Source organism: Lysobacter korlensis (assembly GCF_042434515.1).
Window position 1 is genome coordinate 1 of the sequence record NZ_JBHLTG010000005.1, and the last position, 54,538, is coordinate 54,538.

The 54,538-nt window shown below is 69.6% G+C and carries 60 protein-coding genes and 3 tRNA genes (1 of these 63 cut by a window edge); 30 read left to right on the plus strand and 33 right to left on the minus strand.

Features of this window, described 5'->3' with window-relative positions:
* The 4 genes from ACFFGH_RS19270 to ACFFGH_RS19285 form a co-directional block, all read right to left on the minus strand.
* Positions 1–898 (minus strand): DUF222 domain-containing protein (locus tag ACFFGH_RS19270; protein WP_386671315.1); only part of this gene is annotated, 898 nt, incomplete at its 3' end.
* A 218-nt stretch (positions 899–1,116) separates the two neighbouring features.
* Positions 1,117–1,190 (minus strand) — tRNA-Met (locus ACFFGH_RS19275).
* Positions 1,191–1,208: 18 nt separating this feature from the next.
* Positions 1,209–1,280, minus strand: a tRNA-Thr gene (locus ACFFGH_RS19280).
* Positions 1,281–1,340: 60 nt separating this feature from the next.
* The gene (locus tag ACFFGH_RS19285; RefSeq protein ID WP_386671316.1) at positions 1,341–1,769 is read right to left on the minus strand and encodes a VOC family protein; all 429 of its coding nucleotides are present in this window, start codon (positions 1,767–1,769) and stop codon (positions 1,341–1,343) included.
* Positions 1,770–1,900: 131 nt separating this feature from the next.
* Here ACFFGH_RS19285 and ACFFGH_RS19290 point away from each other — a divergent pair, with 131 nt between their 5' ends.
* Positions 1,901–3,661 (plus strand): glycoside hydrolase family 13 protein, encoded by a 1,761-nt coding sequence (locus ACFFGH_RS19290; RefSeq protein WP_386671318.1) that lies wholly within the window; start codon positions 1,901–1,903, stop codon positions 3,659–3,661.
* A gap of 15 nt (positions 3,662–3,676) precedes the next feature.
* On the opposite strand, the gene ACFFGH_RS19295 is transcribed toward ACFFGH_RS19290, so the two are convergent.
* Positions 3,677–4,120 (minus strand): MarR family winged helix-turn-helix transcriptional regulator, encoded by a 444-nt coding sequence (locus ACFFGH_RS19295; RefSeq protein WP_386671320.1) that lies wholly within the window; start codon positions 4,118–4,120, stop codon positions 3,677–3,679.
* Between the two features lie 98 nt (positions 4,121–4,218).
* On the opposite strand from ACFFGH_RS19295, the gene ACFFGH_RS19300 reads away from it, so the two are divergent.
* The gene (locus ACFFGH_RS19300) at positions 4,219–4,827 is read left to right on the plus strand and encodes an NADPH-dependent F420 reductase (protein ID WP_386671321.1); all 609 of its coding nucleotides are present in this window, start codon (positions 4,219–4,221) and stop codon (positions 4,825–4,827) included.
* 38 nt (positions 4,828–4,865) lie between these two features.
* Here ACFFGH_RS19300 and ACFFGH_RS19305 read toward each other — a convergent pair whose 3' ends face one another.
* The gene (locus ACFFGH_RS19305; protein ID WP_386671323.1) at positions 4,866–5,768 is read right to left on the minus strand and encodes a M23 family metallopeptidase; all 903 of its coding nucleotides are present in this window, start codon (positions 5,766–5,768) and stop codon (positions 4,866–4,868) included.
* 192 nt (positions 5,769–5,960) lie between these two features.
* Entirely contained in the window at positions 5,961–6,758 is a 798-nt protein-coding gene (locus ACFFGH_RS19310; protein ID WP_386671324.1) for an inositol monophosphatase family protein, read from the minus strand.
* A 115-nt stretch (positions 6,759–6,873) separates the two neighbouring features.
* Between ACFFGH_RS19310 and ACFFGH_RS19315 the strand changes: the two genes are divergently transcribed.
* A complete protein-coding gene (locus ACFFGH_RS19315) occupies positions 6,874–7,233 on the plus strand; it encodes a DUF1622 domain-containing protein (RefSeq protein ID WP_386671326.1) in 360 nt (119 codons plus the stop codon).
* Between the two features lie 89 nt (positions 7,234–7,322).
* Here the strand turns inward: ACFFGH_RS19315 and ACFFGH_RS19320 are convergent, their stop codons facing one another.
* Positions 7,323–7,925, minus strand: coding sequence for a DUF6766 family protein (locus tag ACFFGH_RS19320; protein WP_386671328.1), 603 nt, complete (start codon positions 7,923–7,925; stop codon positions 7,323–7,325).
* Between the two features lie 264 nt (positions 7,926–8,189).
* Here ACFFGH_RS19320 and ACFFGH_RS19325 point away from each other — a divergent pair, with 264 nt between their 5' ends.
* Together ACFFGH_RS19325 and ACFFGH_RS19330 are read left to right on the plus strand one after the other, a co-directional pair.
* The gene (locus tag ACFFGH_RS19325; RefSeq protein WP_386671330.1) at positions 8,190–8,330 is read left to right on the plus strand and encodes a hypothetical protein; all 141 of its coding nucleotides are present in this window, start codon (positions 8,190–8,192) and stop codon (positions 8,328–8,330) included.
* A gap of 51 nt (positions 8,331–8,381) precedes the next feature.
* Positions 8,382–8,813 (plus strand): hypothetical protein, encoded by a 432-nt coding sequence (locus ACFFGH_RS19330; RefSeq protein WP_386671332.1) that lies wholly within the window; start codon positions 8,382–8,384, stop codon positions 8,811–8,813.
* A gap of 110 nt (positions 8,814–8,923) precedes the next feature.
* On the opposite strand, the gene ACFFGH_RS19335 is transcribed toward ACFFGH_RS19330, so the two are convergent.
* Positions 8,924–9,008: transfer RNA gene (locus ACFFGH_RS19335), tRNA-Tyr, on the minus strand.
* Between the two features lie 172 nt (positions 9,009–9,180).
* On the opposite strand from ACFFGH_RS19335, the gene ACFFGH_RS19340 reads away from it, so the two are divergent.
* From ACFFGH_RS19340 to cls, 4 genes are all read left to right on the plus strand, one after another.
* Positions 9,181–10,194 carry a LacI family DNA-binding transcriptional regulator gene (locus ACFFGH_RS19340; RefSeq protein WP_386671334.1) on the plus strand — a complete coding sequence of 338 codons (1,014 nt, stop codon included), beginning with the start codon at positions 9,181–9,183 and terminating at the stop codon, positions 10,192–10,194.
* A 35-nt stretch (positions 10,195–10,229) separates the two neighbouring features.
* Positions 10,230–11,504, plus strand: a complete 1,275-nt coding sequence (locus ACFFGH_RS19345; RefSeq protein ID WP_386671336.1) for a cation:proton antiporter — start codon at positions 10,230–10,232, stop codon at positions 11,502–11,504.
* Positions 11,505–11,535: 31 nt separating this feature from the next.
* Positions 11,536–12,024, plus strand: coding sequence for a YajQ family cyclic di-GMP-binding protein (locus tag ACFFGH_RS19350; RefSeq protein ID WP_386671338.1), 489 nt, complete (start codon positions 11,536–11,538; stop codon positions 12,022–12,024).
* A gap of 68 nt (positions 12,025–12,092) precedes the next feature.
* Entirely contained in the window at positions 12,093–13,556 is a 1,464-nt protein-coding gene (gene cls, locus ACFFGH_RS19355) for a cardiolipin synthase (protein WP_386671340.1), read from the plus strand.
* An 83-nt stretch (positions 13,557–13,639) separates the two neighbouring features.
* Here the strand turns inward: cls and ACFFGH_RS19360 are convergent, their stop codons facing one another.
* From ACFFGH_RS19360 to ACFFGH_RS19370, 3 genes are all read right to left on the minus strand, one after another.
* Entirely contained in the window at positions 13,640–15,043 is a 1,404-nt protein-coding gene (locus ACFFGH_RS19360; protein WP_386671342.1) for an FAD-dependent oxidoreductase, read from the minus strand.
* Positions 15,044–15,116: 73 nt separating this feature from the next.
* Entirely contained in the window at positions 15,117–16,190 is a 1,074-nt protein-coding gene (locus ACFFGH_RS19365; RefSeq protein ID WP_386671344.1) for a polyprenyl synthetase family protein, read from the minus strand.
* 26 nt (positions 16,191–16,216) lie between these two features.
* Positions 16,217–16,981 (minus strand): demethylmenaquinone methyltransferase, encoded by a 765-nt coding sequence (locus ACFFGH_RS19370; protein WP_386671346.1) that lies wholly within the window; start codon positions 16,979–16,981, stop codon positions 16,217–16,219.
* Between the two features lie 62 nt (positions 16,982–17,043).
* On the opposite strand from ACFFGH_RS19370, the gene ACFFGH_RS19375 reads away from it, so the two are divergent.
* Entirely contained in the window at positions 17,044–18,270 is a 1,227-nt protein-coding gene (locus ACFFGH_RS19375) for an isochorismate synthase (protein ID WP_386671348.1), read from the plus strand.
* Positions 18,271–18,384: 114 nt separating this feature from the next.
* On the opposite strand, the gene menD is transcribed toward ACFFGH_RS19375, so the two are convergent.
* Both menD and ACFFGH_RS19385 read right to left on the minus strand, forming a co-directional pair.
* Positions 18,385–20,049 carry a 2-succinyl-5-enolpyruvyl-6-hydroxy-3-cyclohexene-1-carboxylic-acid synthase gene (gene menD, locus ACFFGH_RS19380; protein ID WP_386671350.1) on the minus strand — a complete coding sequence of 555 codons (1,665 nt, stop codon included), beginning with the start codon at positions 20,047–20,049 and terminating at the stop codon, positions 18,385–18,387.
* Complete coding sequence (locus tag ACFFGH_RS19385; protein WP_386671352.1) at positions 20,027–20,356, minus strand: PLDc N-terminal domain-containing protein; 330 nt, start codon at positions 20,354–20,356, stop codon at positions 20,027–20,029. Before ACFFGH_RS19385 ends, menD begins: the two co-directional genes overlap by 23 nt.
* A gap of 118 nt (positions 20,357–20,474) precedes the next feature.
* On the opposite strand from ACFFGH_RS19385, the gene ACFFGH_RS19390 reads away from it, so the two are divergent.
* Positions 20,475–20,825 carry a DUF4229 domain-containing protein gene (locus tag ACFFGH_RS19390; protein WP_386671354.1) on the plus strand — a complete coding sequence of 117 codons (351 nt, stop codon included), beginning with the start codon at positions 20,475–20,477 and terminating at the stop codon, positions 20,823–20,825.
* On the opposite strand, the gene ACFFGH_RS19395 is transcribed toward ACFFGH_RS19390, so the two are convergent.
* From ACFFGH_RS19395 to ACFFGH_RS19410, 4 genes are read right to left on the minus strand one after another with little or no spacing between them, the layout of a single operon-like run.
* On the minus strand, positions 20,760–21,731 hold the full coding sequence (locus tag ACFFGH_RS19395; RefSeq protein ID WP_386671356.1) for a 1,4-dihydroxy-2-naphthoate polyprenyltransferase: 972 nt from the start codon (positions 21,729–21,731) through the stop codon (positions 20,760–20,762). The two genes, ACFFGH_RS19390 and ACFFGH_RS19395, sit on opposite strands and share 66 nt — an antisense overlap.
* Positions 21,732–21,758: 27 nt before the next feature.
* Positions 21,759–22,868: an AMP-binding protein gene (locus tag ACFFGH_RS19400; protein WP_386671358.1), complete on the minus strand. Its 1,110-nt coding sequence runs from the start codon at positions 22,866–22,868 to the stop codon at positions 21,759–21,761.
* Positions 22,869–22,893: 25 nt separating this feature from the next.
* On the minus strand, positions 22,894–23,775 hold the full coding sequence (locus ACFFGH_RS19405; protein WP_386671360.1) for a 1,4-dihydroxy-2-naphthoyl-CoA synthase: 882 nt from the start codon (positions 23,773–23,775) through the stop codon (positions 22,894–22,896).
* Entirely contained in the window at positions 23,775–24,287 is a 513-nt protein-coding gene (locus ACFFGH_RS19410; protein ID WP_386671362.1) for a hypothetical protein, read from the minus strand. Before ACFFGH_RS19410 ends, ACFFGH_RS19405 begins: the two co-directional genes overlap by 1 nt.
* 61 nt (positions 24,288–24,348) lie before the next feature.
* Here ACFFGH_RS19410 and ACFFGH_RS19415 point away from each other — a divergent pair, with 61 nt between their 5' ends.
* The gene (locus tag ACFFGH_RS19415) at positions 24,349–25,323 is read left to right on the plus strand and encodes an o-succinylbenzoate synthase (RefSeq protein ID WP_386671364.1); all 975 of its coding nucleotides are present in this window, start codon (positions 24,349–24,351) and stop codon (positions 25,321–25,323) included.
* A gap of 57 nt (positions 25,324–25,380) precedes the next feature.
* Here the strand turns inward: ACFFGH_RS19415 and ccsB are convergent, their stop codons facing one another.
* The 5 genes from ccsB to ACFFGH_RS19440 are packed head-to-tail and all read right to left on the minus strand — an operon-like array spanning position 25,381 to position 30,057.
* A complete protein-coding gene (ccsB, locus tag ACFFGH_RS19420) occupies positions 25,381–26,349 on the minus strand; it encodes a c-type cytochrome biogenesis protein CcsB (protein WP_386671366.1) in 969 nt (322 codons plus the stop codon).
* A gap of 4 nt (positions 26,350–26,353) precedes the next feature.
* A complete protein-coding gene (gene resB / locus ACFFGH_RS19425) occupies positions 26,354–28,072 on the minus strand; it encodes a cytochrome c biogenesis protein ResB (protein ID WP_386671368.1) in 1,719 nt (572 codons plus the stop codon).
* Positions 28,050–28,781 carry a cytochrome c biogenesis CcdA family protein gene (locus tag ACFFGH_RS19430; protein ID WP_386671370.1) on the minus strand — a complete coding sequence of 244 codons (732 nt, stop codon included), beginning with the start codon at positions 28,779–28,781 and terminating at the stop codon, positions 28,050–28,052. Before ACFFGH_RS19430 ends, resB begins: the two co-directional genes overlap by 23 nt.
* Positions 28,781–29,413 carry a TlpA disulfide reductase family protein gene (locus ACFFGH_RS19435; RefSeq protein ID WP_386671372.1) on the minus strand — a complete coding sequence of 211 codons (633 nt, stop codon included), beginning with the start codon at positions 29,411–29,413 and terminating at the stop codon, positions 28,781–28,783. The genes ACFFGH_RS19430 and ACFFGH_RS19435 overlap by 1 nt, the downstream gene beginning before the upstream one ends.
* Positions 29,410–30,057: a histidine phosphatase family protein gene (locus tag ACFFGH_RS19440; RefSeq protein WP_386671374.1), complete on the minus strand. Its 648-nt coding sequence runs from the start codon at positions 30,055–30,057 to the stop codon at positions 29,410–29,412. Before ACFFGH_RS19440 ends, ACFFGH_RS19435 begins: the two co-directional genes overlap by 4 nt.
* Positions 30,058–30,159: 102 nt before the next feature.
* On the opposite strand from ACFFGH_RS19440, the gene aspS reads away from it, so the two are divergent.
* Genes aspS through ACFFGH_RS19455 form a run of 3 tightly spaced genes read left to right on the plus strand, consistent with a single transcriptional unit; the run spans position 30,160 to position 32,280 of the window.
* Positions 30,160–31,470: an aspartate--tRNA(Asn) ligase gene (gene aspS / locus ACFFGH_RS19445; RefSeq protein WP_386671376.1), complete on the plus strand. Its 1,311-nt coding sequence runs from the start codon at positions 30,160–30,162 to the stop codon at positions 31,468–31,470.
* Between the two features lie 49 nt (positions 31,471–31,519).
* Complete coding sequence (locus ACFFGH_RS19450; protein WP_386671378.1) at positions 31,520–31,900, plus strand: VOC family protein; 381 nt, start codon at positions 31,520–31,522, stop codon at positions 31,898–31,900.
* Positions 31,901–31,917: 17 nt separating this feature from the next.
* The gene (locus tag ACFFGH_RS19455; protein ID WP_386671380.1) at positions 31,918–32,280 is read left to right on the plus strand and encodes a DUF6841 family protein; all 363 of its coding nucleotides are present in this window, start codon (positions 31,918–31,920) and stop codon (positions 32,278–32,280) included.
* A 27-nt stretch (positions 32,281–32,307) separates the two neighbouring features.
* Here ACFFGH_RS19455 and ACFFGH_RS19460 read toward each other — a convergent pair whose 3' ends face one another.
* The 5 genes from ACFFGH_RS19460 to ACFFGH_RS19480 form a co-directional block, all read right to left on the minus strand.
* Positions 32,308–33,144, minus strand: a complete 837-nt coding sequence (locus ACFFGH_RS19460; RefSeq protein ID WP_386671382.1) for a glycoside hydrolase family 25 domain-containing protein — start codon at positions 33,142–33,144, stop codon at positions 32,308–32,310.
* Positions 33,145–33,206: 62 nt separating this feature from the next.
* On the minus strand, positions 33,207–33,758 hold the full coding sequence (locus ACFFGH_RS19465) for an NADPH-dependent FMN reductase (RefSeq protein WP_386671384.1): 552 nt from the start codon (positions 33,756–33,758) through the stop codon (positions 33,207–33,209).
* A gap of 98 nt (positions 33,759–33,856) precedes the next feature.
* A complete protein-coding gene (locus ACFFGH_RS19470; protein WP_386671386.1) occupies positions 33,857–34,108 on the minus strand; it encodes a glutaredoxin family protein in 252 nt (83 codons plus the stop codon).
* An 8-nt stretch (positions 34,109–34,116) separates the two neighbouring features.
* Positions 34,117–34,215 carry a 30S ribosomal protein bS22 gene (locus tag ACFFGH_RS19475; protein WP_003792170.1) on the minus strand — a complete coding sequence of 33 codons (99 nt, stop codon included), beginning with the start codon at positions 34,213–34,215 and terminating at the stop codon, positions 34,117–34,119.
* A 96-nt stretch (positions 34,216–34,311) separates the two neighbouring features.
* On the minus strand, positions 34,312–34,623 hold the full coding sequence (locus tag ACFFGH_RS19480; RefSeq protein WP_386672415.1) for an excisionase family DNA-binding protein: 312 nt from the start codon (positions 34,621–34,623) through the stop codon (positions 34,312–34,314).
* Here ACFFGH_RS19480 and ACFFGH_RS19485 point away from each other — a divergent pair.
* The 3 genes from ACFFGH_RS19485 (at position 34,611) to ACFFGH_RS19495 (ending at position 37,803) form a co-directional block, all read left to right on the plus strand.
* Entirely contained in the window at positions 34,611–36,074 is a 1,464-nt protein-coding gene (locus tag ACFFGH_RS19485) for a TrkH family potassium uptake protein (protein ID WP_386671397.1), read from the plus strand. The two genes, ACFFGH_RS19480 and ACFFGH_RS19485, sit on opposite strands and share 13 nt — an antisense overlap.
* On the plus strand, positions 36,067–36,738 hold the full coding sequence (locus tag ACFFGH_RS19490) for a potassium channel family protein (RefSeq protein ID WP_386671399.1): 672 nt from the start codon (positions 36,067–36,069) through the stop codon (positions 36,736–36,738). Before ACFFGH_RS19485 ends, ACFFGH_RS19490 begins: the two co-directional genes overlap by 8 nt.
* A gap of 102 nt (positions 36,739–36,840) precedes the next feature.
* Complete coding sequence (locus ACFFGH_RS19495) at positions 36,841–37,803, plus strand: cation diffusion facilitator family transporter (protein WP_386671401.1); 963 nt, start codon at positions 36,841–36,843, stop codon at positions 37,801–37,803.
* 1 nt (position 37,804) lies between these two features.
* Here the strand turns inward: ACFFGH_RS19495 and tadA are convergent, their stop codons facing one another.
* A complete protein-coding gene (tadA, locus tag ACFFGH_RS19500; protein ID WP_386671403.1) occupies positions 37,805–38,260 on the minus strand; it encodes a tRNA adenosine(34) deaminase TadA in 456 nt (151 codons plus the stop codon).
* A 107-nt stretch (positions 38,261–38,367) separates the two neighbouring features.
* Here tadA and upp point away from each other — a divergent pair, with 107 nt between their 5' ends.
* The 8 genes from upp to ACFFGH_RS19540 all read left to right on the plus strand — a co-directional run bounded on the left by upp (position 38,368) and on the right by ACFFGH_RS19540 (position 45,806).
* The gene (gene upp / locus ACFFGH_RS19505; RefSeq protein WP_386671405.1) at positions 38,368–39,000 is read left to right on the plus strand and encodes a uracil phosphoribosyltransferase; all 633 of its coding nucleotides are present in this window, start codon (positions 38,368–38,370) and stop codon (positions 38,998–39,000) included.
* Positions 38,987–39,583 carry a pentapeptide repeat-containing protein gene (locus ACFFGH_RS19510; RefSeq protein WP_386671407.1) on the plus strand — a complete coding sequence of 199 codons (597 nt, stop codon included), beginning with the start codon at positions 38,987–38,989 and terminating at the stop codon, positions 39,581–39,583. The genes upp and ACFFGH_RS19510 overlap by 14 nt, the downstream gene beginning before the upstream one ends.
* Before the next feature lie 220 nt (positions 39,584–39,803).
* On the plus strand, positions 39,804–40,589 hold the full coding sequence (locus ACFFGH_RS19515) for a winged helix-turn-helix domain-containing protein (RefSeq protein WP_386671408.1): 786 nt from the start codon (positions 39,804–39,806) through the stop codon (positions 40,587–40,589).
* A gap of 128 nt (positions 40,590–40,717) precedes the next feature.
* Complete coding sequence (locus ACFFGH_RS19520; RefSeq protein WP_386671410.1) at positions 40,718–42,082, plus strand: NAD(P)/FAD-dependent oxidoreductase; 1,365 nt, start codon at positions 40,718–40,720, stop codon at positions 42,080–42,082.
* Between the two features lie 63 nt (positions 42,083–42,145).
* Positions 42,146–42,607: a RidA family protein gene (locus ACFFGH_RS19525; protein WP_386671412.1), complete on the plus strand. Its 462-nt coding sequence runs from the start codon at positions 42,146–42,148 to the stop codon at positions 42,605–42,607.
* Between the two features lie 204 nt (positions 42,608–42,811).
* Entirely contained in the window at positions 42,812–43,252 is a 441-nt protein-coding gene (locus tag ACFFGH_RS19530; RefSeq protein ID WP_386671414.1) for a MarR family winged helix-turn-helix transcriptional regulator, read from the plus strand.
* Positions 43,239–44,651, plus strand: a complete 1,413-nt coding sequence (locus ACFFGH_RS19535; protein ID WP_386671416.1) for a cryptochrome/photolyase family protein — start codon at positions 43,239–43,241, stop codon at positions 44,649–44,651. Before ACFFGH_RS19530 ends, ACFFGH_RS19535 begins: the two co-directional genes overlap by 14 nt.
* Positions 44,652–44,663: 12 nt before the next feature.
* Positions 44,664–45,806 carry a calcium:cation antiporter gene (locus ACFFGH_RS19540; protein WP_386671418.1) on the plus strand — a complete coding sequence of 381 codons (1,143 nt, stop codon included), beginning with the start codon at positions 44,664–44,666 and terminating at the stop codon, positions 45,804–45,806.
* Here the strand turns inward: ACFFGH_RS19540 and ACFFGH_RS19545 are convergent.
* From ACFFGH_RS19545 to ACFFGH_RS19560, 4 genes are all read right to left on the minus strand, one after another.
* Positions 45,796–46,707, minus strand: coding sequence for a carbohydrate kinase family protein (locus ACFFGH_RS19545; protein ID WP_386671420.1), 912 nt, complete (start codon positions 46,705–46,707; stop codon positions 45,796–45,798). The two genes, ACFFGH_RS19540 and ACFFGH_RS19545, sit on opposite strands and share 11 nt — an antisense overlap.
* On the minus strand, positions 46,700–47,614 hold the full coding sequence (locus ACFFGH_RS19550; RefSeq protein WP_386671422.1) for a pseudouridine-5'-phosphate glycosidase: 915 nt from the start codon (positions 47,612–47,614) through the stop codon (positions 46,700–46,702). The genes ACFFGH_RS19545 and ACFFGH_RS19550 overlap by 8 nt, the downstream gene beginning before the upstream one ends.
* Positions 47,615–47,760: 146 nt before the next feature.
* Positions 47,761–48,912 carry a hypothetical protein gene (locus tag ACFFGH_RS19555; protein ID WP_386671424.1) on the minus strand — a complete coding sequence of 384 codons (1,152 nt, stop codon included), beginning with the start codon at positions 48,910–48,912 and terminating at the stop codon, positions 47,761–47,763.
* Between the two features lie 184 nt (positions 48,913–49,096).
* Positions 49,097–50,809, minus strand: coding sequence for a hypothetical protein (locus tag ACFFGH_RS19560; protein ID WP_386671426.1), 1,713 nt, complete (start codon positions 50,807–50,809; stop codon positions 49,097–49,099).
* Positions 50,810–51,077: 268 nt separating this feature from the next.
* On the opposite strand from ACFFGH_RS19560, the gene ACFFGH_RS19565 reads away from it, so the two are divergent.
* The 4 genes in view from ACFFGH_RS19565 to ACFFGH_RS19580 are tightly spaced (at most 36 nt apart) and all read left to right on the plus strand, a layout consistent with a single transcriptional unit that may run on beyond the window.
* Entirely contained in the window at positions 51,078–51,995 is a 918-nt protein-coding gene (locus ACFFGH_RS19565; protein WP_386671428.1) for an ABC transporter ATP-binding protein, read from the plus strand.
* Positions 51,996–52,031: 36 nt separating this feature from the next.
* On the plus strand, positions 52,032–52,856 hold the full coding sequence (locus tag ACFFGH_RS19570; RefSeq protein ID WP_386671430.1) for an ABC-2 transporter permease: 825 nt from the start codon (positions 52,032–52,034) through the stop codon (positions 52,854–52,856).
* The gene (locus ACFFGH_RS19575) at positions 52,856–54,148 is read left to right on the plus strand and encodes a sensor histidine kinase (RefSeq protein WP_386671432.1); all 1,293 of its coding nucleotides are present in this window, start codon (positions 52,856–52,858) and stop codon (positions 54,146–54,148) included. Before ACFFGH_RS19570 ends, ACFFGH_RS19575 begins: the two co-directional genes overlap by 1 nt.
* Positions 54,145–54,538, plus strand: the 5' portion of a protein-coding gene (locus ACFFGH_RS19580) for a response regulator transcription factor (RefSeq protein WP_386671434.1). It continues 323 nt past the right edge of the window; the window shows 394 of its 717 coding nt (coding positions 1–394); it begins with the start codon at positions 54,145–54,147; the stop codon falls past the right edge of the window. Before ACFFGH_RS19575 ends, ACFFGH_RS19580 begins: the two co-directional genes overlap by 4 nt.

The following is a 54,538-nucleotide window of genomic DNA, read 5'->3' on the forward strand; positions in this document are numbered from 1 at the left end:
CCAAATCGATCGGCCCGTACCCGTCCAGGATCGCCAGCTCCTCGGAGTGGCCGAGCAGACTCAACGCCGGGACCACCACCTGCACGGTCGGGGTGATCCTCCAGGCGCCCGCTTCGCCGCCGAGGACGAACTCGGCGAACACGTCGGCGCGGACCTGCAGCACCGTGCGGGTCTCGTGCGGGTCACCGGTGATCCCGCGGGCGTACTCCTCGATCCGGTCGGCCGCAGCGACCGCGGTCGCCGCCGGCAGCAGCGCGCTCAGAATCGCCATCCCATCCGCGGCGGGATCCACCCACACATCCCGGGTGTCCACCGCCTGCCGGTGCCGTTCGATCGCGGCCTCCGGGTGCAGCCGCTGCTGAATGCCGCGCAGCCTGCCCTTCAACCGGGCGGTGCTCAACCTCCGCGCCGCGACCAACGCCTGCTCCTCGAACACACGCCGGTCGTCGGCGGGCACCAGGCAGGCGTGCTCCCAGATCAGCCGCGCGTGGTACTCGGAGATGTCCCCCACGGTCAGCGCATCCATCGTCGCGGTCAGCTCGGTGCACAGCGCTTTCGCGAACTCCAGCTGGGTCCCCGCCACCCGCTCGGAGATCCGCAGCGCCGCGGCGGCCTCAGCCCGCACCGAACGGCGTTCCAGGTCCGACGATTCCCCGAACCCCACCCGCGCCCGCACACCCACCGCATTCTCTAGCGCGGCGGCTGAGCCGGCGTGCACCGCCTCAGCCTCGACCCGCAGGTCATTCAGGCCACGCAACCTGGCAGCGTCTGCCCGGGCCGACGCCCGGTCCAGCTCCCGCAGACGCTCCACCACTCCAGCGCGACGCTCCAACGCCACCGCCCCAGGCGACAGCACGTCCATCCCCGGGCCCGGGCCAACGGTCGCGGTTTCTTCCATACCGTCATTCGAACAGCCGCCCCCGACACCAAGACCCCGAAACCGCCGGTCAGAGACGGTTATCCACATCCCACCACCGGAACTCCCAGCGAACCCACAATGTCAGGGAGAGGTACCTTCACGTCCGCGCCACGCACCGCCATCAGTGGGGCGGTCCGGACGGGCCCGCATTGCCGACGCAATGCGAAAAGGCCCCGGCAAGCGGGACCTTTCCTCTGTAGCGGGAGCGGGACTTGAACCCGCGACACCACGATTATGAGCCGTGTGCTCTGACCACCTGAGCTATCCCGCCGCGATCTTACGAAGACCGAGCCCCGAGTCAGGATTGAACTGACGACCCCTTCCTTACCATGGAAGTGCTCTACCACTGAGCTATCGGGGCATGCGCCCGCGCCGGGGCACCGTAAGAGATTAGCACCTGCCAACGGTGCTGTTCGCGCAGTCACTGCACGCAGAACTCGTTGCCTTCCGGGTCGGCCAGCACCCAGTGGTATTCCGGATACGGACCCCAGGACGAGTCGAACGCGTTCACCACGGTGGCGCCGAGCGCCACGATGCGCTCCTTCTCGGCGTCCACCTCCTCCGGCGTCGCCCGGCGGCCGGGAGTCGCGAACAGGTCGATGTGGACGCGGTTCTTCACGACTTTCGACTCCGGCACCTGCTGGAAGAACAGCCGCAAGCCCTCACCGGATGGATCCTGCGCAACACTGCGCTTGGCGAGGTCCTCCTCCGTCAGTCCGTGGGCGAGGAGATCCCGCTTCATGTCCGGCGGGTACTCGGCGCGGGGATAGCCGAGCACGTCGCTCCAGAAGTCGCTGAGCAGACGGGGGTCGTGGCAGTCGAAAACGAGGTTGGCGATCTTGCCGGGCATGGTCATTTCCTTCCGACGAGTTCAGGCTAGGTTCCCGCATCGGTGCGCACCAGGGCCGATATGGTGAACGCCGACTGCAAACGCTTGCAGTTCGGACCGAATACACGAACTCCGTCCTTAGGGTGTCAGGCATGACGATCGAGAGCCCCCATACGACGCCCCAGAACGCGGGCACCGAGCCCGGCAAGGAATGGTGGCGCAGCGCGGTCATCTACCAGATCTACCCGCGATCGTTCGCGGATGCGACCGGCGACGGAATCGGGGACCTGGCCGGCATCACCCAGCACCTCCCGCAGATCGCGGAGCTCGACGTCGACGCCATCTGGCTGTCGCCGTTCTACCGCTCACCGCAGAAGGACGCCGGCTACGACGTCGCAGACTATTGCGAGGTCGACCCGCTGTTCGGCACGCTCGGCGACTTCGACCGGCTGCTGACCACCGCGCATGATCTCGGCATGCGGGTGATCGTCGACATCGTCCCGAACCACTCGTCCGACGCGAACGTGTGGTTCCAGGAGGCGCTGGCGGCGGGACCCGGATCCGAGGAGCGTGCCCGCTACATGTTCCGCGACGGCGAGGGACCGGACGGCTCGAAGCCGCCGAACAACTGGCAGTCGGTCTTCGGGGGACCCGCATGGACGCGGATCACCGAGGCGGACGGCTCGCCCGGTCAGTGGTACCTGCACCTGTTCGACGCATCGCAGCCGGACTTCGATTGGAACAAGGAGTGGGTGCGCGCCCAGTTCCGCGACATCCTGCGATTCTGGCTCGACCGGGGCGTCGACGGCTTCCGGGTGGACGTCGCGCACGGGCTCGTCAAGGAAGACGGCCTGCCGCACTACACCCCGCCTGAGAACGCGGGCAGCATGGGTGGCGGAATCGCACCCACCACGGAGGACGCCCCGGGCGGCGAAGAGGGCGTCACGCTCGAGCCCGGCATCAGCGACCTGGCCGGCGAGGCGACCCCGCCGTACTGGGCACAGGAGGGCGTGCACGACATCTGGCGTGAGTGGCGTGCAGTGGTCGACGAGTATCCGGGCGAACGCATTCTCACCGCGGAGGCGTGGGTGGAGCCGCTGAGCAAATTGGCGCTGTGGGTGCGCCCGGATGAGATGCACCAGTCGTTCAACTTCCCCTACCTCGAGGCGCCGTGGTCGGCCAGGGCGGTGCGGCGGATCATCGACGACTCACTGAACGCGTTCTCGAACGTGGGCGCGCCGGCGACGTGGGTGCTGAGCAACCACGACGTGGTGCGGCACGCCAGCCGGCTCGGGGTGACCGCGGAGAACCCGCAGGGCAGCGGGCTCGGCCCCGACTCGATGGGCCTGCCGGACACCGCAACGGGACTCCGACGCGCCCGGGCTGCCACGGCGCTCATGCTCGCCCTCCCCGGCGGCGCCTACCTCTATCAGGGTGAGGAGCTGGGACTGCCTGAGGTGATCCATCTTCCTGACCATGCGCGTCAGGACCCCACCTGGTTCCGCACGAACGGTGAGAAGTACGGCCGCGACGGCTGTCGGGTGCCGCTGCCGTGGGAGTCGGACAAGCCGGCGTTCGGCTTCAGCGAGACCGGGGAGAGCTGGCTGCCGCAGCCGGCGGAATGGCGTGAGTACGCGCGGGACGTGCAGGCCGGAGACCCGGAGAGCACGCTCGAGTTCTATCGGCGCGCGCTCGGGGTGCGCCGCCGGCTCGACCTCGGCCATGGCACGCTGGACTGGCTGAGCGGGTACCCGGAGAACACCGTCGCCTTCCGCAACGGTGCCCTGACCGCGATCTGCAACTTCGGAACCGTGCCCGTGGAGCTGCCCCCGGCCGCTGAACGCCTCCTCGCGAGCCAGCCGTTCGAAGGCGCCGCCCTGCCCCCGGAGACCACCGTGTGGCTGCGCGGCTGAGTTCTTCCGAGCGGGTCAAGCTTCCCCGGGCGCCCCGACTCGGCTGAGTGCATCCCGCACGGTCGCAACCTCGCGCGGATCGAGTCGGTCGATGAACAGTTCACGCACGAGGGCGATGTGACCGGGCATGACCTTCCGGATCAGATCCGCGCCCTGCGGCGTGGCTCGCACGACGACGGCACGATCGTCGACCTCGCTCGACTCCCGGGCGATCAGGCCCCGGCGCTCGAGTTGACCCGCCTGGTACGTCAGGCCGCTCTTGGTGACGACCAGCACCCGCGCCAGATCACTCATCCGCAGGCCGCTCGTCGAATCGACGAGCCGAGCGAGAATCGAGAACTGGACTTCGGTGAGGTCGTGACTCTTCAGCTGTCTCGCCACCGCCTGCTGCAGCCGATCGCCCGCCGACCTCAGCGCGAAGTAGGCGGCGAGTTCGCCCTCGTTCAGCCGCTCGACCACGAATCCGCTCCTCGGCTTGTTCAAATTTGAACTACGTGTTACCGTCGTCTCAGTTCAGATTTGAACTATTCAGATGATCGTCTCACATTGGAGCACGCATGCATATCGCCATTCTCGGAACCGGCCACGTGGCCACCACCTTGGGCACCGCCCTCCTCCATGCCGGGCACCACGTCACCTTCGGCTCCCGCACGCCCGACTCGGTCAGCGGGATGCCGGCGCCGGTGCTCGACCACGCCGGCGCGATCGACGGCAGCGAGGTCGTGATCAGCGCCCTCGCGGCTGCCCACTCCGTGGCGACGCTAACGCCCCTCCAAGGCTCCCTGAGCGGCCGCATTCTCATCGACGTGGGCAACGCGGTCGACGAGGAGCTCAACCTGATCTACTCGGACTCGAGCCTTGGCGAGCGCTTGCAGGCGGCATTGCCAGGCACCAAGGTGGTGAAGACGCTCAACACCGTGGGAGCGGTGATCGGCGTCGAGCCGGACAAGCTCTCCGCGCCGACGAATGTGTTCCTCTCGGGAGACGATCCTGACGCCAAGGCGGTCGTATCGGAGATGCTCGACAGCCTCGGCTGGCCGCCGCCCAGTCAGATCGATCTCGGCGGGATCGGCACCGCCCGAGCGGCCGAGCACTACTTCCTGCTCTTCGCCGCAGTCCTCGGCGCCCTCCGGACTCCAGCCTTCAACCTCGCCATCGTCCGCTGAGCCGCTCCCAGCGCCCCGGTCCCCGCACCAGCCAGGCGTCAGCTGGCGTTCTGCTGCAGCCAGGGCAGCGGGTTCACGTGCACCCCGTCGATGAGCAGCTCGAAGTGCAGGTGCGGGCCGGTTGACTGGCCGGTCGATCCGACGTGACCGACGAGGTCACCGGCCTTGACCTCCTGCCCGGGCACCAGCGGGCTCGATCCGTACTGCATGTGTCCGTAGACACTCTCGACGAGCTTGCCGTCGATGATGTGCGTCAGGATGACGTGGTTGCCGAGACCGCCGTACTCCGAGTGGATGGAGACGACGCCGTTCGCGATCGCATAGATCGGCTGCCCCATGCCGGGCGTGAAGTCGACACCGTCGTGATCGCTCGAGCAGCCCGCGCACGGCGGCACCCGGTAGCCGTAGCCGTCGCTGATCGGCGCCGTATACGGGAACGGCCAGCGGATCTCGCCCGACCAGTTGGTGGCGTAGGTGAAGGTGCCGACGCCGTAGCGCTCCTGCAGCATCGCCTTGTAGCTGGTGACCGAGTATCCGTCGCGCGCGGCGGCCGAGATGGCCTCCGTGTCGGCGAGCACCTCCATGCTCTGCAGGCTGCCCACTTTGGCCGGGGCGATGGCGGTGGGCTCCGTTGCGGTGTCCATTGGACGGACGAAGGCGTTGGCCGGCACGGTGAGCCCGACCGCGAGCGCACCCGCGAAGACGAAGGCCCCGACCGACAGCAGGTTCTGCGCGATCCGGCGGCGAAGCGACGGCTTGCTCTTGGTGACCTCGGCGATCGGCCGGTGGGCCACCCGCTTCGGAGTCGGCTTCGCACGACGAGCCGGCTGCAGCTCCGATCCCGGGTGTGCGGCGTGCCCGCGGAGGCGGACGTCGGCCGAGCGGTGGCGCTCGCGCAGCTCGCGGCGGGTGAGCGGCTGCTCGACGTGGCTGGATCGCACGAGTGCACCGGACGAACCGGCTTCGGCTGGATCATGCAACTGCAGAAGAACACCCCCGAAGATGAGGCCGGGAACAGATCCCGCGCCATCGCTCTACAACCCCACCCCGTACCCCGAAAGCGTTGCCCCCGGAAGGTAACGGATTGGTAAATGTTAGCCCGGAGATTCCCAGCGCTTTGCCACGAACGGCCGTTAACCGCGATATTCCGCGAGAATTTTCTCCAACTGCTCGGCGAGTCGCGGCTCCGCGGCGAGCAGGAACTCCCTGCTCGGCTCACCGCCGTCCCAGCCGGTCACCCTGGCTCCCGCTTCGCGGGCGATGAGCACCCCAGCCGCCTGATCCCATGGGTGCAAACCGGATTCCGCGTAGGCGTTCAGCCGGCCGGCGGCCACATAGCAGAGGTCCAGCGCCGCGACCCCGATGCGGCGGATGTCGCGCACCGACGCGATGTAGCGAGCGAGTGCTGACGCCTGCGCCGTGCGGCGCTCCGGGGTGTACGAGAACCCGGTGGCCAGCAGCGCCTGATCGGGCGCCACGGATGGCGCCACCGAGATCCGCTCTCCACCCAGGTGGGCGCCGTCACCCTCGGCCGCCGTGAACACCTCGCCGCCCACAGGGTTGACGACGCAGCCGGCGAGCGCCCGCCAGGTCAGCGGGTCGGGCTCGCCCTCCACCACGGCGATGCTCACGGCGTAGAAGGGCAGCCCGTAGGCGTAGTTGACGGTGCCGTCGATCGGATCGACCACCCACGTCAGCCCGCTCGTCCCCCGCTCGGCGCCGCTCTCCTCCCCCAGGAAACCGTCGTTCGGGCGCGCATCGGCGAGCCGGCCCCGGATCAGCTCCTCCGTCTGCCGGTCGGCGAAGGTCACGATGTCGGTGACGGTCGACTTCGTGTCGGCGACCTCGACGCCCTCGCCGCGGAGCCGCCGGGCGAGCTCACCCGCCTCCACGGCGACGTTGCGGGCAAGGTCGAGGAGTTCGCCGTTCACGTGGTCAACTCAATCACGCCGCTCGCCGCCACGGCTCCGCACGCCGCAGTCATTCAGCGCACGCTCACGTGCTGTCGGCACCCTCGGGGCAGGACGCAGGCACTGGGAGGCGCTCATGGATTTCCACTCGGCCATCGAAACCGTCGGCGAGGCGGTCGACGTCGCCGGAGTCGCGGTGATGGTCGTCGGCGCGCTCATCGCCTCCGTTCTGGCCCTTGGTCGGCTCGCGAAGCGGGAAGAGCTCGTCTACCGCCGGTATCGGCAGTCGCTCGGCCGGGCGATCCTCCTCGGGCTGGAGCTGCTCGTCGCCGCCGACATCATCCGCACCGTCGCCGTCGCGCCCACCCTGGAAAGCGTCGCGGTTCTGGCTGCGATCGTGCTCATCCGGACCTTTCTGAGCTTCTCGCTGGAACTGGAGATCACCGGGCGCTGGCCGTGGCAGAAGAACGATGATCGCCCGCGCGAAGCCGAGTGAGCGCCGCGCGACGGTCATTCAGACTCGGCCGCCGTCTCCGCGTGCGGGCTGCCGACCGGTTTCGACTGGGGCGACCCCCGCTGGCGAAGCTAGATGGTGAACGCCGCCATGCTTCCCACAGCGAGGAACTCGGACTGCCAGTTCTGCAGCGTGCGGTTCCAGAAGTCGGAGGACGCGATGTACCCCGCCCAGTCGACAACCGGCTGCTGATGCTGCAGCTGCTCCTCGTTGTAGACCACCATTCCCGAGAGCGACTGCGCCAACCACGAGAAGACGAAGATGGCGCCCATCACGATCAGCAGAGAGTTGGAGTAGAGCACCTGACGCCAGCCGCCGGCCTTCGCCCATGACGGCGAGTCCGCTGTGGCGTATTCGCCGACCAGCTGCTCCTTGGCGGTGCCGATGCCGTCGTCACCCGGCTGTTTCGACTCGGTCGAGCCTTTCTGCACCAGCCAGATGGTGACCAAGATGAACAGAAAGAACTGCAAATACTCGGACTGCCAGTTCTCGGCGACGTCGACGATGAACTGCGACGAGGTGATGAACTCGGGATACGTGACGGGCGAGGAGCCATGCTCCGCTTGCTCCTCGTTGTACATCGCCAGGCCGGTGAGCGATTGGCCGAACAGGCTCACGAGGAAGATCACGCCGAAGAACAGGCTCGGCGCGTGATCGCCGACATTGCGGAACATCGCCTACCTCCCCACCAACGGCAGGACGATCATGTAGGCCAGGCCCACGATCACGAAGCCCAGCCAAACGGTGAACACGGTTTTCATGGAGCGCATGATAGGGCTGCTCCCGGGTGTGGTACGGGTTGCCTTCAGACACTATTCAGCTTCGAACGCGAGCCGGTCGACCGACGTGTCCCCCGAAACACGCCGACTAGGCCCGCCTCAGATTTTCGTGCAAGCTTGACCCTGATGTATGGAAACGATTCCACAGACAAGTCCGGCATGACCCCGTTCGGCGCCGTGTGGGTCGTCGTGGCGCTGATGATCATGCTCGTCGCGGGGACCGCGCTCGTGGCGAGCACGAAGGCGATGTCCCGCATCGAGCCCGCGCCGTCAAGCTCGGCGGAGTCGAACGCGCCGTGAGCCGTGTGGAGAATCCCCACACGCCCGCCCGACGTGCGCCATGATCGCTGCATGACCGAAGCCCGTTGGGACGATGACGCCGAATTCGCGGGGATCGCCGACGCGTCGATGTTCGTCGCTCCGCTTGAGCAGTTGCGCCAGCTCGCCTCATCACCGAACTGGATCGCCGAAGAACCGGGCACCCACCTCGGCCCCGGGCTGCGCAGCGCGGCCGAGGCTGCGGGACTCTCCTGGCTCTCAGACGGCGTCACCGAGGAGGGCGTCTACGAGGTTGCCCTCGCCATCGATCGTGCGGCGAACCGCAAACAGACCCGTGAAGCGGCGTGGCGGGTGATCGGCGCCGCGGCCGAGGTCAACTCCCACATCGCCGAACACGGCTCCGAGGACACGACGGTGTTCGATGTCGTGACCGGGATGACGCCGGGCAGCACCCACTTCGCCACCCACGGCCACACACTCCGGGTCGTCGTCAGCAAGCGGTAGGCGGGACTGGCCCACGAGGCTCTCGGACCTCGCCACCGGTGAGGTCTTCTTTCCAATCCTCACGTGGAACAAGACGACGAGCGCCGCCCCGGAGGGCGACGCTCGTCGCATGGTGGCGAGTGAGGGATTCGAACCCCCGAAGGCTACGCCGGCTGATTTACAGTCAGATCCCTTTGGCCGCTTGGGTAACTCGCCTGGTGCGCACCCGACCCGTGTAGTCACCGACCGGAGGCGCGGATCAAGAATACGCGATCCGCGAGGTGCGTTTGACCGCGCCGGAACGTCCCTCCGCAACGCAGGAATAACAACCCTGTAACAGGCATCAGCCCCCTGGCTAGGATCAGTTGAGCCAAGGGAGGTGGAGCACGTGCCGGGGATCGACGAGGTCGCGCGCGTCGCCGGGGTCTCCACGGCGACCGTCTCGCGAGCCCTGAGCGGAGCCGGACATGTCTCGCCCACGACCCGCGAGCGCGTCCGCCGCGCCGCGCGGGACCTCGGCTACGTCGTCTCCTCGAGCGCATCCGGGCTTGCCACCGGACGGACTCGCAACGTCGGCGTCGTCATCCCGTTCCTGAATCGCTGGTTCTTCAGTTCCGTGCTGGAGGGAGCCGAGAGCACCCTGCTCACGCACGGCTACGACTTGACGCTGTACAACCTGCAGGGCGGCGGGGCCGAGCGCCAGACGGTGTTCGAGCACTTCCTGCTTCGCAAACGGGTGGATGCCGTCATCGCCGTGAGCCTGGAGCTCACCTCGAGCGAGGTTTCGCGGCTCCTTGCCATGAAGAAGCCGATCGTCGGTGTCGGCGGGCCGCTCCCCGGGGTCCGCACCCTGAGCGTCGACGACGTCGCCGTCTCACGGTTGGCGACCGAGCATCTCATCTCGCTCGGCCATCGACGGATCGCCCATATCGGCGGCGACGACGACCACAACCACGACTTCCACGTGCCGACCAACCGCCGGGTCGGGTACGAGGCCGCGCTGAGCTCCGCCGGCCTCACCCCTGACCCGAAGCTCCATGTGGCCGGCGACTTCACGATGCCCGGCGGATACGCCTCAGCGAAGCAACTGCTCGCCGACGCGGACAACCGACCGACCGCCATCTTCGCCACCTCAGACGAAATGGCGTTCGGCGCCATCCTCGCCGCCCGGGACCTCGGCCTGCGCGTGCCGCGGGACCTCTCCGTGATCGGGGTCGACGATCACGAGCTGAGCGAGTTCTTCGGCCTGACCACCGTCGCGCAGTACCCCGATCTGCAGGGCAGGCTGGCGGCGGAGATCCTCATCGAGGAGCTGAACCCGACTCCCGCGCCCCTGCCGGACATCAACACCCCGCTGCAGTTCGACCTCGTCGTGCGCTCGAGCACTGCGCCGCCCGCATGAACCCCCGGATCGGGACGCGCGACTGAGGGTCGGAAATGGACCTCTTCCTCGTCATCTTCGCGGCAACCCTCGTGGTGGGTGTGCTGATCTCGGCGCTGGCGCATAAAACGGTGCTCTCCACCGCAGTGCTCTTCCTGCTCGTCGGCTTCACGCTCGGCCCGAACGTCACCGGGGTTCTCCAGTTCGATGCGACGTCACCGGCCATCAGCACGATCTCGGAGCTCGCGCTGTTCGTCGTCCTGTTCACCGACGGGATGCGCACCGGATGGCAGGACCTGCGGAAGGCGTGGCGGCTTCCCGGCCGCGCGCTCGGCTGGGGTCTGCCGCTGACGCTCGTCTTCACGGCGGTGCTCGCTCACTTCATCGTCGGCCTGGACTGGACCTCAGCGCTGCTCGTCGGCGCCATCCTCGCGCCGACCGACCCCGTGTTCGCCGCAGCGATCGTCGGCAACAAGCGGGTGCCGAACCGGCTGCGCTACCTGCTCAACGTGGAGTCCGGTGTGAACGACGGCCTGGCGCTGCCCTTCGTGATCATCTTCCTGGAGCTGAGCACCGGCACCGAGGACCTCCACTTCGCCGAACTGGGCATCGAGATCCTGTTCGGCGCGGCGATCGGCGTCGCAGTGCCGCTTCTGGTCGTGTGGGCGCTCCGCAGCAGACTGTTCGCAGCCACCGGCGTCTACGAACCGATCGGCGCGATCGCGATCGGGCTGCTGGTCTTCGCGCTCGCCAGCGCAACGCACGCCAACCTCTTCCTCGCCGCCTTCGCAGCCGGAATCACCCTCGCCACCGTCGGCGAGCAGGAGCGGGACCGGTTCCACGAGTTCGGCGAGATCCTCGCCGAACTGCTGAAGCTGCTCGCACTCACCGTATTCGGGGCGCTGCTGTCGCCCCAGTTCCTCGCCGAGATCCCCTGGACCGGCTACGTCTTCGCCGTCCTCGCGCTCCTGCTCCCACGACCGGCCGCGCTGTACCTGTCGTTCCTCGGCAGCAAGCTGTCCATGCGTGAGCAGGTCGCCGCCATGTGGTTCGGCCCGAAGGGCTTCGCGTCCGTCGTGTATGTGCTGCTCGTCGTGACGAGCGAGGCACCGCAGGCGGACTTCATCTTCCACCTCGTCGCCCTCACCGTCGCACTGTCGATCCTCGCGCACTCCTCAACCGACGTCGTCGTGGCGAAGTGGTTCGACGAGCCGAAGGAGGTGCCGGCCTGGGAAGGACCGGAGCCGGTGCCGCCCGGACACGACCTCGGTGGCTCGGATGCGGGCCGGTCGCTGCCGCCCGACCCTGAGCGCGGCGAAGCCGGCGGGTGACCCGCACGCCGCCGGTCGTAGCATGGGAGTCATGGCAGATTCCTCGTTCGACATCGTCAGCAAGGTCGACAAGATGGAGGCCGACAACGCCGTGAATCAGGCGCAGAAGGAGATCGCCCAGCGATACGACTTCAAGAACGTCGGTGCAGCCGTCGAGTGGAGCGGCGAGAAGCTGCTCATGAAGGCATCCAGTGAGGAGCGAGTGAAGGCGGTGCTCGACGTGCTGGAGCAGAAGCTCATCAAGCGCGGCATCAGCCTGCGGTCGCTCGACGCCGGGAAGCCCTACCCGTCCGGCAAGGAATTCCGCATCGAGGCATCGATGAAGAACGGCATCTCGTCGGAGGACGCGAAGAAGATCTCGAAGATCATCCGCGACGAGGGGCCGAAGAGCGTGAAGAGCCAGATCCAGGGCGACGAGCTGCGCGTGCAGTCGAAGAGCCGCGACGACCTGCAGTCCGTCATCGCGCTGCTGAAGGGCAAGGACCTCGACGTCGCACTGCAGTTCGTGAACTTCCGCTGATCCGGCGAGAACCGACGCGCCCCATACTGGGGAAAGGCCCGCTTCGGCGCGCTCAGTAGACTGCGCCAATGGACTGGGCCCTCGTGACGACGATCGTCGTCGGCCTTCTCCTGGTGGTGGACGTCGCGATCCGCGTCATCGCGATCATCACCGTGCCGATCAACCGTCGCCCGCAGACCGCGACGGCCTGGCTGCTGGCGATCTTCTTCATCCCCTATCTCGGCTTCCTGCTCTTCCTGCTGTTCGGCAGCACCAAGCTGCCGAGGAAGCGACGCGAGCGGCAGTCGGCGATCAACACCTACATCCTCGAGACGACGGCCGGCACGGAGCGGGTCCGGCGGGATGACGCGGGGCCGGACTGGTTGCCGCCGATCGTGGAGCTGAACCGCACCCTGGGCGCAATGCCACTCGTCGGCGGCAACACCGCGACGCTCTCCACCAGCTACGACGAGACGATCCTGGAACTCGCTCGCGCCGTGGACGCCGCAGAGCGCTATGTGCACGCCGAGTTCTACATCCTGAGCCTCGACCGCACGAGCGCCCCGTTCTTCGACTCGCTCGAGCGCGCCCATCGTCGCGGGGTCACCGTGCGGGTGCTGCTCGACCACATCGCCTCGCGGCAGTACCCGGGCTACCGGCGCACGATCAAGCGGCTCAAGCGGATGGGGGTGCAGTGGCGCCTGATGCTGCCGGTGCAGCCGTTGCGCGGCAAGTGGCAGCGGCCGGATCTGCGGAACCACCGCAAGCTCCTCGTCCTCGACGGGCAGGTGGCGTACACCGGCTCGCAGAACATGATCGACTCCAGCTACGACCGGCTCCGGAACCGCCGCCGGTCGCTGCGCTGGCAGGACCTCATGGTCCGCTTCGAGGGCCCCATCGTGGCCGGCATCAACGCGCTCTTCGTCACCGACTGGTACAGCGAGACGGATGAACTGCTGCTGCGGGAGACGGACCCCGGCTGGGTGCACGAGGGACCGGACACCCTCGACTGCCAGGTGGTGCCGAGCGGGCCGGGGTTCGAGGGCGAGAACAACCTCCGCATGTTCAACGCGCTGCTCTACAGCGCGCAGCAGCGGATCGTCATCTCGAGTCCGTACTTCGTGCCGGACGAGTCGATGCTCTACGCGATCACGACCGCCGCCCAGCGCGGCATCGACGTGCAGCTGTTCGTCAGCGAGATCGGTGATCAGCTGATCGTGTACCACGCTCAGCGCAGCTACTACGAGGCGCTGCTGCGCGCGGGCGTGCGCATCTGGCTGTATGCGGCACCGGTGGTGCTGCACGCGAAGCACGTGACCATCGACGACGAGGTCGCGGTGATCGGATCGAGCAACATGGACATGCGCTCGTTCAGCCTGAACCTCGAGATCTCGGTGATGGTGCGCGGGACCTCGTTCGTGCAGGAGCTCCGCAGGGTAGAGGACGGCTACCGCAACGCCAGCCGGGAGCTGACCCTGGACGAGTGGCTGGGTCGGCCCTTCCGAGTTGCGGTGCTGGACAATGTGGCCCGGCTGACGGCGGCGCTGCAGTAGGGATCGGTCCCTGAGTCTGTCGATGGGACCGTGTGCAGTACCGCGCATGGTCGCTTCGACAAGCTCAGCGACCGAGGTTCTCGCTACTGAACCGCGGTGGCTCCGGTGGCCGAGACGCGGTTCGAGATGGCGACCATGTCATCGCGCGGCACGACCTTGATGCGGGTGCGCCCGACGGCCGCGCCCAATCCCAGCTCGTGCTCGTCGAGCGCCCGCCAGCCGTCGAGGTTCGTGTATTCGACACCGCGACTGCGGAGCAGTTCGGGGATGGTCGCCTCGTCCGGTTCGGACGGGGTCCACCAGTTGCCCTGGTCCTGCACCAGGTGGCGGATGGTCTCCATCGCGTCCGACTTGGTGTGGCCGATCAGCCCCACCGGGCCGCGCTTGATCCACCCGGTCGCGTAGACGCCCGGGAGCACCTTGTGGCCGGGCTGCGTCGGGTCGAGCACCTGACCTTCGTGATTCGGGATGACACCGTGCACCTCGTCGAACGGGATTCCGTCGAGGGCCGAGCCGAAGTAGCCGACCGCGCGGTACACGGCCTGCACCGGCACCTCACGGAACTCACCGGTCCCGCGCACGCCGCCCGCTCCATCCGGCTCCGTGCGCTCGTACCGGAAGCCCGCCACCCGCGCCGCCTGCCCTGAGCCCGTGGAAGGGAGCACCTCAACAGGGTTGGCGTAGAAGTGGAGATGCAGCCGCCGCGACGCGGTGCCGACCGGGCGATCGCGCCACTTGGCGAAGATCTTGTCGATCACCATGATCTGCTTGTTCGACGCGATCGCGTTCCGCGCCCCCTCGTCGTACTGGAAGTCCTCGTCGTAGACGATCATGTCCACGTCGTTCAGCTCGCCGAGCTCCCGCAGCTCCAGCGGCGTGAACTTCACCTGCATCGGGCCCCGCCGGCCGAAGACGTGCACGTCCGTCACCGGCGACGCCTTCAGGCCCGCGTACACGTTGTCCGGGATCTCGGTGGGGAGCAGGTCGTCGGCGTGCTTCGAGAGGATGCGGGCGACGTCGAGGGCGACATTGCCGTTCCCGATGACGGCGACCTCCTTCGCCTCCAGCGGCCACTCCCGCGGGTAGTCCGGGTGACCGTCGTACCAGCTCACGAAGTCGGCCGCGCCGTAGCTGCCGGGCAGGTCGATGCCCGGGATGTCCAGACTCGCATCCCTCACCGCTCCGGTCGCGAAGATGACCGCGTGATAGTGACGCTTGAGGTCCTCGAGGGTGATGTCACGGCCGTACAGCACGTTGCCGAAGATGCGGATGTCGCCCGTGTCGAGCACCTCACGGAGCGCGTTCACGATGCCCTTGATGCGCGGATGGTCCGGGGCGACGCCGTAGCGCACCAGCCCGTACGGCGCCGGCAGCTGCTCGAAGAGGTCGATGGAGACGTCGAAGCCATGCTCCTGCTTCAGCAGGATGTCCGCGGCATAGATGCCCGCCGGACCCGCTCCGACGATGGCCAGCCTCAGCTTCGGCATTCTGCGTTGTTCCTCCGTGTTGATGTGGCGCGCTCGGACCCCCGGCCGCCTGCTCGGCGCGGGACCGGCACCGTCAGTTGCTGCGTTCGACAACGGTCTCCGCGAACTTGGCGAGCGCCTTCTTGACCGGCCCGTCGGGGAGCGGCTCAAGCGCCGCGACCGCATCGGCGGCCCAGCGGCGGGCCTCCGCCAGGGTAGCGTCCGTGACTGGATGTTCCCGAAGCTCCGCGACGGCGCCGTCGAAGTCGGCGTCGACCTCGATCCCGTCGGCGGTCGCCTGAATGGCGCGGTCGATCCGGTCGAGCAGTGCCGCCGCCGCCGGGTCGCCCGGTGCCCTGTCGCGCAGATACAGCAGCGGCAGCGTCGCCACCCCGGCGCGAAGGTCGGTGCCGGCCGCCTTCCCGGTCTGCTCCACCTCGCCGGACAGGTCGATGATGTCGTCGATCAGCTGGAACGCGACGCCGATCTTCTCGCCGAACACGGAGAGCGGCTCGCGGTACTCCACTGGGGCGTCCGAGAAGATGACGCCCACCTCCGCCGCGGACGCGATGAGGGAGCCGGTCTTGTCGGCGAGCACCTGGAGATAGTGGTCGATCGGGTCTTCCCCTGGGGCGGGTCCGATGGTCTCGTGCAGCTGCCCGAGGACAAGGCGCTCGAACGTGCGCGCCTGCACGCGCAGAGCCCGCTCTCCGAGGGAGGAGACCAGCACACTCGCGCGAGCGAAGAGCAGGTCGCCGGTGAGGATTGCGACGGAGTTGCCCCAGACGCTCTGCGCCGACGGCACGCCCCTCCGCAGCGTCGCCTCGTCCATGACGTCGTCGTGGTAGAGCGACGCCAGGTGGGTGATCTCGACGACCTGCGCCGCGGTGAGGACGGCGTCGTTGTTGCCCTCTCCGAGCTGCGCGGTGAGCAGGGTCAGCACCGGACGGATGCGCTTGCCGCCGGCTTCCAGCAGGTAGCGGCTGGTCACGTCGGCGAGGTCGTCGTTGAATCGGGTGGCCTCAAGCAGTCCCGCCTCAACCCGTTCCAGTCCGCGCTCGATCTCGTCGGCGAAGCGCCGCTCCTCGCTGGAGGCGAAGAGCTTCTCGCCGAGCCCGAGCGACCTGGCGAGCGCGTTGCGCCGCGCACGCGAAGGGGTGGGGGTCACGAAAGGGTCCGTATCTGTCGGCTGGGTCAGCTCGCGGCGCGGGTCGGGCGTCGGCGAGATGCGCGGCGGCGGGCGACGGAGGCGCGGATGACCGGGTCTTCCGGCTTGTGGCCACGGTGGAGTGCGACCACTCCCCCGGTGAGATTCCGCCAGGCGACGCGGGTGAAGCCGGCGGCGCGGATCCATTGGCTGAGGGTGGCCTGGTCCGGCCACGCCTCGATGGACTCGTTGAGGTACTTGTACGCCTCGGGGTTCGAGCTCACCCGGCCGACCACGACGGGCATGACGTAGCGCAGGTAGGTGCGGTAGGCGCCCCGGAAGATCCCGTTCGGAGGCGTGGAGAACTCGCAGACGACCAGCCGCCCGCCCGGCTTCATCACCCGGTACATCTCGCTCAGCGCCGCGCGTGGGTCGCTGATGTTCCGCAGGCCGAAACTGATCGTCACGGCGTCGAACTCGTCGTCGCCGAACGGCAGCCGTTCCGCGTCCGCCACGTGGAACTCGATCTTCTTGTGACGCTTCCGGCCGACCGCGACCATGCCCTCGGAGAAGTCGACGGCGACCACCGTCGCGCCGCTCTTGCCGAGTGAGGCGGAGCTGGTGCCGGTGCCTGCGGCGACGTCGAGGATCCGCTCCCCGGCCTTCGGCGCAACCGCGCGAGTGGTGGCGGCGCGCCAGAGCGGGGCGTTGCCGACAGAGAGCAGGGTGTTCGTCCGGTCGTACGCCGGCGCGACGTCGTCGAACATGCCTGCGACCTCGTCGGGTCGCTTGCTCAGGTCCGCGCGCTTCACAACGAGCCAGTCTAGTGATCCGGACGGCGCGGCTAGTCTGGAGGGGTGACGAGGCCAGCGGCGTGAGCGACGCCGTGCTGCCGGCGCTGACCGTGTCGAGCGAGCCGATCGATGATCCCGGGCCGCTGCTGCATCTCACGGAGCCGGGCTCCCCGCTCTCGTTCGTCCGCCGCGGCGCTGGGCTCATCGGCATCGGCGAGGCACTCCGGCTGGAGTTCCGGGGGCCGACACGGCTTCGCGACGCCGCCGCCGCGTGGCGGGACCTGACGGAACGCGCCAGCACCCGCGACGAGGTCGGCGAGCGCGGCAGCGGTCTGGTCGCCTTCGGCGCCTTCTGCTTCGCCGACGCCTCTCCCGCAGCCAGCGTGCTGATCGTCCCCTCCATGCTCGTGGGCCGGCGGCGCGGACGCAGCTGGGTGACCCGGGTGGACACCGATGCGCCGCTGCCGAGACCGTCGCCATGGGGGTCGCCGCTGTTCTGCGAGTTCTCTCCGCGAGGCCTCGATGGGCGCGGGTACGAGGCCGCGGTCCGCCGCGCCCTCGATGCGATCACGGACGGCACGGTGGCGAAGGTGGTGCTGGCCCGGGAGCTGGCCGGCCGGCTGCCCGCGGCTCCGGATCTCCGCCGTGTGCTCGACTGGTTGGCGCTCGCCTACCCGGACACCTGGACCTATGCGGTCGACGGAGCGCTCGGGTCCAGCCCGGAGACCCTCGTCGCCGTCTCCGAGGGTGTCGCCCGTGCCCGGGTGCTCGCCGGCAGCATCCGCCGCGGCGAGGACGAGTTGTCCGACGCGGAGCTGGCGGCCGCCCTCTCCACCTCGGTCAAGGATCTCGACGAGCACGGCTACGCGGTGCGGAGCCTTCTGGCGGCGCTTCGTCCGTTCAGCCCGTCGGCGACGGCGAGCGAGGCGCCGTTCGCCCTCAAGCTGCCGAATCTCTGGCACTTGGCGAGTGATATCGCGGGACCCGTCGCGCCTGGGGTCAGCTCCCTCGACCTGCTGGCGGCGCTGCATCCCACCGCCGCGGTCGCCGGCACGCCCCGCGCGGCGGCGCTGCAGCTGATCGCCGAGCTCGAGCCGGATGACCGCGGCCGGTACGCCGGACCGGTCGGCTGGGTCGACGCATCCGGCGACGGCGAGTGGGCGATCGCACTGCGGGGGGCGCAGGTGCATCCCGACGGCACGGTGGTCGCCCACGCCGGCGCCGGGATCGTCGCGGAGTCGGTTCCGGAGCGGGAGCTGGCGGAGACGACGCTGAAGTTCCAGCCGGTGCTCGAAGCCTTCTCATGACGTGGAGCCCTGCCGGGACGAAGAAGAACCGCCGCGGTTCGGCCCATTCTCCGTGCGCTCCGGCACCTGCATCGAGTTCCTCCTCCGTTTCCGGATCGGGAGCCTCGGTGCGCGTCAGCGCGGGAGGGGCACCTCGATGATCGTGTGCGCGCCGCCACCGGTGAGCGCCTGCTCCAGCTCGCTCCGGGTGGCGACGCGTCGGTAGTCCCACCCGTAGGCGGCGGCGAGCGGCTCGAGCGCGACCTGCTGCGGGGTGAGCAGCACCCGGTCGAAGGCCTCCGGATCGGCGGATGCCGCCACCTCGAGGCCGTCGAAGATGGTGCCGCCGCGGTCATTGCCGACGATGAGCTGCATGGGGGGCTGCACCTCGCCCGGGGCGCTGAGGAGCCCGCCGACGTCGTGCAGGAACGCGAGGTCCCCGAGCAGCACGCGGGTGACACCCCGCCCGGCGGGCGTGCGGGCGGCTGCGAGGGCGACGCCGGTCGCGGTGGAGATCGTGCCGTCGATCCCGGCAAGGCCACGGTTGGCGTGCACGCGGATCCTCTTGCCCGGCACCACCCGGTCCGCCTCGCGGATGAGCCGGGATGCGGCGAGCACCAGCCGGTCGTGCGGCCAGGTCGCGGCCCACACGGCCTCGACGAGCATCCGCCGGTCGATCGGGGCCTTCGCGTCGGCCAGGATCGCCTTCGCGTACGCCGACTGGGCGGCCGGAGTCGCCGCCCGGGAGGTCTCGAGGCCGGGCGCCGTGGATGGCCGCTCCAGCAGCGCCCTCGACGCCGTGACCCACGACCCCACCCACGGCCGCCAGTCCGCCGATCCGGTCGCCGTCACGGCGTCGACGAAGGCGGACATCCGGTGGCCAGGGTTGTAGAGCTCGGCACCCGGTCCCCGTACGACGATCGCTTCGACATCGCCCCGCTGGAGCAGGGCGGGCACCTCGCGGCTGAGCGTCGGATGCCCGAACACGACCGCCCGGCGGACTCGTCCGCCGAAGCGGTCGTCGTTCAGCAGCTCCCGATACGCACCGACGAGATGCGGGCCGAACCGCGCCCCGCTCGACACCTCGGCGAGCAGCGGCGTCCCGAGCTCCCTGGCCGCGTCCTCCGCGGCGGCGCCGGCACCGGCCCCGGCGATCACGACGGTCGCGTCATCCACGGGAAGCTCCACGGGTGCGCGCAGCGGGGTCCCCGCCGGCGGGGCGCTCCACGCGCCGGCGTTCGCGGTCAGCTCGACGGCGGCGGACAGCGGCTCACGGAACGCCAGGTTCAGGTGCACCGGGCCGGCTGCTGCGGCGGCGTTCCGCGCGAGGGAGCGGGCGAGCTCCTCCTCCTCCGGGTCGCCGGTGGGCGCCGGTACGTCCGTGGTCTGGAGGACGGGGCCGAAGATCCCGGCCTGCTGGGTGGTCTGGTTGCTGCCGATTCCGCGCAGCTCTGCCGGCCGGTCCGCGGTCAGCACCACGACGGGCACCCCCGAATGGTGCGCCTCGAGCACGGCCGGGTGCAGGTTCGCCACGGCGGTGCCCGAGGTGGTGATCATCAGCACCGGCGATCCCGACTCCACGGCGAGACCGAGCGCGGTGAATCCCGCCACGCGCTCGTCGATACGCACGTGGAGGGTGAGAATGTCGCGGGCCGCCAACGCTGCGGCCGCCAGCGCGAGCGCCTGCGAGCGGGATCCCGGGCTCAGCACCGCATCGCGCACGCCCACCCGGGCGAACTCGGCGAGCAACGCCACCGCGAAGTCGGTGGCCGGCGAATCAGTCCTTCGCCGGTGGGTCATCGTCGAGTTCGGCGAGCTCCTGCTCCAGCCGGCGGATCCGCTCGTCGCTCTCGCGGTTGATCCGGTCCAGGAAGTTGGGGTCGTCATCCGGAGCGATGGTCCGGGCGGCCGGCCGTGGCCGGTTCCGGCCCCGTCCGAGCGTGAACCACAGCACTGCACCCAGCAGGGGCAGCAGCAGGATGATGAAGGCCCAGGCGATCTTGTTCACTCCGCGCACCCGCGAGCCGTCGATGAGGATCATGTCGACGAGCGCGAAGATCATCGCTGCGAGGGTGGCGACCGCCAACACCACAAGGAAGCGTGGCATGCCTGCAGTCTATGGCAAGCGGCCGGAGAACGGATGGGCGACGGCTGGGGGAACACCGGAGCCGCCCTGACCGCCGGCGGTGGCGAACCGTGAAAAGGGCGCTCCGTACACTGGAAGCGTGTTCTCCCCTTGGGTCCGCTACACCGCCCTGCGTCTGGGGATGTTCCTCGGGCTGTTCCTCCTCTTCTTCGTGCTCGGGATCGTGTGGTGGCTCGCTGCGATCCTTGCGGCGGTGATCAGCCTCTGCCTGTCGTACATCTTCCTGGCGGACCTGCGGAATGCGGTTGCCGCCGACATCGCGGCCCGCCGCGCCGCACCGCGCGCCCGCGGCACCGACGAGAGCGCGGAGGACTCGGCCTTCGACGGTCCGAACGGCGCTGCAGAGCGCCGAGAGAACGGCGACCTAGAAGGCCAGCGCGGCGGCGAGTCCGAGGCCGAACAGGAGCGCCGTGAGCGTGGTCAGCCGTAGCGCCAGGATCAGCTCCCCCGGCGTCTTCGCGGTCAGTGTGATGAGAATGGCCGGAAGCGCCGCGAGCAGCGCGAAGAACACCAGGTACGCCAGGCTGTAGAACACCGCGAAGAACACCAGGATCGCGAACGGCAGCATGACCAGCACCGCGAACAGCACCCGCGACGCCCGGTCGCCGATCCGCACGCTCAGGGTCCGCTTGCCCGCCGCCGCGTCCTGCTCCCGATCGCGGATGTTGTTGACGAGCAGCACCGCCGCCGCAAGCAGCCCGGCCGCGACGCCGGCGAGCCAGCCCTCGATGGAAACGGTGTCCACCTGCACGAACATCGTCCCGGCCGTCGCGACGACGCCGAAGAACACGAACGCGACCACCTCGCCGAGCCCCGCATAGCCGTAGGGCTTCTTCCCCCCGGTGTAGAACCAGGCGGCGAGGATCGCCGCGGCACCCACGGCGAGCAGCCACCAGTGCCCGCTCAGCACGATCACCGCGAGCCCGGCGACCGCCGCGAGCCCGAAGAACACCAGCGCGACGGTGAGCACGGTGCGTGGCGTCGCTGCCCCCGATCCGGTCAGGCGTGCGGGTCCGACCCGGTGCGCATCGGTGCCGCGGACTCCGTCGGAGTAGTCGTTGGCGTAGTTCACCGCGATCTGCAGCAGCAGCGCGACCGCGAGGCAGAGGAGCGCCAGCAGCAGGTTGTAGCCCTTGGCGACGAACGCGGCGCCGGTGCCGAGTGCGACGGGAGCGATCGCGAGCGGAAGGGTGCGCAGGCGCGCGCCGGCGATCCAGTCTCCCGGGGTCGCCGTGCGAGGCGGATTGGGCCGGCCGGCCTGCCGCTTGGCGGGTGCGTCTGGGTGGGGACTCCGCGCCGGCGCGGTTGGGGTCTTGGATTTGCTGCGCTGTGCCACGACCGGAATTCTATTGACGCGGATCGCTCAGCCCGCGGAGGCGGCGAGCCGGGCCGCGGCGATCCGGTCCGGCTTGCCGCTCGGCAGCTGCGGCATCCGGTCGACCACCATAACCTGAGCGGGCCGAGCCGCCACGCCCATCGCGGCGACGGCGTCCTGCAGCGTGTCCAGCTCGACCGGCACCGTGGTGACCACGGCGGGGGCCTGTCCCCACTCCGCATGCGGCACGGCGACCACGATCGCGTCCGCCTGTCCCGGAATGCGACGCACGTGCTCCTCCACCGCACCGAGCGACACCTTGACTCCGCCGCTGATGAGCACATCATCGAGGCGCCCGATGACCCGCACGACGCCCTCCACCACCTCACCCGCGTCGCCGGTGCGGTACTCGCGGGCGCCCCCTTGGGCCGGGAAGCGACTCCGCGTCAGCGCATCCTCCCCGAGATAGCCCTCCGCCAGCACGCTGCCCGAAATCCGGAGCTCCCCGTCCACCGCACGGACCCGCGTGTCACCGATCGGCACCCCGTCGTACACGCACCCGCCGCAGGTCTCGCTGGAGCCGTAGCTGCGGGTCACGTTGAGCCCGAGCTCGAGCGCCGCTTCCAGCAGCGAGTCCGGCGTCGCCTGCCCGCCGACCAGGATGCGGTCGAATCTGCGCAGCAGCCGCAGCACCTCCGGATCCTCACTGGACACCAGACGCGCGAGCTGCGCCGGAACGAACGACGCGAGGCGCACCGGCGCATCCATCCGCCCGGCCGCCGCGGTGAACGACGCGGCGTCGAACCGGCCCTCCGCGACCACCGGATCGATGCCCGCGGTGATCGAGCGGACGAGCACGTTGATTCCCGCGATGTAGTGCACCGGCAGGGCCAGCAGCCACTGCCCGTCGCCACCGAGGGAAGACGCGGACGCCGCGGCGCTTGCGAGGACCGCGTCCGCGCTCAGCGCCACCAGCTTCGGGGCGCCGCTCGATCCGCTGGTCGCCACGACGACAGCGACCCGACGCTCGACTTCCCGCGGCGGCGCGGAGACTTCGCCGCCATCCGGGACCGGGTGCACCGCGTCGCCTCCGGCGAGTGCGGCACGCAGCGCCTCGAAGGTCTCCGCCGGCCGTGCGACGCGCAGCGGACGAGTCATCCCCGCGCTCCGGGCCGGAGCACGCTCAGTACTGCCACGGGAACGGCGACCAGTCCGGCGATCGCTTCTCGAGGAAGGCGTCGCGGCCCTCCGCCGCCTCATCGGTCCCGTAGGCGAGCCGGGTCGCCTCCCCGGCGAACACCTGCTGTCCGATGAGGCCGTCGTCCACCGCGTTGAAGGCGAACTTCAGCATCCGGATGGCGGTCGGCGACTTGGTGAGGATCTCCTCCGCCCACTCGATCGCCGTGCTCTCGAGCTCCGCGTGCGGCACGACCGCGTTGACGGCGCCCATCTCGTATGCCCGCTGTGCGTCGTAATCCCGGGCGAGGAAGAACACCTCCCTGGCGAACTTCTGCCCGATCTGGCGGGCGAAGTAGGCGCTGCCGTACCCGGCGTCGAAGGAGCCGACGTCGGCGTCGGTCTGCTTGAACCGGCCGTGCTCGGCGGAGGCGATCGTCAGGTCGCACACCACGTGCAGCGAGTGCCCGCCGCCGGCCGCCCAGCCGGGGACCACCGCGATCACCACCTTCGGCATGAACCGGATGAGCCGCTGCACCTCGAGGATGTGGAGCCTGGACGCCCTGGTGCCGCCCTCGTCGTACTGGTAGCCGGCCGCACCGCGCACCCGCTGGTCGCCTCCGGAGCAGAAGGCCCAGCCGCCGTCCTTCGGGCTCGGCCCGTTCCCGGTGAGCAGCACAACACCGATTCCCGGGTTCTGCCGTGCATCGTCGAGCGCCGCGGCGAGCTCGTCCACACTCTGCGGACGGAACGCGTTCCGCACCTCTGGCCGGTTGAACGCGACGCGGGCGATGCGGCCGTCCGCCGAGTGGTGGTAGGTGATGTCGGTGAGCCCGTCGAAACCGGGCACCGGCCGCCAGACCGATTCGTCGAAGAGCTCCGACACCATCAGAGGATCGCTCCGGTGAACGTGCCGAGCAGCACGACGAGCACGAACGGATTCGCGAGCACGCTGAGCACCACCGCGGCGATCCCCCAGCCACGGCCGAGGTTCAGCGCGGCCGCGAGCAGCCCGCCGAGGAAGGTGAGGATGGTCCCGAAGATGGTGACGTACGCGATCGAGAGGGCGACGTCATCCGAGCCCGAGTTGCTGAGCACGATGCCGACGACGTTCGCCGCGAACAGCAGTGCCGCGAGGACGAAGGCGACGATCCCGAGCAAGCGGCGGCGGTCGCGGATGACCAGCTTGACCGGCTCCGGTTCCCCGTCGGCATCCTCCCGGACGGGCTCGTCCGTGCCGCCGGGCGAGACGTTCCGCGGGGCAGCAGCATCCGGTGCGGGCACGGGCTCTGCGAAGGACGCCTCGGTCAGGTAGCCGTCCGGGCGGATGCCGACGTCCGGCGCCGGCTCACGCGGCGGCGAGTCGGGATCCTGCCCGCGTCGCGGGTCGTCCAGTGTCACGACGGCCAGCCTAGCCACGTTCCCCTGCGCGATCCGCGGGTTCCCGGTGGGACGATGAAGCATGCACATCCCGTTTCCGGAGCTCGCGGCCAGCGCCCGAGTGGTCTCGCTGCCGCTGCGCACCCGGTTCCGGGGCATCGACGTGCGGGAGGCGATGCTGCTGCGCGGACCCGCCGGATGGACCGAGTTCTCCCCCTTCGTCGAGTACGGCGACGAGGAGGCCGCAGCCTGGCTGCGCGCCGCGATCGACTTCGGCTGGAGCGATCACCCGGGAACGGGAAGCGTGCGGGTCAACGCGACACTGCCTGTGGTGAGCGTCGACCGGGTGCCGGAGCTGCTGGCCCGCTTCCCCGGCACCCGCACCGTGAAGGTGAAGGTCGCGGATCCCGCTTCGACCGTCGCCGAGGACGCCGCACGCGTCGGAGCGGTGCGCCGGGCAATCGGCCCGGAGGGCCGGATCCGGGTCGACGCGAACGGCGCCTGGACGGTGGACGAGGCCGAGCACGCCATCCACGCGTTCGCGGAACATGATCTCGAGTACGTCGAGCAGCCATGCGCGACCCTCGACGAGCTTGCGGAGATCCGGCGCCGCGTCAAATACATGGGTGTGCCGATCGCCGCGGACGAGAGCGTGCGGAAGGCCGCCGACCCGCTCGCCGTCGTCGCCGCGGAGGCCGCGGACATCCTGGTGCTGAAGGTGCAGCCGCTGGGCGGCATCCGCGCCGCGCTGCGCATCGCCGGCCAGGCAGGGCTTCCCGTCGTCGTCTCCAGCGCCCTCGAGACGTCGGTCGGCATCGCGATGGGCGCCCACCTCGCCGCACAGCTGGGCACGGAGGAGTACGACGCCGGGCTCGGCACGGCGGCCCTGCTCGCCGCCGATGTCACGTCGTCGCCGCTGCTGCCCCGCGACGGTGCGATCGAGGTGCGCCGGGTCGAACCGGACGAGGACCTCATCGAGCGCCACACCGCACCGCCGGAGCGGCAGCTGTGGTGGATGCAGCGCCTGGAACGCTGTGCGGCACTCGTCGGGGAGTGACTCGATAGCGCCTTTCGGCGCCCCCCACCCCCGACTGACTCAGAGGCCCGTACTGACTCAGAGGCCCGAGTAGACGTGCAGTCCCTTGAAGAAGAGGTTCACGATCGTGAAGTTGAACAGCACTGCGCTGAAGCCGATGATCGCGAGCCACGCCGCGCGTGAGCCGCGCCAGCCCCTCGTGGCGCGGGCGTGGATGTAGCCCGCGAAGATCACCCAGATGATGAAGGTCCACACCTCTTTGGTGTCCCAGCCCCAGTAGCGGCCCCACGCGCGTTCCGCCCAGATGGCGCCGAAGATGAGCGTGAAGCTCCAGAAGACGAAGCCGACGACGTTCAGCCGGTAGGCGAGCGACTCCAGCGCACTCGCGCCGGGCAGCGTCCGGAGGAAGCGGTAGCCGGCGGCCTTGCCCGCCTCGCGCCGCGCCTGCAGCAGCTGCAGCGCCGAGAGGCCCGCTCCGAGAGCGAAGAACGCGGTGCCGAGGATCGCGACGAGCACGTGCACGACGATCCAGACGGACTGCAGCGCCGGCGGGAGCGGAACCGGCCCGACGTAGAAGTTCACGGTGGCGAGCACCAGCGCGAGCAGCGCGAAACCGGTGACGTAGGTGCCGAGGTAGGCCACCTTCTGCCACAGATTCACCGCCAGGAAGACGCCGACGATGATCAGGATGCCGGTGAGGGCGAACTCGTACATGTTCGACCACGGCACCCTGCCGCCTGCCGCGAGGCCGCGCAGCACCACGGCGATCAGGTTGACCGCGAAGCCGATGGTGGCGAGTGCCATGCCGACCCGCCCGAAACGCGACGTGCGCGGCGGCTGGTCCCGGAGGGAGGCCGGGCGCACGGCGGTTGTGAGCGTTCCGCCGGCCGTCGCGGCCTGTGCCGTGCCGGTGTTCACCGCGGCTGGCTGCTCGAGCGGGGCGGCGCGCTTCGCGAGGTCCAGGGTGAACGCGATGAACGAGAAGGCGTAGACCACGATCGCCGAGATCGCGGCGACCAGCGAATAGGAGGTCAGCAGCTCGTTCACGCAGTCATCCTAGTCGCGGCCCTTCGACGCGCTCGGGGACCGTGCGTTCGAGGGCTGACCTGTGCTTCTCGGCGATCTCGGCGACCGCCCGGTCGAGGCCCGGGTCGTCGCCGCGCGCGAGGCCCGCGTATTCCAGCGTCAGTCCGCCGTCCGGCCGCCGCACCGCCTTCACCCAGACGCGACGGCGCGGCACGAAGAGCCCGGTGACGATGCCGGCGAGGGCGAGCACCGCGAAGCCGAGCACCCAGCCCTGCGTCGGGTCGTGGTGGAAGTCGAGGCTGACGAAGCGTCGCAGCTCCTCGAAGGTGACGCTGCCGAGGCCGTCCGGAAGGTCGACGGTGTCGCCGATCTCGAGCACCAGCGACTCCTCCTCGGTGTCGGTGCCGGTCCGCTTGGTCAGTTCATCCACATCGAGCTCGTAAGCGTTCCGGCCGACGCCCTCGTCGAGGCCGAGGTCCCCGGTGTAGAGGTTCAGGGTGAGCACCGGCTGATCCGGCTCCGGCCAGATCGAGGTGAGGGCTCCCGTGGCGGTCGCCGTCGCAGACGGGTAGAAGAAGCCGAGGAAGGCCAGGTCGTCGGGCTGGGCGTCCGGCACCTTGATCACACCGAGCGAGGTGAGGTTCGCATCCTGCGGCAGGAACGGCACCGGCTGCGAGAATGCGATGTCGCCGTTGGCGTCGCGAACGGTGAGCACGGGGGCGAAGCCGTTCCCGAGCAGGTACGCCTGCGTGCCGCCGATGGACAGTGGCGCGTTGACCTTGATCGCGTCGGTCCGCTCGTCGCCGTCGGCCGTGGTGGTCGTGACGTGTGCGGTGTAGTCCAGCGGCTGCGGCCCGAAGTTCTCGGGGTTGAGCGTGTACTCGGCCTCGAACTCGTCGAGGGCGACGCTGAACGGCTCCAGCATGGTCTCGTCGAAGAAGCGGCCCTCGGTGAACGAGTCGTAGCTTGTCAGCAGGTTGGTGAAGGACGCACCCTGCACGATCACCCGCTGCCCGTTGTAGGCGAACCCGCCGCCGATGCCGACGGCGACCAGGATGCCGACGAGGGCCGCATGGAACACCAGGTTGCCGGTCTCACGCAGATAGCCGCGTTCTGCAGACACGGAGGCGGAGGTGGCGTCGTCGTACCGTTCGATGCGGTAGCCCTGCTTCTTCAGCAGCGCCGCCGCCTCGCTGACCGCCGTCTCGGCATCCGCGTCGGTGTGGCCGGTCGTGAATCCGCTGAGCCGCTGCAGCCGCGCCGGCGTGCGCGGCGGGCGGGAGCGGAGTGCCGCGAGGTGGTGCTTGGTGCGTGGCAGCACGCACCCGATCAGGGAGAGGAAGAGCAGCAGGTAGATCGCCGAGAACCACACCGAGGTGTACACGTCGAACAGCTGCAGTGCGTTCAGCACGTCGAAGAGCTGCGGGTCGTTCTGGCGGTACTGCGCGACCCCGTTCGGGTCGGAGCTGCGTTGCGGGAACAGCGATCCCGGCACCGCGGCGACCGCGAGCAGCAGCAGGAGCAGCAGTGCCGTGCGCATGCTGGTCAGCTGCCGCCAGAAGAACCGCAGGTACCCGACCGGGCCGAGCGCCGGCTGCGTCACCCGCTCGTCACCGCCGTCGTCACCGCCGTCGCCGTCATTGTTCCCGTTTCGGCTCGCTGTGCCTGCCGCGGCGGGTGCAACAGGCCGGAACGGGAACTCTGAGGTCTGGTCGACGTGGTCAGAGGGCCGGGACGAATCCACCGATCACCGCCCCCAGCCGTGAGAGCACGATCTGCCAGAGCCCCGTCACCATGGCGAGGCCGACGACGATCAGCAGCGAGCCGCCCGCGATGTTGACGGCCCGGATGTGGCGCCGCACCCACCCGACGGAGCTGCCCACCCAGCCGAAGCCGAGCGCCACCAGCAGGAACGGGAGCCCGAGTCCGAGGCAGTAGACCACGCCGATGAGCACAGCGCGTGGCGGGTCCTGCACGGCGAGCGCGCTGACCGCGACGATCGTCGGGCCGATGCAGGGCGTCCAGCCGATGGCGAAGACCGCGCCGAGGAGCGGCGCCCCGACGAGGCCCGCCTTCGGCTGCCAGCGCGGCTTCAGCGTGCGCTGCAGGAAGGTGACCTGCCCGATGAACACGAGGCCCATCAGGATCACGAGCACGCCGGCGAGCGGCGTGAGCACGTGCTCCCACTCGAGGAGGAACCGCGCCGCCGACCCGACGAGCGCGAAGTAGGCGAGGAACACGACCGTGAATCCGAGCACGAACAGCCCGACACCGCCGACGAGCCGGCCGCGTCGGCGCTCGGACGAGTCCGTCATCCCGCTCACGTAGCCGAGATAGCCGGGGACCAGCGGCAGCACGCACGGGGAGAGGAAGGACAGCACCCCGGCGAGCAGGGCGATGGGGAGTGCCAGCAGCAGGCTGCCGCTGGCGACGATGACGCCGGCGTCGCCCACTACGTGTCCTCGTCGGCGGTGGACGCCCCGGACTCGTCGAGCACCCGCTGGATCATCGACTCGAGGATCGACGGAGCGCCGATGCGGCCGCTGATGCGGGCGGCGACCCGGCCCTCCCGGTCCATCACCAGGGTGGTGGGCACCGCGTTCGGCGGCACGTCGCCGGCGAACGCGAGCTGCACGCGGTTGCGCTGGGCGTCGAGGATCGACGGATACGTGATGCCGTAGGTGCGCTCGAACGCCTCCGCGGTGGGCCCGTCGTCGTAGGTGTTGACCCCCACGAACTGCACGCCGTCGTCCGCGAACTCCTGATAGGTCGCCTCGAGGTCGGCCGCCTCGGCGCGGCACGGCGGACACCCGGCGTACCAGAAGTTGACGACGAAGACCTCGCCCTCGAGCTCGGCGCTGGAGATGGTCTTCCCATCCGGCGTCTCGCCCTCGAACCCGATCGGCTCGCCGCGCTCCGCGGGGGCAAGCTCCAGCTCGGTGCCGTCGCCGGAGATGTAGTTCTGGTTGCTGCCGCTGCCGAATCCGGCGAGCGGGTCCTCGGAGGAGGAGCAGCCGGCGAGCAGGACGGACGCGAGCGCCAGCACACCGGCGCCCAGCGTGAGCGTTCGGCGTCGCGGAGTCACACCGCTCCCAGGTCGATGGATGCGATCAGCAGCTCCCGCGCGGGATCCCGGTAGTCCGTCTCGACGAACCCGGTCGCCGCGGCTTCGTCTCGGGCGAACGTCGTCACGCTCGACAGATTGCAGCGCCGGCGACGGGGGTCGTGGTACAGCCGCTTGCCGGTCACCGACCGGTGCACCATCCAGATCGGCAGCTGATGGCTGACGAGCACGACCTCCCCGTAGTCCACCGACTTCCAGGCGTCCTCGAGCATGTGCAGCATCCTCGAGGCGATATCGACGAACGGCTCACCCCAGCTCGGTCGCATGGGGTTCGTGACCCACGGCCACGACGACGGGTTCGCGAGCACCTGCGGGCCGAACTCGAACTTCTTGCCCTCGAAGCGGTTGTGCGGCTCGATGAGGCGATCGTCGGTGTGGACGTCGAGACCGAAGCGCTCCGCCCACGGCTGCGCGGACTCCTGCGCCCGCTCGAGCGGGCTCGCGTACAGCTTGACGACGTCGTGACCCTTCAACGCGTCGACGGCGCTGCCGGCCATCGTGTGCCCGAGCTTGCTGAGCTTGAACCCGGGGATCCGGCCGTAGAGCACCCCGTCGGGGTTGTGCACTTCACCGTGGCGAACGAGATGCAGGAGTGAAGCGGGCACGACAGCCAGTCTACTTTTCCGCCACTGGGCCCCCGTCCGGCCCGGAAAGGGGCAGCACAGCCGGACCCTGAGCCCGCCGAAGGGCGCGACTACACTCTCACCGTGACCGAACGCACCCTGATCAAGCACCTCGCCGCCCGCGACGACGGCCCCGTCACCGTCTCCGGATGGGTCGACACGGTGCGCGATCAGAAGAAGGTGCAGTTCGTCGTGCTCCGCGACGAGTCGGGCGCGCTGCAGCTCGTGAACCCGCGGAACGACGAGACCGCGGACATCGCCGACACCATCTCGAACCTCAGCAACGGCAGCTTCCTCACCGTGACGGGCGACCTGAAGCACGACGAGCGGGTGAAGCTCGGCGGCATCGAGGTGAAGCTGTCAGGCATCGACGTGGTGGGTGCCGCCATACCGGAGACGCCGATCGCCGAGGACTCCAGCGTCGACAAACGACTCGACTGGCGGTTCCTCGATCTCCGCCGGCCGGAGCAGAACCTGATCTTCCGCGTGCAGACCACGTTCGAGCATGCGCTGCGCAGCTGGTGGGTGGAGCGGGACTACATCGAGATCCACACTCCGAAGCTGATGGCGTCGGCGAGCGAATCCCGCGCGGAGCTCTTCGAGGTCGGGTACTTCGAGGGCACCGCTTACCTTGCGCAGAGCCCACAGTTCTTCAAGCAGATGGCGCAGCCGGCCGGGTTCGGCAGGGTGTTCGAGATCGCGCCGGCGTTCCGCGCCGACCCCAGCTTCACGAGCCGCCATGCCACGGAGTTCATCTCCATCGACGCGGAGATCAGCTGGATCGCGGGCCACGACGACGTGATGCGGATGCACGAGGAGCTGCTCGTCGCCGGCCTCACCGCGGTGAAGGAGAAGCACGGGGAGGAGATCACCGCCGCGTTCGGGGTGGAGGTCACCGTGCCGGCCACGCCGTTCCCCCGCATCCCGCTCGCCGAGGCGAAGCGGATCGTCGCGGATCGGGGCTACGTGGTGCCGCGCGCCGACGAGGACATGGACCCGGAGGGTGAGCGCCAGATCGCCGCGTATGTGCAGGAGGAGTTCGGGTCGGAGTTCGTCTTCCTCACCGACTACGCCTCGAGCATCCGGCCGTTCTACCACATGCGCCATGAGGGCGACGCGTCGCTGACCAACAGCTACGACCTGATCTTCAACGGCGTCGAGATCTCGACCGGCGCACAGCGCGAGCACCGGATCGATGTGCTCGAGCAGCAGGCGCGGGAGAAGGGTCTCGACCCCGAGGAGCTGGGGTTCTACCTCGACTTCTTCCGGTACGGCGTTCCCCCGCACGGCGGATTCGGCATGGGACTCAGCCGGGTGATCATGCTGCTGCTGCACCAGCCCTCCATCCGCGAGGTCACCTACCTGTTCCGTGGGCCGAACCGCCTCACCCCGTGATTCGGCGCAGGGGCTCCCGGTACGGGCGCCCGTGCGGGAAAATGGGCGCATGAGGCTTGTGCAGGTCGCCCTCCGCGCCGAGAATCTCGACCGCGCGGCGACGTTCTACGAGCAGCTGCTCGGGTCGCCGCCGGCCGCTCGCTTCGATCCGCCCGGCCTGCTGTTCTTCGATGTCGGCGGCGTGCGGCTGATGTTCGGGCGTGAGGCGGAGCCGTCGCTGGTCTATCTGGGCGTCGATGACGTCGAGCAGACGATCGCCGGACTCCGCGACCGGGTCGAGGTGATCAGCGAGCCGCATGTCATCTTCAGCCATGAGGACGACGCGCTGGGGCCGGCCGGCATGGACGAGTGGCAGGCGTTCGTGCGGGACAGCGAAGGCAACTCCGTCGGACTCGTCAGCTGGAAGCCGCGCGCGTCCAGCGACGCCTGACTCCGCCGGAGGGGAACGTGAGCACCGCCACCGCCGATCGCGTCGAGGAGTTCTTCGAGCGGTATGCCGCCGCGCTCCTCGCCCGGGACGCGCGCGCGGTCGCGGACCTGTACGCCGTGCCTGCGCTCATCCTGTTCCCGGGCAACCCGGTCCCGGTGACGAGTCGCAGCCAGACCGAGCAGTTCTTCGCCGCCTCATGGGTGCAGTACGAGGGCGTCGAGTCCGTGCGGAAGCGGGTCCGGATCCTGGCGGAGGCGCCGTGGAGCGTGTGGGCGGACGTTGCATGGTCGTACGGCGGTGGCCCGCGGGAGCGCTTTTGCTACCAGCTGGTCGACGATGCGGGCCGGCTCCGGATCGCCGTCCTCACACCTTTGCCGTGAACGGGTGACTCCCGACGCCCGCGAACGTCAGATGCAGGAGTAGTCGTAGTCGAGGTCGTTGGCGACGAACTGCGTCATGGTCACCTTGCCGCCCGGCGTGAGCGGAGGCCACGAGCACATGCCCTTCGCCCCGGGAACGCCGTTGGCGCCGGCCAGCCAGCTCGGCAGGCCCCGGAGGTTGCTGGTCGGACTCACCTGTCCGACGATCAGGCTCCACTGGTAGCCGGTGGAGTAGAGGCCCACCCGAGCCCCGATGCTCGTGTAGTAGGCCGTCATGCCTTCGAGGCTCGCGGCGTTCGCGACCTTGTCGCTGCTCCAGGTGTTGATCGTCTCGACGTCGAGCCACCAGAGGTACGCCGACGGATACTTCACGCCCCGGTGGTGAACGTTGTCGTACGCCTTCGCGAACCCGTACATGTACGCGCAGGCACGGTCCTCCGCGCCGGCGCACGTGCCGTACGGATTCCAGATCATGCGGCCGCCGTACACGTTCGATGTCGGCCACCATGAGCCGGCGTGCCCCGGGTTGGCCGTGTTGACGTACAGCGCCACCCGCGGCTGACCCGTGCCGCCGGTCGACTTCGCCGCCCAGGCCAGCTGCGTCGCGAAGCACGGGTTCGTGTTGTTCGCGAGGCCGCCGTTGAGCCCGACGATGGCGAACGCCTGGTTGCGGGGCAGCGCCGTTCCGCACTGCGGCCAGGAGACGTCGTTGCCGAGCAGCGTTCGGGACTTCGCAGCCGGGTTCGCGGCGGCCGACGCGACGCTCGGGGACGGCGCCGCCGAGGCGGCCGACACGCCGGCGGTGCTCAGCACAGCGGCGGTGACGACTCCGACCACGACGGTCCAGCCTCGGGCGGTACGCATGCGAGCAAGTATGCGTGACGGAACGCCGTCTGCCCAGCCCGGGTTTCAGCTGTGGACGGGTTTCAACTGTGGACGACCTGCTCCTCCAACGCCGCCATGAGCTCATCGACCGCCACCTGAAGCCGCGCCTCGAGGACCGGGTCGAGCACGTCGCCGTTCGGCCGGATGCGCATCGGCGCCCGCGAGACGGACAACGGGTCGAGCAGCATCGAATCCATCAGCTGCATCGTGGGGAGGAGCCCCGCGAGGCCGCGGAGTCCGCCGGTGCTGCCTGGGGAGGCGCTCATCAGGAGGGCGGGCTTGCCCACGATCCCGAGTGAGCCGACGAGCCATTCCAGGGCGTTTTTGGTGACCCCGGATGGGGCGTGCAGGTATTCCGGTGACGAGATCACCACGGCTTCAGCGGCGCCAGCCAGCAGGCGGAACTCGCGGACGGGCGCCGGGATGCGATCCCACTCGTCGAGCTCCGGATTGTAGAGCGGGAGCTCGCGCACCAGTTCCTGTCCGACGAGGCGCAGACGCGGTGCCCGGCGCGCGAGCGCCGAGAGCAACGCGAAGTGCAGGGAGTCGGAGCGCAGACTTCCGCAGATCGCCAGCACCGTCTTCGGCTCCATGGCCGGAGGGTAGCGTCACCGCCCGGGAATCGCCAGGGCGGAAGCATGCGGAGTTCACTCGACTGCATCCGACGGTCACAGCCGGAGCTGCGACCGGCTCAGCCGGTGACGGTCAGGGCGTCGCGGAGCCGGTCGGCGTCGACACGCCAGATGGTGTGCACGCGTCCGTCGATCATCACGACCGGGATCTCGTCGCCGTAGGCGCGGGCGAGCTGGTCGTCGTCGAGGATGGATCGCTCCTCGAGCGCCACGTCGGGGAAGTCGGCGAGAACCCGGCCCACCACGCTGCGCGCGTCATCGCACAGATGGCAGCCCGGCTTGCCGATCAGCGTGAGCACGGTGCCGCTCACGGAACCGCCTACTTCTTGTTGCGGCGCTGGTGGCGCGTCTTGCGCAGCAGCTTGCGGTGCTTCTTCTTCGCCATGCGCTTGCGGCGCTTCTTGATGACGGAGCCCATGTCTTCTCCTCGATGTTCGAAAACGGACCGCCCGGTTCCGTTTCAGAACTCGGAAAGATCAACCTCAGGAGTTTAGCCGAAAACCTGGAGGGTTCCTCAGCCCACATCTCGCCGCGGGGTCTGGATGGCGGCCAGGACGGCCGACTCCGGGATTCTGAACGAGCGGCCGAAGCGCACCGCAGGCAGGTCGCCGGGGTGCACGAGCCGGTAGCCGGTCATGTTCGACACCCGCATCAGCGTCGCCAGCTCGGCGAGTGAGGAATCGCGGGTCGCGCGGGTCGTCGGCCATCTCGCCTCTCCCCTTCGCGCCTTCGCGCCCGTGCGGAACCGATGTGACGGGAGTGCTGGCCGGCACCGAGATGAGGCTGGTGTGACGCTTGTCCAGGAGTAGCATCGTGCGCTGTGCAGACGAACGGCGCGATGTGAAGGTTCGGCAGCGCGGTGCGACCAGTGATCGTCGCACCGCGCTGCGGCGGGCCCGCGACTTCATCGACTACATCGCCGAAGCGACGCCCGCACGTTTCGCGATCCTGATCTTCACGTCGCTGATCCTCGTGACGACGCTGCTCCTGTCGCTGCCGATCTCGAGCCGGGACCGGCAGGTGACGCCGCTCGCCGATGCGCTGTTCACGGCGGTCTCCACCATCTGCGTCACCGGCCTCACCACCGTCGACATGGCGACCCACTGGTCGACGTTCGGCAACGTCGTGATCCTGGTCGGCATGCAGGTGGGCGGGATCGGCGTGCTCACCCTGGCGAGCATCATGGGCCTCGTGGTGTCGCGGCGACTCGGGCTGCGGCAGCGCCTGATCGCCGCAAGCGACACCAATCCGTCCCGCATCCACGTCGGTCCGGTGTCGGAGTCCCAGGCCATCCGGCTCGGCGAGATCGGCGGACTGCTCGTCACGGTTGCGGTCAGTCTCCTCGTCATCGAGGCGGCGCTTTCCGCCCTGATCATCCCGCGGCTGCTCGTCGCCGGGTTCGATCCGTGGACGGCGGTGTGGCAGGGCTTCTATTTCGCGACGTCGGCGTTCACCAACACGGGCTTCGTCCCCTCTGAGGCCGGCCTCGATCCCTTCGCCTCCGATCCATGGATGCTGTCCTCGATATCGATCGGCGTCTTTCTCGGGAGCCTCGGCTTCCCCGTGATCTTCGCGCTCGCCCGGAAGGCACGGCGCGGCGGGCGGCTCTCGGTCCACGTGCGGCTCACGCTCATCACGACGACGATCCTGCTCATTCTCGGCGCGATCGCGATCACCGTGCTGGAGTGGTCGAACGAAGCGACGCTGGGCGGTCAGGACGGCGTCGTGCGGCCGATGACCGGCACGTTCCTGTCGGTGATGAGCCGCTCCGGCGGGTTCTCGACCGTCGACATCGCGGAGATGAACGGCGCCACGCTGCTGGTGCTCGACATGCTGATGTTCGTCGGCGGCGGCTCGGCGTCGACCGCCGGCGGCATCAAGGTGACGACCCTCGCGATCCTGTTCCTCGCCGCATTCGCCGAGGCGCGCGGCGACCGCGACATGCAGGTGCTCGACCGCCGGATCCCGAGCGATGTGCTGCGGCTCTCGGTCAGCATCGTGCTGTGGGGCGCCACCATCGTGGCGCTCGCCAGCATCGCCATCCTGCGCCTCACCGACCGGCCGCTGGACATCGTGCTGTTCGACGTGATCTCCGCCTTCGCGACGTGCGGTCTCAGCACGGGTCTGCCGGAGACGCTGCCGGACGCCGGCAAGTACATCCTGTCCGCGACGATGTGGGCGGGTCGCGTTGGTACTGTGACGCTTGCCGCGGCACTCGCGGCGTCGCAGCGCGGTCAGCTGTTCACCCGGGCCGAGGAGAGGATCATCGTTGGTTGAGCGGATCGCGCACAACGCGCCGGTGCTGGTGGTCGGACTCGGCCGCTTCGGCGCCGCAACGGCAGGCCAGCTCGACCGGCTGGACCGGGAGGTGCTGGCCGTCGACAACGACGCGGGGCTGGTGCAGAAGTGGTCGGAGCGGGTGACGCACGCGGTGCAGGCCGATGCCCGCAACATCGACGCGCTGCGCCAGATCGGCGCACAGGAGTTCTCCATCGCGGTCTGCGCAGTCGGCTCGTCGATCGAGGCGAGCGTGCTCATCACCGCGAACCTCGTCGACCTCAAGATCCCGCAGATCTGGGCGAAGGCGATCAGCACATCGCACGGCAAGATCCTCGCCCGAATCGGCGCCAACCACGTCATCTACCCGGAGCGGGAGGCCGGCGAGCGGGTCGCGCATCTGGTCTCCGGCCGCATGCTGGACTTCATCGAGTTCGATGACGACTTCGCGATCGTCAAGATGTATCCGCCCAAAGAGATCCGCGGGATCACGCTCGCGGAGGCGCAGGTCCGCAAGCGCTTCAAGCTCACGGTGGTCGGGATCAAGTCCCCCGGCAAGGAATTCACCTACGCCACCGCGGACACCGTCGTCTCCAACCACGACCTGATCATCGTGTCGGGGCACAGCCAGGACATCGAGCGGTTCGCGACCCTGCAGAGCTGAGCGCCGGCGCGGCAGCGGACGTCACGCCGCGCGTTGAGCCCGCTCTCAGGATCGGGCTCCGGGGAACTCTGACGCCCTCGCCTCAAGTGTAAGTTGAAAGCCATGAGCGCAACCGGCGGCAGCAAGGCGATCATCGCGGCATTCCTGGCGAACACGGGCATCGCGATCACCAAGTTCATCGCCTGGCTCTTCTCCGGATCCAGCTCCATGCTCGCCGAGTCGGTCCACTCCGTCGCCGACGCGGGCAACCAGCTGCTGCTGCTGCTCGGCGGCAAGCGAGCCCGGCGCGCGGCAAGCGCGGAGCACCCGTTCGGCTACGGCCGGGAGCGGTACGTCTACGCTTTCGTCGTCTCGATCATCCTGTTCAGCATCGGGGGGCTGTTCTCGGTCTACGAGGGCATCGACAAGCTCACCCATCCGCATCCGCTCGAGGTGCCGTGGCTGCCGATCGTCGTGCTGTTGATCGCCATCGTGCTCGAGATCTTCTCGTTCCGGACGGCGATCATCGAATCGCTGCCCCACAAGGGCACCGGCACGTGGCTGCAGTTCATCCGCCGCTCGAAGGCGCCGGAGCTGCCGGTCGTGCTGCTCGAGGACCTCGCCGCGCTGCTCGGCCTCGTGCTGGCCCTGCTCGGTGTGAGTCTCACGATCCTCACCGGTGACAGCATGTGGGACGGCATCGGCACCGTCGCGATCGGCGTCCTGCTCATCGTCGTCGCCGTGGCGCTCGGGATCGAGACGAAGAGCCTGCTCGTCGGCGAGGGTGCGTCGGCGCAGGACCTGAACCGGATCCGCGACGTGATCAACGCCCATCCCTCGGTGCAGTCGCTGATCCACATCAAGACGCTGTACCTCGGTCCCGACGAGATGCTCGTCGCCGCGAAGATCGCGTTCCCGCGACAGGCGAAGCTCGCCGAGATGGCGCGGCACATCAACGACGTCGAGACCACGATCCGGTCGGCCGTGCCGGTCGCGCGGGTGATCTACCTGGAGCCCGACGTCTACCTTCCGCCGGGTGCGGCGAACCCGCCGACCGACTCGTTCGTGATCAAGGCCGCCGACTAGTTCAGCGCCTGCCCTCGAAGAAGTCGAGGAGCAGAGCGGCGCACGCCTCAGCCTCCACCCCGGCGATCACCTCGACGCGGTGGTTGAGGCGGCGATCCCGCACCACGTCGTAGACGCTGCCCGCCGCACCCGCCTTCTCGTCCCAGGCGCCGAAGACCAGGCGCGGGATGCGCGCCGAGAGGATCGCCCCGGCGCACATCACGCACGGCTCGAGCGTCACCACGAGGGTCGCGTCGGTCAGGTGCCAGTCGCCGAGCGCTGCGGCCGCGGCGCGGATCGCGAGGATCTCCGCGTGCGCGGTGGGATCGTCCGTCTTCTCCCGCTCGTTCACCGCACGCGCGAGCACCGCGCCGTCGGCGCCGAGCACCAGAGCGGCGACGGGCACGTCACCGGTGGCGAGCGCATCGGGCGCAAGGGCGAGCGCCTCGCGCATCCGCGCCTGGTACATCCCGTTCATCCCGCCTCCGTCCGCCCGCAATTGTGCCCGTTCCGGCTCGATGTGCCTGCCGCGGCGGGAACATCGAGCCGGAATGGGAACAGTAGCGGAGCGATAGATTGACCTCTATGCGCGTACATGTGGCCGACCATCCGCTCATCACCCACAAGCTGACCGTGCTGCGGAACCGGACCACCCCCTCACCGACGTTCCGGGCACTCACCGAAGAGCTCGTCACCCTCCTCGCCTACGAGGCCACGCGTGCCGTGCGCACGGAGCCGATCGACATCGAGACGCCCGTCGGTCCGACGACGGGCCTCGAGATCAGCGAACCGAAGCCGCTGGTCGTGCCCATCCTCCGTGCCGGGCTCGGGATGCTCGAAGGCATGGTGAAGCTGGTCCCGACCGCCGAGGTCGGCTTCCTCGGGATGGTCCGCGACGAGGAGACCCTGCAGCCGACGACGTACGCTCAGCGGCTCCCGGACGACCTGGCGAACCGCCAGTGCTTCGTGCTGGATCCGATGCTCGCCACAGGGGGTTCGCTCATCGCGGCGATCGACTTCCTGTTCGACCGGGGCGCGGTCGACGTCACCGCCATCTGCCTCATCGGCTCCCCGGAGGGTGTGGCCGCCGTCGAGAAGGCGACGGAGGGCCGGGACGTCACCGTCGTGCTCGGCGCGATCGACGAGCGGCTCAACGAGGTGGGCTACATCGTGCCCGGCCTCGGCGACGCCGGCGACCGGCTGTATGGCACCGTCTGAGGGGCGGACGTACCGGCAGGAGGACTGGTACGGGCGGGATCTCGGCGCGGAGCGCTTCGACGGCGACCGCTTCGTCGACTGCGACCTGACCGAGATCACCACCAGCGGCACGATCTTCGACCGCTGCGAGTTCTCCGGCGTGCGGCTGAACGCGTCGGTGCACGACGGCAGCCGCTTCTCGAACTGCGTGTTCCGCGAGTGCTCACTCTTCGACGCCACCTTCCGCGGATGCAGCATGACGGGCAGCCGGTTCGTGTCGAGCGACCTGCGGCCGCTGCATCTCGAGGGCGGGAAGTGGGACTTCGTCAGCTTCTTCGGGGCGGATCTGCGCGGCGTCTCATTCCAGGGGATGCGGCTCGACGAGTCCGACTTCACGAACGCGCGACTGGACTCCGCGTCGTTCCGCGACGCGTCGCTGACGGGCGCGGTGTTCCTCGGCGCGACCCTCCCCGGCGCCGTCTTCACCGGCGCGGACGCCTCCGGCGCACAGCTGGCGGGGCTCTCCTGGCGAGGGGTGCGGATCGACGCGCAGCTCGCGGTGCTGATCGCGCATTCGCTCGGCGCGGTGATCGACGAAACTTGACACGCCCGTCGCCGGTGGTTGAAACTTGCACGCATGACCGACCACGCGCGCGCCCTGACCTCCTCCGAGGCCTTTGGGGATGCCGGCATGATGATGCCGGTTCGCGCCATGTCGTGTTGTCGAATGTGTGCCTAGTCGCACCTCGCCGAGTCCGCTGATTCCCGCCGACTCCACGGAGCACCTCTGCCGCTCCGCACCTCGACAGCTCGACACACTCCGGATGGATGATCCGGCCTTCGCCGCATCCGTCCTCCTCTCCAAGGACTTCTCCGCCATGTCTCTCGCAACGCTCGATCGCCCGACCACCTCCGCTCCGGCTCGCCACGTCGACACCCCCGCTCCGACGCGCCACCTCGAGCCGGCTCCGGAGCCGCAGCCGGCTCAGCCCCGCATCCGCGCCGTGCCAGAGGGCACCGAGGCCCGCGGCTTCGTGCTCTACGTCGGCATCGACGAGGCGAAGGCCGCCGCCGCTGGCACGGATCTCGGCGCCCTCGTCAGCGCCCTCAAGGAGCTGACCAAGCAGCTGGCACCCGGCGCCGAGACGCACGCCGCCGTCGCACTGGCGCCCCGGGGAGCCGGAGGACGCGACGTCGACGTCGTGCGCCTCGCCCTGCAGGACCCATCCGCCCTCGCGAAGCACCGGCAGACCGACGAGCCGGAAGAGAAGCCGACCGGCGGGATCGTCGTGGACATCTCCCGCAAGCGGGTGCTGCTCGACGACGAGTCGGTCGGGTTGACCTACAAGGAGTTCGAGCTGCTGCAGTACCTGGTGCTGCGCGAGGGCCGCACCATCGAACGCGCCGAGCTGCTCGCGAAACTGTGGTCGGACGGCGACGACGAGGCCCCGAACGAGCGAACCATCGACGTGCACGTGCGACGCCTGCGCGCGAAACTCGGCGCGTACGAGGACATCGTTCGCACGGTCCGCGGCGCCGGCTACCGGTTCGACCGCCACGCCGACGTGCAGATCCGCTACGCCTCCACGCCCTCCCCCGACATGTTCTGAGGGATGGTCTGAGCTCCCGGTCTCGAGCCGGATCGCGGCCGCTGCAGCGCGCGCCGTCGACCTCGCGGATGTCACAAACCGGCCGCCCGCCGTGTCTTAACGTGTGACCCCCTTCAGAGGAGCCTCACATGCGCAGGATACTCATCGCCGGCGGCGGATACGCCGGCTTCTACACCGCCTGGAAACTCGAGAAGTGGCTGCGGCGAGATGAGGCGGAGGTCACGATCGTCGACCCCCGCCCGTACATGACGTACCAGCCGTTCCTCCCCGAGGTCACGGCTGGCTCGGTCGAGGGCAGGCATGTCGCCGTCTCCCTCCGTCGGCACCTGCGGAAGACGGCGGTCGTCGCGGGCACCGTCACCCGGATCGACCATGCGCAGAAGACGGCGACGGTCCGTCCCGCCGATGGCCCCGAACGGCGGATCCAGTACGACATCGTCGTGGTGACCGCCGGTGCCGTCACCCGCACGTTCCCGATTCCGGGAATCGCCGAGCACGCGATCGGCCTCAAGCATGTCGAGGAGGCCGTCGCCGTGCGAGACCGGCTGCTCTCGGCCTTCGAGCGGGCCTCCGTGCTCCCGCCCGGACACGAACGCCGGCGGCTGCTCACGGTGACCGTCGTGGGTGGCGGATTCACCGGTGTGGAGGTCTTCGGCGAGCTGCTCTCCCTGGCGAGCGCGCTGCTGAAGTCCTACCCGGAGCTGCACTTCTCCGACCTCGACTTCCACCTCGTCGAGGCTCAGGGCCGCATCCTGCCCGAGGTCACCGACAAGCCGGGACAGTGGGTCGTCGATCACCTGGAGGAGCGCGGCGCGCACGTGCACCTCAATACCCAGCTCGTCTCGGCCGAGAACGGGCACATCGTGCTGTCCACCGGCGAGGCCTACGACACCGAGCTGCTGATCTGGACCGCAGGCAACGCCTCCAACCCCGTTGTGGCGACGCACACCGACCTCCCGATCGATGCGCGCGGCCTGCTGCGAGTGAGGGCCGATCTGCGTGTCGGCACCGACGACGCCATCGTGCCCGACGCGTGGGGAGCCGGCGACAACGCGGCGGTGCCCGACCTCGCCGTGCCCGTGCCAGGCGCGCGGACCGTGCCCAACGCACAGCACGCCGTGCGGCAGGGCAAGCGGCTCGCGAGGAACCTCGTCGCGGACCTCCGCGGTGAGGTTCCCCAGCCCTACGTCCACCACAGCCTCGGGGTCGTGGCGACCCTGGGACTCGGCCACGGGATTTTCCAGTACCGCGGGATCGTGATCAAGGGCTTCCTCGGCTGGGTCATCCACCGCGGGTACCACGTCCTGGCGGTGCCGACCTGGGAGCGGAAGGTGCGAGTCCTGCTCGTCTGGCTCACCGCTGTCGTGTTCGGGCGCGACATCGTCTCACTCCTGAGTGTGCAGCGACCGAGGGACGCGTTCCTCGCCGCCCTCCCCTCGCCGCACAAGCGCGACGAATCAGGCGGACCACGGGACCTCCCGCTCGCCGGCTGACCGCCCGAACATCCGGCGGGAACGCGGACCGGACCCGTCCTAGTTCGTTGCGAGCGTCGGGTCATGGAGATCACCCGCATGCAACCCGCCGGCCTCGTCGTGAGCCCGGCATTCAGCCACGTCGCGATCGTTCCGCCGGGCGCAACGACCATCTACGTCGGTGGCCAGAACGGCGTCGACTCCAGCGGCTCGGTCGTGTCGGCCGACGTCGCTGCGCAGTCGGTGCGAGCCGTCGACAACGCGAGCATCGCGCTCGAGGCGGCGGGCGCAACGCTCGCCGACGTCATCCAGTGGACCGTGTTCATCGCCGCAGGCGCCGACCTCGGCGCCGCCTACGGCGCCATCGCGCCGCGACTGGCCACCGGTGGAGCGCCGCCACTCGTCACCGCCGCCGTGGTCGCCGGGCTCGGCGTGCCTGGCGCCCTGATCGAGGTGAGCGCGATCGCCGCGGTGATGCCTGGAATGCATCGGACGGGCGCGCCGAGCTCGGAAAACCCGACCGGGGAAAACTCGCAGGAAAAATAACGAACAGATAACTAGACGCCGTTACCTCGCCGTTATATATTTCAAGAGCGTTAGTTGTTTGCTGTGGCAGCTACCGCGGAATGTGATTGCAGGACACTCTTGGTGCAAGGGAGAGGGCCGGTCGCTAGCCTCTGCGACCGGCCCTCATTCTGTCTCCGGATGGGGTGATCCGGTGGGCGTTCCATCGCCCAATAGGCTGGCCGGATGAGCGAGAAATCCATCGCCGTCGACGCCTGGGAGTCGCTGTTCCGCGCACAGGTGAGCGTGCTGCGGGAGCTGAACGCCGCCTTCCCCACCGATGAGGTGTCGTTCACCGAATACGACGTGCTGTTCAACCTCTCAAAGCAGCCGGAGCGCTCGTCGCGAATCCGGGATCTCAACTCGCAGCTGCTCCTCACCCAGCCGAGCGTCAGCCGGATGATCGACCGCCTTGTGGGGCGGGGGCTGGTCGAGAAGGTGAACGACCCGGCCGATGCGCGAGGCCGCATCGTGCGGCTCACCGACGCCGGGTTCGCGGTCTTCCGCCGGGTCGGCGTCCGGCACGCCGACGCGATCGTCCAGCGGGTCGGCGGCGCCCTCTCGGCGGCCGAGCTGAAGGAGCTCGCCGGGCTCTGCGACAAGCTCCGAGCCGGTGCACGCCGCTGACGATGCGGCGCGCACCACGCTGGTGTGGCTGCGCGACGATCTCCGCATCACGGACAATCCGGCGCTCGCTGCGGCGACCGACCGTGGGGGCCCCGTCGTCGTGGTGTTCGTGCTGGACGACGACAGCGCGGAGGTGCGCCCGATCGGCTCCGCGAGCCGCTGGTGGCTGCACCACAGCCTGACCAGCCTCGCGGAACGGCTCGCCGAGCTCGGCACTCCCCTGGTGCTGCGGCGAGGCGGCGCCGAACGGGTCATTCAGGAGCTGGTCGCCGAGACCGGCGCGGGGGCGGTGCTGTGGAACCGCCGCTACTCAGCCGCCCGCGAGATCGACGCCCGCCTGAAGACGCGGCTGCGGGAGGACGGCGTCGAAGCAGAGAGCTTCGCCGCGAACCTGCTCTTCGAGCCACACACCGTCACGAACGGCTCCGGGGAGCCGTACCGCGTGTACACCCCGTTCTGGCGCGCCTGCCGGCAGCGTGACGTCCGGCCGCTCGCGCCGACGCCGGCCCGCCTGAGCGCCCCGCCGGACCCGGTGCCCAGCGACCTGCTCGGCTCCTGGCAGCTGCTGCCCACGGCGCCCGACTGGGCGGGCGGCATCCGCGACACATGGTCGCCCGGCGAGCCCGACGCGCTCATCGCGCTGAACGACTTCGTGGACGAGACCCTCGTCGACTACGGTCTTCGCGACCAGCCCAGCCGGTCGGTCACGTCGCGCCTGAGCCCGCGCCTGCGATTCGGGGAGGTGAGTCCCGTGCAGGTCTGGCACCGCATCACCTCGGCGGTGCCCGGGGCGGATGCGACGGTGGCCGATAAGTTCCTCGGCGAGCTGGGCTGGCGGGAGTTCAACTGGCACGTGCTGTACTCCTTCCCGCAGCTGGCCGAGCGGAACATCCGCTCGGAGTTCGACCGCTTCCCGTGGCAGTCCGAGTCCGAGGCGGGCGCGGAGATCGAGGCGTGGCGACATGGGCGGACGGGCATCCCCCTCGTCGACGCCGGCATGCGGGAGCTCTGGAGGACCGGGTACATGCACAACCGTGTGCGCCTCGCGGCAGCCAGCTTCCTGGTGAAGAACCTCCTCGTCGACTGGCGGGTCGGCGAGCGATGGTTCTGGGACACCCTGGTCGACGCCGACGAGGCCAACAACCCCGGCAACTGGCAGTGGATCGCGGGCTCCGGAATGGACGCCGCGCCATACTTCCGGATCTTCAACCCGGTGCTGCAGGCGCAGAAGTTCGACCCCGAGCGCCGGTACATCCGCACCTGGGTGCCGGAGGTGGACTCGGCGGACTATCCCGAGCCGGTCGTCGACCTCGCCCTGTCGCGTCGCCGCGCGCTGGCCGCGTACGAGTCGACGAAGGCCGGTGGCGCCGCCGGAGGACCCGGACGGGCTCCACGGTAGGCTTCCCCGAGAATGAACGACGCGCGGGGGACGAGCACACTGGCCTCTCGGACTCTGGCCTCTCGGGTTCGGCGGCACTGGGCGACGGTCATCCCGCTGCTCGCCCTCGTCGCCGTGGTCGTGACGTGGGGTCAGACGCTTGCCCCACTCGGCAACGTGCTCGTGGGGCTGGTGCTCATCGGCGCGGTCCTCGCCGCCGTGCACCACGCGGAGGTCGTCGCCCACCGCGTCGGGGAGCCGTTCGGGTCGCTCACCCTCGCGGTCGCCGTGACCGTGATCGAGGTCGGGCTGATCCTCACCCTGATGCTCTCCGGCGGACCGGATACGGCCTCCCTCGCGCGCGACACCGTCTTCGCCGCGGTGATGATCACCTGCAACGGCATCGTCGGCCTCGCCGTGCTGCTGGGATCCATCAAGCACGGGCTGCCGCGGTTCAACGCGGAAGGCGCCGGGGCCGCGCTGGCCGTCGTCGCCACCCTCGCGACGCTGACGCTGGTGCTGCCGAACTTCACCACAAGCCTTCCCGGGCCGGAGTTCTCGCCCTCACAGCTGGGCTTCGCTGCCGTGTCGTCACTCGTGCTCTATGCCGCCTTCGTGTTCACCCAGACGGTGCGCCACCGGAGCTTCTTCCTGCCGGTGCCGCCCCCGAGCAAGTCTGCACGGCGCAAAGAGGAGGACGACCACGTTCCGGTCCCGTCCAACCGGACGGCACTTTCGAGCTTCGCGCTCCTGATCGTCGCGCTCGTGGCGGTCGTGGTGCTCGCGAAAACCATCTCCCCGGCGATCGAGGCAGGCGTCGCGGCCGCCGGGATCCCGCACTCCTTCGTCGGTGTGGTGATCGCACTGCTGGTGCTGCTCCCGGAGGGGCTGTCCTCGGCCCGCTCAGCCATCCGGAACCGGATGCAGACGAGCTTCAATCTCGCCTACGGCTCGGCGATGGCGAGCATCGGCCTCACCATCCCGGCCATCGCGGTCGCGAGCATCTGGCTGTCCGGCCCGCTCGTGCTCGGGCTGGGCTCGACGCAGATCGTGCTCCTGGTCTTGACGATGCTGGTGAGCGTGCTCACCGTGATGCCCGGGCGGGTCACCCGTCTTCAGGGAGCACTGCACCTGATCCTGTTCGCGGCCTTCCTGTTCCTCGCAATCAACCCGTAGCCAGCGGCCGCTCGGCGGGGCGGCCGCCGATGATCCCGACGCAGTCCGCAGCGGCCTCGACCCCGGCGGAACCCGCTCGACCGATCGATCCGGAGCGGACCCATTCCGCCAGGAAACCGGCCGCGAACGCATCGCCTGCACCCGTCGTGTCGACGACGGCGGTGGGAACGGCCGGAATCGGCACCTGCTCGCCACCGGCTCGCGCGACGAGGCAGCCTGCCGCACCGAGGGTGAGCGCCGCGACGGGGAACTGGTTCAGCAGAACCCGGACGACGTCCGCCGGCTCGCCCCGGCCGGTGAGCGCCCTGCCCTCGTCGAGGTTGGGGAACAGGATCGTCGTCCCAGCGACCACATCGAGGAAGCGGCGGCCCCCGTCGCCACGCAGGAAGCTCGCTGCGCCGCAGTCGACCGAGATGGCGACGCCGTGCGCGCGCGCCCGGGCGAACAGCGCGCGGTACTGCGCGTGATCGGCGGCGCCGAACAGGGTGTAGCCGGTCAGGTGCAGCACCGCTGCGCGCGCGAGGAGCTCATCGGTCACCGATGCGGGGTCGAATCCGGTGTTGGCCCCGCGTTGGGTGAGCATGGTCCGCGACTGTCCCTCCACGATGCTCACCACGGCTCCGGTGGGGAGCACAGGGTCGATCGTGAGGTTCGGCTCCACGCCCGCCGCACGGAACAGCGCAGCGTGCCGCTCGGCGTCGGCAGCCCCCACCCTGCCGACGAAAGCGACCTCCGCGCCGAGGAAGCCCAGCCAGGCGGCCGCGTTTCCGGCGCTGCCCCCGGGGCGGGCGGTGATGGTTGCGGGGGTGTCGCTGTCCGGCTCGACCGGGCGCAGCGGCTGCACGAGGATGTCGTCGATCACGTCACCCATGACGACGATCGTCGTGCGGCCGTCAGACATCCATCCGGGACCACTCGGTGGCGATCGCGCCGGCCACTCGCACGTTGTTCCTCGCCAGGTCGAGGTTCACCTCGAGGCTGCGACCACCGGAGGCGTCGACGATGAAGCCGAGCAGGAACGGGGTCACCGCCTTGCCGCGCACACCCGCCGCATCGGCCGCCGCGAACGCCTCCGCGAGCACGCGGTCGTGCTCCGCGGGGTCCCACTGCTGCTCCGCAGGGATCGGGTTCGCCACCACGATGCCCTGCCGGTGCCCCAGCTGGTCGTGTGCCCGCATCACGGCGGCCACCTCCGCGGCGCCGGCGACCGACCAGTCCAGCTCGAAGCCCGACTCGCGCAGCCAGAAGCTCGGGAACGCCCTGGTCCCGTAGCCGAGCACGGGCACGCTCAGCGTCTCCAGCCGCTCAAGCGTGGCGGCGATGTCGAGCACCGACTTCACTCCCGCGCTCACCACCGTGATCGGGGTCACCGCGAGGGTCGACAGGTCCGCCGACTCATCGAAGGTCTCGGACGCGCCGCGGTGCACGCCGCCGAGGCCGCCAGTGGCGAAGACCCGGATGCCGGCTTTCGCGGCGAGATGGGCCGTTGCTGCGACGGTGGTGGCGCCGCTCGCGCCGGTACCGGCGAGGACGGGAAGGTCTCGCACACTCGCCTTGCTGAGCTCCTCCTCGGCGATGCGGCGGACGCCATCGGCGTCGAGTCCGACCCGCGGAACGCCGTCCAGCACCGCGACGGTCGCAGGGGTGACCCCCGCGTCGCGGAGGATCGTCTCGAACTCGATGGCCGCGCCGTGGTTCCGCGGGCGGGGAAGCCCATGGGAGATGATGGTGGACTCGAGCGCCACCACCGGCCGCCGGTCGGCGAGCGCGGCGGCGACCTCATCGCTGCGTTTCAGAAGTGTCGACATGCTTCCCCAACGCTATAGCGCCGGGCGCCAGAAGTCGGATGAGTCCGGTGGGTCCGGCGTCCCACCCTGGCACCGGCCGGGCACGGAAGCGTCCCGGCCGGCGACGCCCACGGAGCCGCCGGCCGGATCCACCGCATCCCGGTTGCTCAGGCCTTCGAGCGGATGCGCCGAGCGGCGACCAGCGAGAGGCCACCGAGGAGCAGGAAGACGCCGGATGCCGCAAAGGCGGCGACCGGGTCGACGCCGGTCGAGGCGAGCATCGCGGCGATGCTCACCGTGACGCTGCTCACCGCTCCGCTCGACTGCCCGAGCACGACGAGGGTGTGGCCACCTGCGGCCAGCTCGCTCAGCAGGTCGGCGCTCAGGGTGATCTGCACGACCCCGTCCACGACCGGGAAGGTGCCGACGAACACCGGCGTGGAGTACAGGTAGACGTCGACGAAGGAGTCCGGGCTCAGCCACGGGACGCTGGCCTCGTAGCCCTTGGCGGGGTTCAGCGAACCGGACGGAAGGCCCACCGAGTCCTGGGGCTGCGGCGTTGAGCCCTTGCCGACGAGGTAGGAGGCAAGGCCGTCGGAGTCGGCGACCGGCGCGGGTGCTGCGGGCTTCTTCGGTGCGGTGACGACCTCGTCCGAGAACAGCGAGGCCTGCGACGCTTCGAAGCCCGGCTTCGTCGCGGTGACGAAGACGCTCAGCATGTGCCCGATGTGGTCCGCGGTGATCGTGTAGGTCGCCGAGGTGGCACCGTCGATCGGGCCGCCTGACTGGCCGGTGGAGTATCCCCACTGATAGTGGAGCGTCGCTCCGGCGGGCCAGCCGTCGGTCAGCACGGTGAGGGTCTTCCCCACGACGCTGGATCCGGTGACCTCGAGGGTTCCGACGTCGAGCGCCGTCTTCAGCTCGATCGTCGGGATCACCACATCGGCACCGCTCACCGTGAAGGGGATGCTCTGCGCCACGAATTCGTCGTCGTCTGGCAGGTAGACGTCGATCGAGTACTCGCCGTCCTCGACCCCCAGCACCTCGAACGTGCCGTCGGGGGCGGATTCCGCCTCGTCCCACGGCAGGTCGCCGTCGGCGTAGGGCTCCAAGTACAGGTCGATGAACGCGCCATCCGCCGCGGCCGACACACCGTTGGCATCGAGCGTGGTCACGCTTCCAGTGATCGTGTGACCGGTCTCCTCGACCACGAGCGCCTGGGCGGGAGCTGCGCTCGCGGCGAGGGCGCCGCTCAGCAGTGCCACGCCGAGACCCGCGGACAAGGACCGCAGCCGGTTCGTGGACGGTGTGCTCTTCATGCTCTGTCGACCTCGTTCTCGAAGACCGGACGGACCCGATGAAGAGGAAGAGACGCGGGCCCCGCCACCGTCGTGCGTTCGGGGTTCCGGAGCGTCCCGATCCGGAGCCTATCCCTGAGAAATCCCCGGAGAACGGCGCGGCGCGCCGGGATCGAGCCGCACCCCTGCGGGTGGACGGGTTCAGTCAGCCGCGATGACGCCGGATGAGGCTTCGCAAGGTCCGGCCGAGGCGGATGTCCTTCCACGCCGGCGCCGCGCGCCGGGCTTCCATCGACTCGCCGCTGTCGTCGCCCAGAAGGATCAGGAGCTCGTCGGCCAGCGCCGCGCCGTCGAGGTGCAGGTTGTCGAGGTGGCCGCGGCGGTCGCGCGAGTCGCGCCGCTCCCCGGCTTTCGCGACGCTGCCGAGAACGTAGCGCGGCAGGGTGCTGCATTCGGCCTCGTAGGCGCCCGGCCGGAGCTCCGGCTTCACCCGTTCGATCGTCGGTGACGCGTAGATGATGCCGGGCGCGGACGTCAGCCAGCCGATCTTGTGCTGAGACGTCCCGAGCGGAGCGATGTATGCGTTCACCTCACGCGCCCAGAGCACGCTCTCGCGCAGTGAGTTGCCCACGAGGCTGCGCACCTGACCCGGTCGGCCCGATCGCTTGACGATGCGGTCGGCGAGCGCCGTGAGCTGGGCGATCGCCGGCGCCCACTTGGCGCTCGCCTCGTCCACGCCGACCGGATACGACCAGCCGTCGAGCAGCACCGTCGCCTCGGGGCTGCGATCGAGCAGCCGCCGGATCAGCCGTGGCACCTCGGTTCTCTGGTCGGCCCACGACTTGTCGCCGAGTCGGAGGCCGATCCAGATCACGGGCCGGCCGAACGGGGTCGTGGCGGGTTCGACCGCACCGGTCGGCGGCCGGTCCGCCATCGCGCGGTGGACCCGCTCGGTCAGCGACTGCGGGATGAGGTAGCCACCGGCAGGGACCAGGAGGTGGTCGGCGGAGAACGGATGCGGGTCCCAGCTCGGCCCGCGGCGGTCTCGCTGCTGTGTCGCGCCGGCCAGCTCGGGGAAGACCTCTGCCACCGGGCCGAAGAACTCGCTGCCGGCGGAGCGCACCTCGGTCACGTTGCCGGCGAGACCGGCGAGCACCAGCCGTTCAATGCCCGAGTAGTTGTTCCAGAGGTGATGCGCGAAGTTCTGGATTCTGCCCGCCATCAAGGTCACCTGCCGGGGCGCCGTCGTCGCTCCGGCGTCCACGGCGCGGTGGTACAGCTCCCGGTGCGTCGCGACTCGCCGGAGCAGAAGCCCGACCACGTTGGCCATCCCGTCGGCGGAGGCGGCGGTGTGCAGCTGTGCGCTGAAGTCGTAGAGGCGATTCTCCTCCGGCACCAGGACGCCCAGCGCCCTGCTGCCCGCCCCAGCCGCGAACAGCAGAACGAGCCTGTCGCCGAAGAAGGACCAGACGGTGCGATCGAAGATCTGAACGGCGTCCGACGCGCTGACCTCGCGGCCCGTGCGCGGGTCCGGGAACCGCAGATCACGGTCTCTGACGGCGCGGTCGAGGTAGCCGACATACCGCTCGAAGCGCTCCGCCTTGGCCCTCGCCGCCGCGCTGGCGAACGGCCACTGCTCCATCTTCCGGGCCCACTCGGGCGTCCCGTACGTCAGGAACCCGCGCACGAACTCCGTGAATTCGTCCGCGGCGGGTCCGGCGCCGGCATCGACCGCGATCTTCACCGACTCGGCAGCGGGCCGCGCTCGTGCCCACTCCTGCACCTCGTGCTCGGCGAGGCCCGAGACGACCGCGCAGTCATCGGCGTCGAGCGGCCGAAGCGAAGCGTAGGCGTTCCAGACGCGCTCGCACGCCTCTGCAACGCTGGGCGCGATCGCCGGACGATCGGCTCCCGTCACGGCACCATCAGAGCTCCTCCGGGCGGCCCCTCACGGCGGGGAAGACAGCCGTCCATGCTCGCACCACGCTAGCCCCCGGACTGCCGGTCCGGAAATGAGGACGGTGCGGTCGCCGGTCAGCGGCGTGCCGCCGCGACTAGTACTACGGCATGACGCTCCCGCGAAGCTCGGTACCGCGCTCCGATCTGCCGGCGCCCGCCAGTTCCTACCTTCGAGACATGGGATCCGAAGCGGATCCGGAACGAACCGAAATGAAGGCGATTCTGAAGTGATCGAAGTACACAATCTCACCAAGCGCTTCGGCGAGACCACCGCCGTCGACGACGTGTCATTCACCGTCCTGCCGGGCGTCGTGACCGGGTTCCTTGGACCGAACGGCGCAGGGAAGACCACCACGCTCCGCGCCATCGCCGGCCTCCACCGGCCGACCGCGGGAACGACCCTGGTGAACGGCAAGCCGCTCGACCAGCACGAAGCGCCGCTCCGTGAGCTCGGCACCCTGCTCGACGCCGGCAACCTCCAGCCCGGACGCTCGGCGCGCGCGCACCTCGCCGCGATCGCCGCGACGCATGGACTGCCCCGCACCCGGGTGGACGAGGTGATGGAGCTGGCCGGTATTCAGGAGGTCGGGCAGCGACGCGCCGGCACGTTCTCGCTCGGCATGCGTCAGCGGCTGGGAATCGCCGCCGCGCTGCTCGGCGACCCGCGCACGCTCATCCTCGACGAGCCGATCAACGGACTGGACCCGGACGGCGTCATCTGGGTGCGCAAGCTGCTCAAGCACCTGGCGGCCGAGGGCCGGACCGTGTTCCTCTCCTCCCACCTGATGAGCGAGATGGCCTTGACGGCCGACCATCTGGTCGTCATCGGGCGCGGGCGGCTCATCGCCGACGCGCCGCTGTCGGACATCCTCACCGCGACAAGCGAGTCGCGTGTGGCGGTCCGCACACCGGACACCGCCGCGCTCACCGCTGCGCTCGTCGCCCGGGGTGTGACGGTCACCGCGACCGCCGCGGACTCCATCGAGATCGTCGGGATGGAAGCTCCCGAGATCGCGGACCTCGCCGCGCGCCTCGGCGCACGGGTGTATGAGCTCACCACCCACGCGACCTCGCTCGAGGACGCGTACCTCTCGCTCACCGAGTCGTCGGTCCAGTACCGCGCGGCCGCATTCACCTCCGCCTGAACCAGTCAGATCACGATCAAGAAAGAAGAAGAACACATGTCATCCGCAACTCTCCATGCTCCCGAGACGCGCGTGCGCTTCGGCGGCGTGCTCCGCTCGGAGTGGATCAAAGCGCGAAGCGTGCGGCCCCCAATGTGGACCGCCGCGATCACCGTCGGCGCCGCGGCGCTGTTCGCCGCGACGGTCCCCCTCGTGACGACCGTCGCCCCGGCCGAGGGGGCCGACGCACGGTCCCTTCTCATCGAGAACTTCGGTGAGCGGCCGATCCTGCAGGCGATGACCTTCGCCTTCGTGCTGGTGCAGGCGCTGATCGCCCTGATCGGCGTGCTGCTGGTCAGCGGCGAGCGCGGGTCGGGCCTCGTCAACGTCACGCTCGCCGCCGTGCCGAAGCGCACGCCCGTGCTGCTCGCCAAGCTCCTGCTGAGCGGGATCATCGGGTTCGCACTCGGCGTCGTCGCTGCGGCCGCCACCGTGGCCGTCGCCCAGCCGGCGCTGGTCGGCATCGGAATGGGCGGCGACCTGTGGTCCGCGACGGGCGCGCAGGTGATCCTGGGCGGCGCCGTCTCGCTCGGCCTGCTGTCCGTGATCGCGACCGCGATCGGATCCCTGTTCTCCAACACGGCCGCAGCGGCGGGCGCGGTCCTGTCGTTGATCCTGCTCGCCCCTGGCATCCTCGGGCTGCTTCCCGTGATCGGCGGATACGTGTCCCAAGCCCTGCCGAGCTCCGCCGCTATGCTTCTCTTCCAGCCGGCGGATGCGGTGGGCTGGAGCACGGTCCTGACAGGTCTGCTGATCCTGCTCGGCTGGACAGCCGTCTCCACCGGCCTTGCCGCGGTTTCGTGGAAGAGGAGCGACGTGTAGTGGCAGGGTTTCCCGTCAGCCGCCGGGGAGAGGAACAGACCTCTCCCCCGGCGGCTGCCGCCGTTCCCGACTGGCCGCCGCGGCGCTCGTTCTTCGAGCGCCACCCATGGCTGCTCGACGGCGCCATCGCCACCGTCTACGCCATCTCCCTGGCCCTCGACCGCATCTACGGGATTCTCCAGGACGACGGGTTCTCCACCGTCTGGCACGTGATCGTGGCCTTCCTCACCGGCGGCGCGCTGCTGTTCCGCCGGTACCGCCCCCTCGAGGTGCTGATCGCGGTCACGGTGCTGACCACGATGTTCACGTGGTCGCTGGACGGCAGCAACGACATCCTCGCCATCCCACTGGCCCTCTACGCGGTCGCCGCCTTCCGCTCGCCGAGGCTGGCCTGGATCGCCGGCGCCGGCGCGATGGTCGTTGCGGCCATCGGACTGACGGTCTGGCTCTCCGCCACCCCGCCGTCGCCGCGCGTCGCCTACGACTTCTGGAACCTGCTGCTGATCCTCGCGATCGCCTCGGTGCTCGGCGTGCTGTTCGGTTCGCTGACCTTCGGCAGGCGGCAGCGCCTCCGGACCCTGGAGGAACGCGCCGAGCAGCTGGCTCGCGAGCGGGACAATCAGGCGACGATCGCCACCCTCGCGGAACGGTCCCGCATCGCGCGCGAGATGCACGACATCGTCGCGCACAGCCTGTCCGTCATGGTCGCCCTCGCCGACGGGGCAGCCGCGGCGGTCGACCGCAATCCGGCCATGACCAAGCAGGCCCTCGGTGAGCTGAGCGAAACCGGCCGCTCGGCGCTGGACGACATGCGCAAGGTGCTCAGTGTGCTGCGGGAGGAGTCCTCGTCGGAGTCGTCGACGCTGCCCGCCCCGACCGCCCGCGACGTCGGCGAGCTGGTGGAGCGATTCCGGACGGCGGGACTGCCCATCCGGTTCACGGTCGCGGGGGAACCCGCAGGGCTGCCGGCGCAGGAGCTCGCGATGTACCGGATCCTGCAGGAGTCGCTGACCAACGTGCTGCGCTACGCCGACGGTGTCACCACGGTCGACGTCGCGCTCGTGCATGGCCGCGACGCGTGTACCGTCACGGTGCTGGACGACGGGCACCGGAAGGGCGGGGATGCCGATGCTGCGACGACGTCCGTCGGATCCGGCAGGGGCATCATCGGGATGACCGAGCGGGCGAGCATGCTGGGCGGCAGGGTGGAGGCGGGCCCCGCCCCGAGCGGCGGTTGGCGGGTGAAGGCGGTGCTGCCGGCCAGAGCCGCCGGTGAAGGGAGCGGGACATGACCGAACACGGTGGCGGATCCGCCCGCATCCGGGTGCTGCTCGTGGACGATCAGGCGCTGATCCGGATGGGGTTCCGCATGGTGCTCGAGAGTGAGCCGGACCTCGTGGTGGTCGGCGAGGCCGACGACGGCGCGTCGGCGGGGCGGGCGGCGGGCGCGCTGAAGCCGGACGTCGTGGTGATGGACGTTCGCATGCCTGGAATGGACGGCATTCAGGCGACCGCCGCGATCACGGAGCGCCTGCCGCAGACGAAGGTGCTCATCGTGACGACGTACGACGTGGACGAGTACGCGTTCGCGGGTCTGCGCGCGGGCGCGAGCGGCTTCCTGCTGAAGAGCGCCCGGCCTGCGGAGCTCGTTGCGGCCATCCGCACGATCGCGCAGGGCGACG

Excerpts from the sequence above, each read along its gene's own strand:
- ACFFGH_RS19285 (WP_386671316.1), bottom strand. The coding sequence starts at position 1,769 with ATGCCCGGCAAGATCGCCAACCTCGTTTTCGACTGCCACGACCCCCGT.
- ACFFGH_RS19290 (WP_386671318.1), top strand. The coding sequence starts at position 1,901 with ATGACGATCGAGAGCCCCCATACGACGCCCCAGAACGCGGGCACCGAG.
- ACFFGH_RS19300 (WP_386671321.1), top strand. The coding sequence starts at position 4,219 with ATGCATATCGCCATTCTCGGAACCGGCCACGTGGCCACCACCTTGGGC.
- ACFFGH_RS19315 (WP_386671326.1), top strand. The coding sequence starts at position 6,874 with ATGGATTTCCACTCGGCCATCGAAACCGTCGGCGAGGCGGTCGACGTC.
- ACFFGH_RS19320 (WP_386671328.1), bottom strand. The coding sequence starts at position 7,925 with ATGTTCCGCAATGTCGGCGATCACGCGCCGAGCCTGTTCTTCGGCGTG.
- ACFFGH_RS19325 (WP_386671330.1), top strand. The coding sequence starts at position 8,190 with ATGACCCCGTTCGGCGCCGTGTGGGTCGTCGTGGCGCTGATGATCATG.
- ACFFGH_RS19330 (WP_386671332.1), top strand. The coding sequence starts at position 8,382 with ATGACCGAAGCCCGTTGGGACGATGACGCCGAATTCGCGGGGATCGCC.
- ACFFGH_RS19345 (WP_386671336.1), top strand. The coding sequence starts at position 10,230 with ATGGACCTCTTCCTCGTCATCTTCGCGGCAACCCTCGTGGTGGGTGTG.
- ACFFGH_RS19350 (WP_386671338.1), top strand. The coding sequence starts at position 11,536 with ATGGCAGATTCCTCGTTCGACATCGTCAGCAAGGTCGACAAGATGGAG.
- cls (WP_386671340.1), top strand. The coding sequence starts at position 12,093 with ATGGACTGGGCCCTCGTGACGACGATCGTCGTCGGCCTTCTCCTGGTG.
- ACFFGH_RS19360 (WP_386671342.1), bottom strand. The coding sequence starts at position 15,043 with ATGCCGAAGCTGAGGCTGGCCATCGTCGGAGCGGGTCCGGCGGGCATC.
- menD (WP_386671350.1), bottom strand. The coding sequence starts at position 20,049 with ATGACCCACCGGCGAAGGACTGATTCGCCGGCCACCGACTTCGCGGTG.
- ACFFGH_RS19385 (WP_386671352.1), bottom strand. The coding sequence starts at position 20,356 with ATGCCACGCTTCCTTGTGGTGTTGGCGGTCGCCACCCTCGCAGCGATG.
- ACFFGH_RS19400 (WP_386671358.1), bottom strand. The coding sequence starts at position 22,868 with ATGACTCGTCCGCTGCGCGTCGCACGGCCGGCGGAGACCTTCGAGGCG.
- ACFFGH_RS19405 (WP_386671360.1), bottom strand. The coding sequence starts at position 23,775 with ATGGTGTCGGAGCTCTTCGACGAATCGGTCTGGCGGCCGGTGCCCGGT.
- ACFFGH_RS19415 (WP_386671364.1), top strand. The coding sequence starts at position 24,349 with ATGCACATCCCGTTTCCGGAGCTCGCGGCCAGCGCCCGAGTGGTCTCG.
- ACFFGH_RS19450 (WP_386671378.1), top strand. The coding sequence starts at position 31,520 with ATGAGGCTTGTGCAGGTCGCCCTCCGCGCCGAGAATCTCGACCGCGCG.
- ACFFGH_RS19460 (WP_386671382.1), bottom strand. The coding sequence starts at position 33,144 with ATGCGTACCGCCCGAGGCTGGACCGTCGTGGTCGGAGTCGTCACCGCC.
- ACFFGH_RS19465 (WP_386671384.1), bottom strand. The coding sequence starts at position 33,758 with ATGGAGCCGAAGACGGTGCTGGCGATCTGCGGAAGTCTGCGCTCCGAC.
- ACFFGH_RS19475 (WP_003792170.1), bottom strand. The coding sequence starts at position 34,215 with ATGGGCTCCGTCATCAAGAAGCGCCGCAAGCGCATGGCGAAGAAGAAG.
- ACFFGH_RS19495 (WP_386671401.1), top strand. The coding sequence starts at position 36,841 with ATGAGCGCAACCGGCGGCAGCAAGGCGATCATCGCGGCATTCCTGGCG.
- tadA (WP_386671403.1), bottom strand. The coding sequence starts at position 38,260 with ATGAACGGGATGTACCAGGCGCGGATGCGCGAGGCGCTCGCCCTTGCG.
- upp (WP_386671405.1), top strand. The coding sequence starts at position 38,368 with ATGCGCGTACATGTGGCCGACCATCCGCTCATCACCCACAAGCTGACC.
- ACFFGH_RS19510 (WP_386671407.1), top strand. The coding sequence starts at position 38,987 with ATGGCACCGTCTGAGGGGCGGACGTACCGGCAGGAGGACTGGTACGGG.
- ACFFGH_RS19515 (WP_386671408.1), top strand. The coding sequence starts at position 39,804 with ATGGATGATCCGGCCTTCGCCGCATCCGTCCTCCTCTCCAAGGACTTC.
- ACFFGH_RS19520 (WP_386671410.1), top strand. The coding sequence starts at position 40,718 with ATGCGCAGGATACTCATCGCCGGCGGCGGATACGCCGGCTTCTACACC.
- ACFFGH_RS19525 (WP_386671412.1), top strand. The coding sequence starts at position 42,146 with ATGGAGATCACCCGCATGCAACCCGCCGGCCTCGTCGTGAGCCCGGCA.
- ACFFGH_RS19530 (WP_386671414.1), top strand. The coding sequence starts at position 42,812 with ATGAGCGAGAAATCCATCGCCGTCGACGCCTGGGAGTCGCTGTTCCGC.
- ACFFGH_RS19540 (WP_386671418.1), top strand. The coding sequence starts at position 44,664 with ATGAACGACGCGCGGGGGACGAGCACACTGGCCTCTCGGACTCTGGCC.
- ACFFGH_RS19545 (WP_386671420.1), bottom strand. The coding sequence starts at position 46,707 with ATGTCTGACGGCCGCACGACGATCGTCGTCATGGGTGACGTGATCGAC.
- ACFFGH_RS19550 (WP_386671422.1), bottom strand. The coding sequence starts at position 47,614 with ATGTCGACACTTCTGAAACGCAGCGATGAGGTCGCCGCCGCGCTCGCC.
- ACFFGH_RS19555 (WP_386671424.1), bottom strand. The coding sequence starts at position 48,912 with ATGAAGAGCACACCGTCCACGAACCGGCTGCGGTCCTTGTCCGCGGGT.
- ACFFGH_RS19570 (WP_386671430.1), top strand. The coding sequence starts at position 52,032 with ATGTCATCCGCAACTCTCCATGCTCCCGAGACGCGCGTGCGCTTCGGC.